Raw genomic sequence first — 57671 nt, 5'->3', positions numbered from 1 at the left:
CGGTCACGCTCTGGGTATGCAACGGGCGACCGTCGACCGACAGGCGCAGGGCCGCGGGAGCTTCTTCGCCCTTGATGAAGTTGCCCTGGATGTTGATCGAGGCCGCATCCAGCGCAACGCCTTTGGGCACTGGCAGGTAGAACGACTGGTGGTTGTCGCTTTCCTGCAGCACCACCGGGTTGGTGATGCCCATGTCGGCCAGCGAAACGCTGCGCTGCACCCAGTCGTCCTGGGCCAGTGTGCGCAACGCATCGCTGCCGGGCGATGCCATGGCGAACAGCGGCGCGGCGAAAGGTGCGACGAGTACGACCTGCTTGAGGAGGGTGAGGCACAGCTGGCGATTCGTAGGAGTATTCATGCGTGGTTATCGGCCGCATCTGAAAGGTGAAAGTTCACGACTGCCCTGCGCATTCACGTCCTCGGTAGGTGGCGTGAGTGCCGGGCAAGCGAATTACACGGGCTCAGTGACGGTGCTCAGCTTGGACGCAAGCTGGAATACAGACCTGACAAACGGGCCGGCATGAGCTCGAACAATAACTGGCAGTGCAGGAGGGGCAAATGGCCATTGGTTGTCCCTGTGGCAGCTTTGGATCCATCCCCGCATTGGCAACCACACTGTGGCGTGCCGTAACGTATTGTGTCAATATTTTGGTGTAATTTTTATTATTTTGCGCGCCTTTGGTTTGGCGCGCCGTAATTTTGACTATTCAGTTTAGCCGATGGTCGGGCGGATTGCCGGGATGGGTGGATCAAACTCACTGAATTGGCGGCCGGTGAGTGCCGAAATGATCCGTGTTGTGGCGTGTCCGTCACCGTAGGGATTGACGCTGTGAGCCACCCGTTGATAGTGCTCGGCGTCGTCGAGGAAGGTCTGCACGGCGCTGACAATGCGCTCCTTGCGAGTCCCGACCAGTGTCACCGTTCCGGCACTCACCGCTTCCGGGCGCTCGGTGGTGTCGCGCATCACCAGCACCGGTTTGCCGAGGTGCGGGGCCTCTTCCTGAACACCGCCCGAATCGGTGAGGATCAGGTAGGCACGGCGCATGAACCAGACGAAATCCAGGTAATCCAGCGGCTCGATAAGGTGGATGTTGGGCAGGCCGGAAAGGGTCGACATCACGACGTCGCGCACCTGTGGGTTCAAGTGCACCGGGTAGACGATCTGCACATCCTCACGCTTGGCCAGCTCCGCCAGGGCCGAGCAGATCTGGATGAAACCAGCGCCGAAATTCTCGCGGCGGTGACCGGTCACCAACACCAGGCGTTGTGCCGGGTCGACCCAGGCATAACGCGCGGCCAGGCTGGCCTCCATGTCCGGGTTGTGGTCGAGTTTGCGCAGCGTCAGCTCCAGGGCATCGATCACCGTGTTGCCGGTGACATAGATACGGCCTTCGAGGTTTTCCTTGAGCAGGTTGTCGCGCGAGGTCACGGTCGGTGCGAACAGCCATTTGCCCATGACGTCGACCACGCGCCGGTTCATTTCCTCGGGAAACGGCTGGGTCAGGTCGCCGGTGCGCAAGCCAGCCTCGACATGCCCGATCGGGATGCGCCGGTGGAACGCGGCCAGGCTGCAGGCGGTTGCCGTGGAGGTATCGCCGTGCACCAGCACACAGTCGGGCTTGACCTCTTCGAGCAGGGCATCGACCCGGGTCATCAAGCGCGCGAACAGGCCATTGAGGGTTTGTCCTGGGAGCATCACGTCCAGGTCGTGGTGGGTCTTGATATCAAATAACTGCAGCACCTGGTCGAGCATGTGCCGGTGTTGGCCGGTGGTGCAGACAATGCTCTCGATGCCTTCGGTACCGGCCAGGCCATGGACCAATGGGGCCATCTTGATGCCTTCGGGGCGGGTGCCGAACAACGACAGGACTCTCATGTTTTCTCTATCTCCATACAGGGAATGACCCCCGGCATGCCGTCCCTTGGGGTACGCCATGGTCAGGGTCGAAGCAAACGACGCCTGTTGCTGCGCTTGACTGCTACTTCCGTGAGCTGCGCAGCCCTTCTTATGTTGGTGGTCGCCGGACGGTTTTTGTTCCGCAGGCAGCATGAAAGGTTTTTTTGGGCGGGCACGGTGAGTCGGTTCAAGGTCTGATCGGCCAGCGCGGTCGAGTGTATGTCCTGTGCTGGCCTGGAACCGCTCGACAAATATATTTCCAAATGTAACAAGTCTAAATGCTTAATGCTTTGTGCATGATTTTGCTCTTCGAAGGTATTGAAAATCTCCTTCAGTAATATTTTATGATAATGAAATTATCACCCAGTATTTTCTCATTTTAATTCTCGAAACATTCGCGTCCAATCTTCTTTGCCGTTGTTTTAATGTGGGTATTGACGGCGTGAACTTTTTTCTTTGACGCCAACTTTTTGCTGGTTAGTATCCTTGTAAGCGAACCGTTTTCAGTGTGCTGGGAAGTTCTATCACGACGGTTTTTGCTTACTTCTTGCAGCTTTTCAAAGGCGTGCTGGATACGTTTTACGAAAGGATGCGATTCCCGATGACGGGCAAAAGACAGGGAGCGTCTACGGTGATCAACCCCCTCCGCAAGCGCTGGTTCCTCCGCTTGATGCCCTTGCAGCATGGCGCTGCAACTCCCCTGTGCAAGTCCAACTTCCCACGTGCTGGCCAGGTTAAACACCTGGCACCCAGTGAGCGCTCCGGTGTGGGTTGAGTACTACTTCTGGATTAAAACTTTTACATAACTTTCGCTTATACGAATGCTCAGCCTCTGTTTAAGAAGCTGCGCACGCGTTCGAGTCGATTTTGTTATGGGATTCGACTAGCTGAAATAAAAAACAGGTGTGCGATGAAGAATATTGTAATTGTCGACAAGGCGACGGGGGCGGCGACCGAACAAACGTTCGGTAATGTCGCCCTGAACGGAACCAGTATTGTAAAAGTGCCCATTAGCCCGAGCAGCGTCCAGTCGATGCAGCAGTCGGGCAAGAATCTGGTCATCACCCTGAAGTCCGGTGGCACGGTCACGGTCCAGAACTTCTTTGTGGTCGGCAGCGATGGCGAACCCAACCAATTGGTCCTGGAGGACAACGACGGAACCCTGTTCCTGGGGAGCTACTCCTCGCCGTATTCCGGTTTTACCTTTGGCGAAATCGGCACCCTTGAAGACCTGATGGCCGCTACGGCGGCGGGCAGCACCACGCCAGACTGGCTGGCGTGGGGGTTGAGCCTGCTGGGTGTCGGCGGTGCCGCAGCAATATTCTTTGGTGGTCATGGCGGCAGCGGTGGCGGTGGCAGTGACCCCGACTCGACGCCTCCAGACGCCCCTACCGGCCTGGCTTTCGACACCACCGGCGCGGTACTCAGTGGTCGCGGCGAACCGGGTTCGACGGTGACAGTCAAGGACGCCAGTGGCCGCGTTATCGGCACGGGCACGGTCGGCGCTGATGGCAACTTCCAGGTCAACCTGGACACCCCGCAAACCAATGGTGAAACAGTCGAGGTCAGCCTCACTGACGCTTCGGGCAACGTCTCTGCTCCCGGCACCATCACCGCGGGCGACACCACAGCCCCCGCCGCACCGAGCGATCTGGCCGTCAGTGCTGATGGCAGTACCGTCAGCGGCAAGGGTGAACCCAACACCACGGTCACCATCAAGGATGCCAATGGCAATGTGATTGGCACCGGCACCGTCGGCGCCGATGGCAACTTCGTCGTCACCTTGACCCCAGCGCAAACCAACGGCGAAACCCTGACGGCCACCTTGACCGACGCGGCGGGCAACATCTCGCCACCGGCCAGCGTTGACGCCAGCGACACCAGCGCTCCGGCGGCCGCGACTGATCTTGCCGTCAGCACCGACGGCAACACCGTCAGCGGTAAAGGCGAACCCAACACCGTCGTCACCATCAAGGATGCCGACGGCAACGTGATCGGCACCGGTACAGTCGGCGCCGATGGCACCTTCGTGGTCACGCTCGACACCCCGAAAAACCACGGTGAAACCCTCACCACGACGCTGACCGATGCCGCCGGCAACGTGTCCGCGCCAGCGGACGTCATCGCCCACACCGTCGTCGTCGAAGAGCGGGACATCACAGCTCCCGATGCCCCGACCGACCTGGCTGTCATGGCCGATGGCACCACCGTCACCGGTAAAGGTGAACCCAACACCAGCGTCACCATCAAGGATGCCGATGGCAACATCATTGGTACCGGAACAGTCGGTACCGATGGCAATTTCGAAGTTGTGCTGACTACGCCACAAACCAACGGCGAAACCCTGACCGCAACACTCACCGATGGCGCAGGCAACGTCTCGGCCCCGGCGACTGTCGTCGCGGACGACTCCACCGCCCCTGCACCACCGACCGACCTGGTGGTGAGCGCCGATGGCACCACCGTCACCGGTAAAGGCGAGCCAGAAACCACGGTCACCCTCAAGGATGCCGATGGCAACGTCATCGGCACCGGCACCGTTGGCACCGACGGCACCTTCGAAGTCGTGCTCACCACCCCACAAGTCAACGGCGAAACTATCGCGGTAACGCTGACCGACGCTGCAGAAAACGAATCAGGCCCGACCCAAGTAACTGCTCCGGACATCGATGAGACGGATGCTGATGCGGACGCTGATGCGGATGCTGATGCCGACGCCGACGCCGACGCCGACGCTGATGCGGATGCTGATGCCGACGCCGACGCCGACGCCGATGCTGACGCGGATGCGGATGCGGATGCGGATGCGGATGCGGATGCGGATGCGGATGCGGATGCCGATGCCGATGCTGATGCTGATGCTGACGCCGACGCCGACGCCGACGCCGACGCCGACGCCGACGCCGACGCCGATGCCGATGCCGATGCGGATGCCGACGCCGACGCCGACGCCGATGCCGACGCCGATGCCGACGCCGATGCGGATGCGGATGCGGATGCGGATGCCGATGCTGACGCGGATGCCGATGCCGATGCCGATGCCGATGCCGATGCCGACGCGGATGCTGATGCTGATGCGGACGCCGATGCCGACGCGGATGCCGATGCTGACGCCGACGCCGACGCCGACGCCGACGCCGATGCTGACGCAGATGCTGATGCTGATGCGGACGCCGATGCTGACGCCGACGCGGATGCCGATGCCGACGCGGATGCGGATGCTGATGCCGATGCCGATGCCGATGCTGACGCCGACGCGGATGCCGATGCCGACGCGGATGCTGATGCCGATGCCGATGCCGATGCTGACGCGGATGCGGATGCGGATGCCGACGCGGATGCTGATGCGGACGCCGATGCCGACGCCGATGCGGATGCGGATGCGGATGCCGACGCCGACGCGGACGCCGATGCCGATGCCGATGCCGATGCGGACGCCGATGCGGATGCTGACGCGGATGCCGATGCCGATGCTGACGCCGATGCGGATGCGGATGCGGATGCCGATGCGGATGCCGATGCGGATGCCGACGCCGATGCCGATGCGGACGCCGATGCCGATGCTGATGCTGATGCTGATGCTGATGCTGATGCTGATGCGGATGCCGATGCTGATGCTGATGCTGATGCTGATGCCGATGCCGATGCTGATGCTGATGCTGATGCTGATGCCGACGCGGATGCGGATGCTGATGCGGACGCCGATGCCGATGCCGACGCCGATGCGGATGCGGACGCCGATGCGGATGCCGATGCTGATGCCGATGCTGATGCCGATGCGGATGCTGACGCCGACGCCGACGCCGACGCCGACGCCGATGCCGATGCTGACGCGGATGCCGATGCGGATGCGGATGCGGATGCGGACGCCGATGCCGATGCCGATGCCGATGCCGATGCTGACGCTGACGCTGACGCCGATGCGGATGCGGATGCGGATGCCGATGCTGACGCGGATGCCGATGCCGATGCCGATGCGGATGCCGACGCCGACGCCGATGCTGACGCCGATGCCGATGCCGATGCCGATGCTGATGCTGATGCTGATGCTGATGCTGATGCTGATGCGGATGCGGATGCGGATGCGGATGCGGATGCTGATGCCGACGCCGACGCCGACGCCGATGCCGATGCCGACGCCGATGCGGATGCCGACGCCGATGCTGACGCGGATGCCGATGCGGATGCGGATGCTGACGCGGATGCCGATGCCGATGCCGATGCCGATGCCGATGCTGACGCTGACGCTGACGCTGACGCTGACGCTGACGCTGACGCCGATGCGGATGCCGATGCTGACGCGGATGCCGATGCCGATGCTGATGCTGATGCCGACGCCGATGCGGACGCCGATGCGGACGCCGACGCCGACGCGGATGCTGACGCGGATGCGGATGCGGATGCGGATGCGGATGCTGATGCGGACGCCGATGCGGATGCCGACGCCGACGCCGACGCCGATGCCGATGCCGATGCCGATGCCGATGCGGATGCTGATGCCGATGCCGATGCTGATGCTGATGCTGATGCTGATGCTGATGCTGATGCTGATGCTGATGCTGATGCGGATGCGGATGCGGATGCGGATGCTGATGCCGATGCCGATGCCGATGCCGACGCCGACGCCGACGCCGACGCCGATGCGGATGCGGATGCCGACGCCGATGCTGACGCGGATGCCGATGCCGATGCCGACGCGGATGCGGATGCTGACGCCGATGCCGATGCCGATGCGGATGCGGATGCGGATGCCGATGCGGATGCGGATGCCGATGCCGATGCCGACGCGGATGCCGATGCGGATGCCGACGCCGATGCTGACGCGGATGCCGATGCCGATGCCGATGCGGATGCGGATGCTGATGCCGACGCCGACGCCGATGCTGACGCGGATGCGGATGCGGATGCCGATGCCGATGCCGACGCCGACGCCGATGCTGACGCGGATGCCGATGCCGATGCCGATGCCGACGCCGATGCGGACGCCGATGCGGACGCCGACGCCGATGCTGACGCGGACGCGGACGCGGATGCTGATGCTGATGCTGATGCTGATGCCGACGCGGATGCCGATGCTGATGCTGATGCTGATGCTGATGCCGATGCCGATGCCGATGCCGACGCCGACGCCGATGCTGACGCGGATGCCGACGCGGATGCGGATGCGGATGCGGATGCGGATGCGGATGCTGATGCTGATGCTGATGCGGACGCCGATGCCGACGCCGATGCGGATGCGGATGCGGATGCCGACGCCGATGCTGACGCGGATGCCGATGCCGATGCCGATGCCGATGCCGACGCGGATGCTGACGCCGATGCCGATGCCGATGCCGATGCTGACGCGGATGCGGATGCCGATGCCGATGCGGATGCCGATGCTGACGCCGACGCCGACGCCGACGCCGATGCCGATGCCGATGCCGACGCCGACGCCGATGCCGATGCCGATGCCGATGCCGATGCTGATGCCGACGCCGATGCCGATGCCGATGCCGATGCTGACGCCGATGCTGATGCTGATGCTGATGCTGATGCCGACGCCGACGCCGACGCCGATGCTGACGCCGATGCCGATGCTGATGCTGATGCTGATGCTGATGCTGATGCTGATGCTGATGCGGACGCCGATGCGGATGCTGACGCGGATGCCGACGCTGATGCCGATGCCGATGCGGATGCCGATGCTGACGCCGACGCCGACGCGGATGCCGATGCCGACGCCGACGCCGACGCTGATGCCGATGCCGATGCCGATGCCGATGCCGATGCCGATGCCGACGCGGACGCCGATGCTGATGCCGACGCTGATGCCGATGCCGACGCCGATGCGGATGCGGATGCTGATGCCGATGCTGATGCTGATGCTGATGCTGATGCTGATGCTGATGCTGATGCTGATGCTGATGCTGATGCGGATGCGGATGCGGATGCGGATGCGGATGCTGATGCTGATGCTGATGCTGATGCGGATGCGGATGCGGATGCGGATGCGGATGCCGACGCGGATGCTGACGCCGACGCCGACGCCGACGCCGATGCGGATGCTGACGCCGATGCCGATGCCGATGCCGACGCTGATGCGGATGCGGATGCCGATGCCGATGCCGATGCTGACGCCGACGCCGATGCTGACGCGGACGCGGATGCGGATGCTGATGCCGACGCCGACGCCGATGCCGACGCGGATGCCGATGCCGATGCGGATGCTGATGCTGACGCCGATGCCGATGCCGATGCCGATGCTGACGCGGATGCGGATGCTGATGCCGACGCCGATGCGGATGCTGATGCTGATGCTGATGCTGATGCTGATGCTGATGCGGATGCGGATGCGGATGCGGATGCTGATGCTGATGCCGACGCCGACGCCGACGCCGACGCCGACGCCGACGCCGACGCCGATGCCGATGCCGATGCCGATGCCGATGCGGATGCTGACGCCGATGCCGACGCGGATGCCGATGCCGATGCCGATGCCGATGCCGATGCGGATGCTGACGCTGACGCCGATGCTGATGCGGATGCGGATGCGGATGCGGATGCGGATGCCGATGCGGATGCCGATGCTGACGCCGACGCCGACGCCGACGCCGATGCCGATGCCGATGCTGACGCGGATGCGGATGCGGATGCGGATGCCGATGCCGATGCCGACGCTGATGCCGACGCCGACGCCGATGCTGATGCTGATGCTGATGCGGATGCGGATGCGGATGCCGATGCTGATGCTGATGCTGATGCTGATGCTGATGCTGATGCTGATGCTGATGCGGATGCCGATGCCGATGCCGATGCCGATGCCGACGCGGATGCGGATGCGGATGCGGACGCCGACGCTGATGCCGACGCCGACCTGGAAGCCTTCGACGACCTGGCAACCGCTGAATTGACCGTAACTCCGGTTACGACCAACACTTCTCTCAACAACATGAACGTGTTCACGTTGCTCGATGTGCTGGGTATTCAGTTAGGTGTGCCGACGCTGTCGCAGACGTTCTCCGTGTCGGACGAAAGCACCGGTACCTTGAATCTGTCCTTCGGTGCGGGTGACCTGGTCTCCGTGTTGGGTAGCGGGTTCACGGCCAAGCTTGAGGTCAGTGATGGTGCTGGCGGCTGGACGACGGTGGAACAGGGCAGCGTAGGCGGTGGCTTGCTCGATCTGCTGGGGCTGTTCGGTTCCAGTAACAGCGCGAAAGTCGAAGGCCTGGCGGCAGGCGAGTATCGCTTCACGCTCACCATGGACCCTGCGGTCGTGGCAGTAGGTGCAAACGTTACGGCAACACTGAGTGTCGATAACGTCAGCCTGGTGGACTTCGATGTCACGGGAGGTGAAGTCAGCGGGAACGTCATCATCGATGACGGCTTTGCAGGCGCGCCGGACTCTCCAGGTACCGCAGCGGATGCGACGGTCGACGAAGTCAACGGTGTGGTTATCAATCCAGTGGGCAGTACCGTGGTACACGGGCTGTACGGTGATCTGACGATCTTTGCCAATGGTGATTACAGCTACACGCCAACGGGCAATGCGGCGAACATCGGCAAGGTAGATGCCTTCGTCTATCAACTGGCGACAGCGGCTGGCGGGACGGCTTCGGCCACCCTGTACGTGCGCATCGACAGCACCGACTCGACGGTTACCTGGAGTCCTGCCGATCCGTCGGTACCGGGTGTCGTGGAGGTGGTTGCCACCGATGACATCGGTACTGCGCAGATTGATCTGGTCAATCCAGTCGATAGCGCCGAGTTGACGGCCCTGATTTACTCGCCTCCGCTGGCCGTCGGTTCCAGGACTGTCTCCGGTGAGGCTTTCACGGTCGAAGCCGATACGACGGTACAACTGCAAGTCAGCCGTAGCTTCGTCGGAGTTGGCGTACTGCCTACGACCACGATTGTCCTGCAGAAGTGGGACGGTTCAACGTGGAAACCGGTGGTGCCGGCACAGAGTACTGTCGATGCGACCCATACCTTCACCGTGAGTGAGGCAGGTGAGTATCGAGTGACGTCAACGACCGGGGCTTTGGTCTCGCTTGGAACGGTGACGGTTGCACAGACTCTGCTCACCACCCACCTGACGGAGTTCGTCACGGGGGCTGCGACCGCCGCAACGGGCAATGTCCTGCTGATCAGCGATCACTCCGTGCCAGACAGTATTCCGTCGACGTTGACGGTACTGAGTGTGTTGATCAACGGGGTCTACGTCATTCCGGGTCAAACCGGAGCGGTGGTGCAAGGGCAATTCGGCACGCTGACGTTGCACGCTGACGGTGACTACAGCTACACGCCGACCCCGGGTCTGGCGCTGGCTGATGTCGGCAAAGTGGACAGCTTCACCTACAAACTCACCACTCCAGGTGGCCAGGAGGACACCGCCACGCTGTACGTACGCCTTGACTCGCCGGATCTTGATCTGGTCTGGGACGATGCCAACCCGGGCAATCCTGCAACCGAAGCCCCAGGCTTCGCCGCAGCTGCGTTCGAGCAGGAACCGTCATCGGCCACGATCACCGAAGGTGCCGACGGTGCTGACCATATCGCGATCCATGACACCGAGTTTGCAGCGGTGGATGGCGGGGACGGCTTCGACACCCTGGTCTGGGACGGTGGCGATGCGACGATTAACTTGAGCTTGCTGGTCGGTAAAGTCAGCGATATCGAGAGCATCGACCTGAACGACTTCAGTGCGGTCGACCTGACCGTGAGCCTGGAAGACCTGCTGGCAGTGACGGCGCCCGAGACGGATAGATTGTTTATCCAGGGCGACGAGCAAGACAGCGTCCACCTGACGGGCAACTGGTCGGTGGGATCCACTCAACTGGAGAACGGGCAGGAGTACGTGGTGTACACCAGCCAGGAAGATGAAACCCATCAACTCTGGGTGCAAAGCGGGGTCAACGTGGTTTAACCACGTTGCTGGCGGGGGAGCGTCGGGCCGCAGGGCCTGGCGTTCTCCTTTGATCCTCCATCAATCAACAGTAACGATCCAGGCGGCGCGTTCTTGCGCCGCCCTGGCGTTACACCACGAATTCGAGTGAGCCGTGCAGGTCGCTGAAATTGAGTCGGCAGCAGGGCAAATAAGCGTCTATCTTTTTCATCACAAGCTGATGTGGAGCATTACTTGAGACCTAAGGATCGGTTCGAGTTCCTGTTTGTGGCGTTGTTGGCAGTCGCCGTACAGCCATTGACGATAGAGCGGGCCGTAGCGCTGACACGCGACTACGAACCCGAAAGTATCAACACCATCAGCCCCAAAGATGTGGGCAAGAATTTACCGGGTGATTCGTTCGGTGCCAGCCAGCCGGCTGCCCCCAGTCATGCAGTCCCCGACAACCTCGAAATGCCGCGCGCCATTCAACTGGCCGTCGCCTGGCATCCCGCGATCGCCGAGTCGATCGGCCAGCTGTACCAGCAACACGACAATGTCACCGTGGCCCGTGCCGGTTATTACCCGCAGATTCGTGGCGGGTTCAATTCCGGGTACGACAGCGGCCTGACCGGCAACGGCCAAAGCCAGGCTTTCACCTTGTCGGCTTCGCAGATGTTGTATGACTTCGGCAAGGTCGACAGTGCAGTGGACAGTGCCGTGGCCCGGGTGAATGGCAAGCAGGCTTCGGTGTTGCTGGCCATCGACCAGGTGGCACGCGATACCGCGTTTTCGGTGATCGAGCTGCAGCGCTACCAGGCGTTGCTCAACATCTCCCGCGCGCAGGTCAAGGGCCTGACGGCCATTGCCGACCTGGCGCAAAAGCGCAGCGACATGGGCGCCAGCACCCGCTCCGACCTGATCCAGGCGCGCTCGCGGGTCGAGGCTGCCGTTGCCACGCAGTTGCAATACACCGCGCTGTACAACCGCTGGCGCAGCAGCCTGGGCAGTCTGCTCGGCGCGCGCACGCCGGTGAGTGTCGCCACTGAGGTGCCGAGTACGTTGCGTCAGTCCTGCCAAGGCATCAATGCCGACGAGGTGCTGACGCCTTCGTTGTTGATCGCCCAGGCGCAGCAAGTCGATGCCCAGGCGCAGATCGCCCAGGCCCGGGCCGAAGCGATGCCGACGGTGTCGCTGGACCCGTCGGCCACCCAGTACCTGGACAGCAATGATGAAGATGGCAGCGTGGGAGGGCGCGACCGCACGCGCTACGGGATCTTCCTCAACGTCGAGATGCCGCTGTACCAGGGCGGCGCGATCAATGCCCGCAAATCGGCAGCGGCCCAAGCGTTGCGGGCGGCCGAGGCGGCCAACGACGCTGCGCGCCTGGCGGTACGCCAGGGTTTGCTTGAGGCGCGGGATCAGACCTCCAGCCTCGAACAGCGCCTGACCACCCTGGATTTCCGTGAACGCAGCATTTCTGAAACCCGCGATTTGTATCGCCAGCAATACCTTGAGTTGGGCACGCGGCCATTGCTCGATCTGTTGAACGCCGAGCAGGAAATCCACCAGGCTGCCATGGATCGGGCTAACACCGCCGCGGATCTGCACCGTCTGGAAATCGATTGCCTGTACAACAGCAGCGCCTTGCGCACGGCGTTCAATCTGGACAGTGGCACCATCCAAGGTGTGGAGATTCGACCATGAACGACGCTGTGAACCTGGATACCCAGGGCGCCACCGAACCGCAGACCCTGGAGGCGGCCAGCGCGCTCGATTACGAAGATTGGCTGGAAGCGATCCTCGCGGTCGCCCGGCACAATCGCCTGGATTGCTCGGCGCAGAATGTGCGCATTGCCGCCCAGTGGAGCAAGGGCACCGGGGTCGACGAGGTGCTGCGGCAGATGGCACGCCAGGCCGGGCTGAGCCTGAAGGTCGTGGATTTCAGCCCGGCGCTGTTGGTCCAGCGGCGCCTGCCCCTGGTGCTGCAGTTCGACGATGGGCAAATCGGTGTGCTGCAGACCCTCAGCGACGATGATGAGCTGGGCATTGTCTACAGCGGTGACCAAGGCCTGCAAAGCCGCATCAGCCGTGCCGAGCTGCTGGTGTCGGCGCGCAAGGCGCTGATTCTGCGACCCGTGCAGGCGGCGCGGGACTCGCGGGTCGACGACTACATCAAGCCCTACGAGAAAAGCTGGTTCAGGAACATCGTCCTGCGCGACATGCGCCCCTACGGCCATGTCATGTTGGCATCGCTGGCGGCCAACATCCTCGGCCTGGCCGGGGTGCTGTTTTCCATGCAGGTGTACGACCGGGTGATTCCCGCCGAGTCGATGCCGACCCTGTACGTGTTGTTCGGCGGAGTGATGCTGGCGCTGTTTTTCGATTTTGTCCTGCGGGTAATGCGTGTGCGCATCACCGACTTGCTCGGCAAGCGTGCCGACATGCGCGTCTCGGACCTGGTCTTCGGCCATGCCATTCGCCTGCGTAACAGCGCCCGGCCAAAATCCACCGGTTCGTTCATTTCCCAGTTGCGCGAGCTTGAGCAACTGCGTGAACTGATCACCTCCAGCACTGCCAGCGCCTTGGCCGACCTGCCGTTTTTCCTGATGTTCGTGGTGATCTACTGGTTTATTGCCGGGCCGCTGGTGGCCGTGCCGCTGGGCGCGGTGCTGTTCCTGATCATCCCGGGGCTGTTGTCGCAACGCAAACTGGCGAGGCTGGCCAACCAGTCGATGCGCGAGAGTTCGCTGCGCAGCGCCATGCTGGTGGAGACCGTGCAAGGCCTGGACGACATCAAGATGCTGCAGGCCGAACAGCGTTTCCAGCAGCAGTGGAACCACTACAACGCGACCGCCGCCGAGGCCAGCCTGCGTTCGCGCACGCTCACCAGTGGCCTGGTGACCTGGACCCAGAGCGTGCAGGGCGGCGTGTTTGCCGTGGTGGTGGTGTTCGGTGCGCCGATGGTGATGGCGGGCGACATGACCACCGGTAGCCTGGTGGCCGCGTCGATCCTGGCCTCGCGCATGATGGCGCCGATGTCGCAGATCACCCTGGTGCTGACCCGCTGGCAACAGGCCAAAGTGGCCCTGCAGGGCTTGCACCGGATCATGCAGATGCCGGTCGACCAGGCCGAAGGCAGCAAGCGTGTGCACTTGCCGCTGGTGCGCGGCGACTATGAGTTCAAGCAGGCCGAGTTCAAGTACGCCGAAGATGCGCCGATGCCGGCCCTCACGGTCAAGCACTTGAAGATTGCCCCGGGTGAGCGCATCGCGGTCCTCGGGCGCAACGGCGCGGGCAAGTCGACGCTGCTGCAGGCCATGGCCGGGATGATCGACCTCAGCTCGGGTTCGCTGACCCTGGATGGCGTTGGCCTGAGCCATATCGACCCGGCCGATGTGCGCCGCGATGTTGGCCTGCTGACCCAGAACTCCCGGCTGTTCCACGGCACCCTGCGGGAAAACCTGATGCTGGGAGCGGCTCACGCCAGCGACCAGGACCTGCTCGAAGCGCTGGCGCTGACCGGTGCACTGGAGTTCATCAGCAAGTTCGCACTGGGCATGGACCACATGATTCTGGAAGGTGGCCTCGGCCTGTCCGGTGGCCAGCGCCAGGCGCTGCTGCTGTCGCGGTTGATCATTCGCCAGCCGCAGATTGTGCTGCTGGACGAACCCACTGCGGCCCTTGACGACGCCAGTGAACGCAAGTTGATCCAGAGCCTGGGCCAGTGGGGCGCGCAGCGCACGCTGATCATCGCCACGCACCGCATGAGTGTGTTGAGCCTGGTGGATCGGATCATCGTCGTCGACAACGGCGCGGTGATCATCGATGACACCAAGGACAACGCCATTGCCCGTCTTTCCAAACCTCGGAACCCGGCGCAGTGAGCCGGCTGCTCCCAGCCACTGACTGCGCAAAAGGATAGCTCAGATGGAAAACAACAATCGTTCCTCGGGCTCGAACCCGGACCTGGCGCGGGTGCCACGGGCAGGCTCGGCGAATACCCAGGGTGACAACTCAAGCGCCGACGACAGCCTGGATGACGTCACGGTCGTGCGCTCGACGCGCGTCGTCTGGTGTGTGGCGCTGATGCTGCTGGCGTTCGGGGTGTGGGCCTACCTGTTTGAAATCGATGAAGTGTCGACAGGCACCGGCAAGGTGATCCCGACTTCGCGCGAGCAGGTGATCCAGTCGCTGGAGGGCGGCATCGTCGCCGAACTCAATGTAGCCGAGGGGGATATCGTCAAGCAGGGGGAAATCCTCGCCAAGCTCGACCCGACCAAGACCGAGTCCAATTTCGGCGAGAGTGCCGCCAAGTACCGCGCCTCCCTGGCCAGTGTTGCGCGGCTGCAGGCGGAAGTGAACGGCACCCCGCTGGCCTTCCCGGCGGAGCTCAAGGCCTACCCGGCGCTGATGAGCGCTGAAACCGACCTGTACCAGACCCGGCGCAAAGGGCTGGAAGAGTCGCAGGCGGGGGTGCGGGCCTCCCTGGGGCTGGTGCGCAGCGAGCTGGAAATCACCGAGAACCTGGCCCGGGTCGGCGCCGCGAGTAACGTCGAGGTCTTGCGCCTCAAGCGCCAGAAGTCCGAGCTGGAGCTGAAACTCACCCAGTCGCGCTCCGAATACATGGTACGGGCCGGCGAAGAACTGGCCAAGGCCAACTCCGATGTGCAGACCCTGTCCTCGGTGCTCAAGGGCCGTTCCGACTCGGTCACGCGCCTGACGTTGCGCTCGCCGGTACGGGGGATCGTCAAGGACATCGAGGTCACCACCATCGGCGGGATCATTCCCCCCAATGGCCGCTTGATGCAGATCGTGCCGATGGACGACCAGTTGTTGATCGAGGCGCGCATTTCCCCGCGGGACATTGCCTTCATCCATCCCGACCAGGACGCCAAGGTCAAGATCACGGCCTATGACTACTCCATCTACGGCAGCATGGATGGCAAGGTGGTGACCATTTCCCCGGACACCATCCAGGATGAGGTCAAGCCCGAGGTCTTCTACTACCGCGTGTTCATTCGCACCAATGACAATGAGCTGCACAACAAGGCCGGCAAGGCGTTTTCGATTGTGCCGGGGATGATCGCGGCGGCGGACATCAAGACCGGCCAGAAGACTGTGCTCGATTACCTGATCAAGCCGATGAACCGGGCGCGCGAAGCCTTGCGCGAGCGCTAGGCATGCGCTCAATGAGCGTCGCCAGGTGGCTGGCGTGTGCGGTGCTGCTGGTCAGTGCGCCGCTGTGGGCCCGGGGCACGGAAGACCTGCCACTGGCGTGGAATGCCCCGGCAGATCCCGCAGTTTGCACCGATCAGGACTCGGCCCTGTGGGTCGAGTACGCCAACGGCCAGGCCTGCATCCGCTACTTCAGTGCCGTGCCGCTTGCGCACGCGCCGGTGGTGATCGTGATGTTTCATGGTGACCGCAATATCGAAATGCACCGCGCGCCCGCCGCCATCGCCGGCAATACCCTGCGCGCCAAGGACCGGCAGGCGGCGGCCCTGAGTCGGCGGGCCGGGGTGCCGGTGGTGATTGTTGCGCGTCCGGGGACCTACGGCTCCAGCGGCAACCATGGCCAGCGGCGCCAGCCCGCCGAGTTCCAAGCGCTGGACGCGGCGCTCGATCAGTTGCGCGAGCGCTATGGCATCGGCCGTTTTGTGTTGCTCGGGCACAGCGGCGGGGCGACGGTGGTGGCGGCCTTGCTGACACTGGGGCGCGAAGATGTGCAGTGCGCGGTCATGACTTCGGGAGCCTTTGCCTTGCTCGAACGGGCGCAGATGATTCGTCGCAGCAAAGGCCTGCCATCCCGCGAGGGGCGCGACACCAATGGCCTGTTGCATCCGTACGATCCGCTGGAGCATGTCGCCGGTATTGCGCAGGTGCCCGATCGGCAGTTGTTTGTGCTGGGCAATCGCAACGACCAGGTCGCCCCCTTTGTGTTGCAGGAGCAGTTCTACCAGGCACTGCGCGATGCCGGATTGCCGGCGCAACTGATCGAAGCACCGGCGACTGCACCGGCGTTTCATCAGTTGCGCAACGATATCGGGCTGAAGACGGCGGCGCAGTGCGCACAACCTTGAAGGCACGACTCGCTGGAGTCAGCGAGTCGTGGTCACGGAGGGTGTCAGAGCGCCGCGACGGCCGGTTCGGCGGCCATCAGTGAGTCGACCACCTGGGACAGCCCAGTGCCGCCAGAACTCTTCACCAGTACCCAATCACCTGGTTGGAACCAGCGCGCGGCGTGCCGTGGCAGTTGCTCCTGCAGGGCCTTGACGTCCTCGAACCACTCGATGGGTAACTGATCGCGCAGTTGCACATACAACCCGTGCATCAGTGGTCCGCAGAGCAGGGTCTGGCGTGGGGCTGCGGCCAGCAGGGACGCGGCCAGTTCCAGGTGATAGCGCTGGGTGTCGGGGCCCAACTCGAGCATATCCCCCAGTACGGCAACGCGCTGATCGGCCCGGCCGGGCAGTTCGGCGAGCATTTTCAGCGACGCCCCCATCGAGCCCGGATTGGCGTTGTAGGCGTCGTTGATCAGTTGGTAGTCACCGTCGCCGCAGGGGATGGTCAGGGTATTGCCGCGGCCATCCACCGCGGCGAATGTCTCCAGTGCAGCCAGGGCTTGGGCCGTGGGCAAGCCGGCGCACACCAGCGAAGCCAGCACCGACAGGGCGTTGAGCACCATATGGTGGCCGCGGGCGCGCAACTTGAAGTGCACGGGCGTGCCGCGCAGGCTGGCATTGACCTGCAAGTGGGACGGGGTCGTGCAGCAGTCCAGCAGTCGCAGATCAGCCAGTTCGTGCTCGCCGTAGCTGAGCACTGTCAATTGCGCGCGCTGGGCGGCATTGGCGAACACTTGGAAGTACGGCATGTCATGGTTCAGCACCGCATGCCCGCCGGGTGCCATGGACCGGAAGATCGCGCTTTTCTTGCGCGCGAGGTTCTCCAGGGTGCCGTGGTACTCCAGGTGTGCCGGGGCCAGGCTGGTGACGACCGCGACATGGGGGCGCACCAGTTCGGAGTTGATAGGCATCCTGCCGACGGCCATTTCCAGAACCCAGAACCGCGCAGGATCGGTCATGCAAGCCAGGTTCCAGGCAATCCCATGGGGCAGGTTGGCGTTGCCCTCGGTTTGCGCCACGCTGCCCAGTTGCGCCAGGGCATGGGTCAGCATCGCGCAAACCGTGGTCTTGCCGGCGCTGCCGGTGACCCCGAACACCTGGCCTGCGAAGGCTTTGCGGGCGTACCGCCCCAGTTGCAGCATGGCATCTGCCGTGTCCGGGACTTGCAGCACCGGCAGGCCGCTGCCGAGGTAAGGCGTGGGGTCGACGCAGACCATGGCTGAGGGACGCAGCTGCGGCTCGGCCTTGGCCCACAGGCGTGCAAGCCGGGCCTCATTGGCGCCGACCTTGCTCGGGTGGCGGCTCAACATGCGTTGCGGTTTGAAGTAGGCCATGGACGGAGCCAGCCCGCTGGCTGTCCAATCCGCCTCGGGTGCGACCGCCCAGGTGCCACCGGTGGCTTGCAGCACTTTGGCCGCATCCCACTGCCAGCCGGCGCCATCTTGCTGTACGTCTGGCTGGGCGGCGCGGACCTGCGGTGCGCCGTCGAGCAGGTAGCGGTGATAGGCAATCAGCCCCGAGAGGTAGTGTTCGACGTCGTCGATACGCACGCGAAAGGCATGATGGCGGATAAAGAACGAGCCGACGATGCGCGCCGGATGACCAAAGAACATTGCCATTTCCGGCCAGAAGTAGCCGTTGAGCAAGTGCCCGGCGCGGTGGTGCAAGGCGCGATAGAACGCCTGCAAGTCGACCTCGTTGAGCAGATGGCGCAGTTGCGGCAGTTGCTCGATACGCTGCAGCATTTGCTGCGCGGCCATCATCAACTCCAGCAGGGTGGGGAAGGTGGTGATGCGTTGCTGCACAAACCCCAGGTAGTCGATGAAATTGTTCAGGCCGAAACGGAAGTATTTTTCCTCGGGCCGATAGCGGGTCAGTTCATTGACGCAATAGCTCAGCCAGTGGTCGTGCTCGCGCCAGTGTTCCTTGGCGATGAAATAGTCGAAGGCTTTCTCGACGACGTGCAACCAGCGTTCGTCGCCACTCAAACCATAGAGGCGCATCAGCCCGAAGGCAGCTTCACCGTCGTAGTAGATAATCCGGAACGGCGCTTTGACGCTCAGGTCGTGGGCATGCAGGACATGGTTGAAGCCACCGGTTTGCGGGTCCTGCATCCAGGCGATGCCATTGGCTAGCGCCGCCAGCAGTGGCAGATAGTCGCGATTACCGGTGACTTCGCTGTATTTCACCAGGGCCAACAGGCAGACCGCGTTACCGCCCAGTTTGATTTCGTCGCCGACATCCACCAGGTACGCGGCGGCGCTGCCGTCGGGCAGGGTGTAGGACCTGATCAGCGTAACGGTGAGGTGGTCGAGGGCGCGTTGGATCGAGGCCAGGAGGGCGTCGTCTCGGGTCAGCGCCCAGGCTTCGATCATCGAATAGGTCGTGCTGGCGTGGCGCAGGGCGTTGTAGTTCTGGATGGTGCGGTCAAAACAGGGGAACTGGCCGTAGACAAATTCCCCGCTGTCCTTGACCTGGCGGGCGAGAAAGTCCGAGGCGCTGACGACTTTCTCGCGGATCTCGCCCGCGTCCAGCACCGAGGTCTTGCGGCGCCCGACATCCGGGCCACTGCTGTTGAGGGCGTGGGCGATACCGTCTTCGGCACAAAAAACGCCTTGGGTCTGGAACAGGTAGACCGGGGTCTGCGGGTCGGCTTGGGCCTTTTGGGCGGCCTCCAGCGCTGCTGAATCGGCAAAGCGTTTTTTCACATACACCGAAAAATTACCCGGGTTAAAGCGGGCCAGCGGCACTGTCGAACCGCCGTAGAGGATTGCGTTGGCGTTGATTTCCTGTTCGGTCAGGGCGGTCTTCAGTTGCGGGTCGAAGGCGATGCCGAAGCGAAAGTAATTGCGTTTGTGGCGCTGCAGGCGCTCCTGCAATTGTGCCCACGACAGCGTCGTCAGGTGGGTAGCACGCTCAACCCGCAGCCAGAGCTGCTCGGTCGGATGATCTTGTTGGGACGCAACCGGTAGTGGTGGGAAGTTCAGGAGTGCGTGATTCCACGCAGCCTCGAAGGTGTCGGCGCTGTTGTGGAATACCCGTGCCCGTTGTGTGCCGTTGCTGAGGGAAAAAAACAAGGTGCACGTCGTCGGCGCGTCAGTGCTGCTGATGGGCTCTACTGTCTGTGCTTTAAAAAAGTTGTAACAGGCGAGTAATTGCTGTTTCAAAGACATAAGAAAATCCATTGTCAACGTCAGATGAAGACAGAATTCTGGGGGGGCTAGCATTATTGTGTTCGATAATCGAACCCAACTGAATCCATGCAGTTTTCCCGCGTCCGGCAAGAGCGGCGGTGTAATAAGTGACGCGAATGTGAACTACGTCACACGGATACCGGTACTTTCGTTCTAGTTGAGCGGAAAAGCGTCGTCGCGGGTTATTTCTTCCGGCGAAAAGCTGATCGGTTGGTCGAACTCGCTCAGGTGGTTCTTGATTAATTTTCTGAGAATCTGCGACACGGTTAGATCGACAGTCTCAGAGAGATCCTCTAATTTCTTTTTAGTCGGAAGATCAATCAGTATAGTTAGGCGCGCGGTTTTCTTATGCATTTGCGATCCTTCTCTTCCGCCGCTATTACTGCTGTAGCGGTCGGCTCTCCAATTCCCGATAAAAGATAAGGCTTTAGCAGGCAGCGCCAAAGCTCACTAGGGACTCTAATTCAACTGATGAACTTTTTCTACTTTGCCGGGAAAAAAATATCATGGCTTTGCCCGCTCGAATTTTTGGCTCTGGAAAAGGCTTCTTGGGCTGACGTTATAATGCAGCACACATCTTATTATCATTGTATTAGTCGGATAGTAAGGGGGCTGGGGTGATCATCCTTTCGGATGAAATCAGCATAGGCTAATGCTTTAGTAATAACTATAATTTGGTCTAAGTAAGAAACTTTTCGTGTGGCGGGAGCCTGTACGATTGACGTCGCTTCGACGGGTTGTTTTATTTTCTGCCCGGTGCTGACCGACGCAGCTGTTTGGGTGTCGGAGGTGGACGGCGCTGTGCGGACTAACAGGCGAGTAATGGGCTTGTAGCGCTGTACTTCGGCCTAACTGATTGGCGCAGTAATCGAGTGATCTCTCTCGTCAGGTAGTGTTGCGTCATGGCATTAACTGCACCGCGCAAGTTTCGCCGTTTTTTAACCGTCGGTTTCTCACGGCGTACTTCGGCAGTTCAGTAGATGGTTACCAACATACTGATATTAAGCATTCATAACCTTCGGCGTAGGGCCGCGTTGGCCAGGTTTTTTGGCCTGCGCGTGTCAGGCACTGTTTTTTGACGGGCGGGTGCACAAGGCGTGTGCAAGAGAAAAATAGATGAATAGTGTGCATCGTGTGCGCGTTATTGCCGTGAGTGGCGGCAAGGGTGGCGTTGGCAAGACCACGGTGGCGGTCAATCTGTCCCTGGCGTTGGCGAGAGCCGGTCGGCGGGTGGTATTGCTGGATGCCGACCTCGGGCTGGCCAGCATCGATGCCTTGCTGGGGCTGACACCCAGGTACCGTCTGGCGGATGTCCTTGCCGGGCGTTGCGAGCTGGCGGATGCGCTGGTACGGGGCCCAGGAGGTATCCGTATCGCTGCGGCAAGTTCCGGTTCGCCGGACCTGGCCCACCTGCAACCGGCACAATTTCATGCGCTGATCCATGCCTTCAGCAGTATTGGCGACGAACTGGATGTCCTGGTCATCGATACGGCGGCCGGTATCGGTGAGACGGTGATGAGTTTTCTGCGTGCCGCCCAGGAAGTGATAGTGGTGGCGTGTGATGAGCCCGCGGCGATTCGTGGCACTTGTAACCTGATTCAATTGCTTCATCAGCAATACGGCATTCACCGCTTTCGCGTGCTGGCCAATAAGTCGGCAAATGCACGGGAAGGGCGCAAGCTGTTTGCCGAGCTGGAAAAGGTCACCGATCGGCTTCTCGACGTGCACTTGCACTACCTGGGCGCGGTGCCCAACGACGAGTCAGTGCCCAGGGCTGTACGCAAGCGACAGGTGGTGGTCGAAGCGTATCCACGTTCCCGGTTTGCCAACGCCTTTCGCGACATTGCGCAAAAGATCAACGCCTGGCCTCTGCCGGCTCACCCTGGCGGGCACGTGGAGTTCTTCGTCGAACAACTGGTGCACAATTCCAGGTATGGGGCGCCGAGCCCTGGCGACGAAGTGGATGCCTGAAACAACAAAAGGCCCGGGTTTTCACCCGGGCCTTTCGTTTTATATGGTGCACCAGGCGGGATTCGAACCCACGACCCCTGCCTTCGGAGGGCAGTACTCTATCCAGCTGAGCTACTGGTGCAATGCGGGCGCCATAATACTCATAAGCACAGCGTGCGTCCATGCTGCTGAATAGCCTGATGTTTTCTGCCGGTTAAGAGGGTGTTCGCGACGTTGATCAGAAAACCTTGGGTTAAACGGGCTTTTCGTTCTTTTTTTCGAACAACCTATTGTCCTTTACCCCCTTTGATCCTAGGATTCGTTTGAGATTTCAAACGCTCTTGTCTGGGTGCTGAACCGCACGAGTTTCAATCAGTGCGTTATTTATGTGCTTCAGCCCGGTGAATGATTTCCCTGACGGCAGCCTTCAAGGCGCCTTTCTACAATCATAATTCGCTCCGCGCGCGCGCGGTGCTGTTAAGGAAAGCCGACATGCAGCTTAAAGACACCCTGTTGTTCCGCCAGCAAGCCTTCATTGATGGCGCTTGGGTTGATGCGGACAATGGTCAGACGATCAACGTCAACAACCCGGCAACGGGCGAAATTCTGGGCACCGTGCCGAAAATGGGCGCGGCCGAAACTCGTCGTGCGATTGAAGCTGCAGACAAAGCGCTGCCGGCCTGGCGTGCACTGACCGCCAAGGACCGCGCGAACAAGCTGCGTCGCTGGTTTGAACTGATTATCGAAAACCAGGACGACCTGGCTCGCCTGATGACCCTCGAGCAGGGCAAGCCATTGGCCGAAGCCAAGGGCGAAATCGTCTACGCCGCCTCTTTCATCGAATGGTTCGCCGAAGAAGCCAAGCGCATCTACGGTGACGTGATTCCAGGCCACCAGCCAGACAAGCGCTTGATCGTGATCAAGCAGCCAATCGGCGTGACCGCTGCCATTACCCCGTGGAACTTCCCGGCCGCGATGATCACCCGCAAAGCTGGCCCGGCACTGGCCGCTGGTTGCACAATGGTGCTCAAGCCAGCTTCGCAAACGCCTTTCTCGGCATTCGCGCTGGCTGAACTGGCCCAGCGTGCCGGCATTCCTGCCGGTGTGTTCAGCGTGGTTTCCGGCAGCGCCGGCGATATCGGCAGCGAACTGACCAGCAACCCGATCGTGCGCAAGTTGTCCTTCACCGGCTCGACCGAAATCGGTCGCCAGTTGATGGCTGAGTGCGCCAAGGACATCAAGAAAGTGTCCCTGGAACTGGGCGGCAACGCACCGTTCATCGTGTTCGACGACGCGGACCTGGATAAGGCCGTCGAAGGCGCGATCATTTCCAAGTACCGCAACAATGGCCAGACCTGCGTCTGCGCCAACCGCCTGTACATTCAGGATTCGGTCTACGACGCGTTCGCCGAGAAGCTGAAAGTGGCCGTGGCCAAGCTCAAGATCGGCAACGGTCTGGAAGAAGGCACCACCACGGGTCCGCTGATCGATGGCAAGGCCGTGGCCAAGGTCCAGGAGCACATCGCTGACGCGATCGCCAAAGGCGCCACAGTCCTGGCCGGTGGCAAGGTCATGGAAGGCAACTTCTTCGAGCCGACCATCCTGACCAACGTGCCGAAGAACGCTGCCGTGGCCAAGGAAGAAACCTTCGGTCCATTGGCGCCGCTGTTCCGCTTCAAAGACGAAGCCGAAGTGATCGCGATGTCCAACGACACCGAGTTCGGCCTGGCCTCGTACTTCTATGCTCGCGACCTGGGTCGTGTGTTCCGTGTGGCTGAAGCCCTGGAATACGGTATGGTCGGCGTCAACACCGGGCTGATCTCCAACGAAGTCGCGCCATTTGGCGGCATCAAGGCCTCGGGCCTGGGCCGTGAAGGCTCCAAGTACGGCATCGAAGACTACCTGGAAATCAAATACCTCTGCCTGGGCATCTAAGCTCCAAGAGCTAAGCCCGGCAAGGCATTGCTTGAAACGCAAAGGGCACGAGAGCGCTGTCCCTTTGCGTGCAACACACGCAATTTTCTCTGTGGCCGGGAAAGCTGCGGCAGTCGATCATCGCATGCTGCCCAGTTGCCTCCCCGCCGCATTTTCCTTGAACCACGCCGCCCGATGAGCGGTGAATGAGGACACTATGAGCAAGACCAACGCTTCTTTGATGAAACGCCGCGAATCCGCTGTACCACGCGGCGTTGGCCAGATTCACCCGATCTTCGCCGAGTCCGCGAAGAACGCTACCGTGACCGACGTTGAAGGTCGCGAGTTCATCGACTTCGCCGGCGGTATCGCCGTGCTGAACACCGGTCACGTGCACCCGAAAATCATCGCGGCAGTGACCGAGCAACTGAACAAACTGACTCACACCTGCTTCCAGGTACTGGCCTACGAACCGTACGTTGAAGTGTGCGAAAAAGTGAACGCCAAGGTTCCAGGCGATTTCGCCAAGAAAACCCTGCTGGTCACCACCGGTTCCGAAGCGGTGGAAAACGCCGTGAAAATCGCCCGTGCCGCCACCGGACGTGCTGGCGTGATCGCCTTCACCGGCGCGTACCACGGCCGCACCATGATGACCCTGGGCCTGACCGGTAAGGTCGTGCCTTACTCGGCCGGCATGGGCCTGATGCCAGGCGGCGTGTTCCGCGCCTTGTACCCGAACGAACTGCACGGTGTGAGCATCGACGACTCGATCGCCAGCATCGAACGCATCTTCAAGAACGATGCCGAGCCGCGTGACATCGCTGCCATCATCATCGAGCCAGTGCAGGGCGAAGGCGGTTTCTACGTCGCGCCGAAAGCATTCATGGCTCGTCTGCGCGAGCTGTGCGACAAGCACGGCATCCTGCTGATCGCTGATGAAGTGCAAACCGGCGCTGGCCGTACCGGCACCTTCTTCGCCATGGAACAGATGGGCGTTGCTGCCGACCTGACCACCTTCGCCAAATCCATTGCTGGCGGCTTCCCGCTGGCCGGTGTGTGCGGCAAGGCCGAATACATGGATGCCATCGCGCCAGGCGGCCTGGGCGGCACCTACGCCGGTAGCCCGATCGCTTGCGCCGCGGCCCTGGCCGTGATGGAAGTGTTCGAAGAAGAGCACCTGCTGGACCGCTGCAAGGCAGTCGGCGAGCGTCTGGTGACTGGCCTCAAGGCCATCCAGGCCAAGTACCCGGTGATCGGTGAAGTGCGTGCCCTGGGCGCGATGATCGCGGTCGAGCTGTTCGACGACGGCGACACCCACAAGCCTAACGCCGCTGCCGTTGCTGCGGTCGTGGCCAAGGCGCGCGACAAGGGCTTGATCCTGCTGTCCTGCGGCACCTACGGCAACGTACTGCGCGTGCTGGTACCGCTGACTTCGCCGGACGAGCAACTGGACAAAGGCCTGGCGATTATCGAAGAGTGCTTCTCCGAGCTCTGATCACCGAGTGTGACCTGGTCCACAAAAAACCCGCCTCGGCGGGTTTTTTTTATCTTTGCCTACACATCGCTGGCTTTTGGCCTGTATCGAATCAGCAGCATTGTCTAAGGTGCAAGGATTGCCCCGGAGTGTCCTGATGAGCGCTGTTGATTTACCTGCCGTGCCGCGCGTGCTGATTGCCGAAGCCGATCCCTGGTCGCGGGACCTGCTCAAACAGGTGTTATTGAACGTGCGCTGCGACGCACGGCTGGACCTGTGTGCCGACGGCCAGCAGGCCCTGCAACTGCTGGCCGAGCAACCCTACGACCTGGTAATTGCCGATGGCGAGCTGCCGGGAGTCGATGGCCTGGGTTTGTTGCGCAGTGTGCGCCAGCGCCGCCGTCATCCGCCGTTGCCGTTTATTCTGATGAGTCACCGCAACGACAGTGCCAGCGTGCGCGAGGCGATCCCGCTGGCGCCCACGGCGTACCTGACCAAGCCGCTGAACATGCAGGGCCTGACGCTTCGCCTGCAGGGCCTGTTGCTGAGCGCCGGGCAGACGGTCTCCTGCGATGTGCCGGCGCTGGCCCCAGGTATGACCCTGGCGACCTTCCTGGAGCGTCGGCGTGAGTTGGCAGACGGCGCGCCCTTGCTGACCGATGTGCAACTGGCGGTCAAGCGCAGCCTGAATCCCAATGGCCTCGACTTGAGGTTGCTGGAAGAAGAGGTGCGCACGGACCCGCAGATCACCGCCGTCCTGATCGCCGCGGCCAACAGCGCTGCACAGCACCTGGGCGAGGGAGTGCAGACCTTGTCCCAGGCCCTGCAGCGTCTTGGTACCGGGCAAAGCATGAACCTGGTGCTGGGCCTTGCTCTCAAGCGCAGTGCGAAGTTGAGCGACCCGTGCCTGGCCGACTACGCCGAGCGCTACTGGGAGCTGTCGCTGCACACTGCTGAGTACGGCCGCACGCTCGCGCGGTTGCTCGATCTGGATCAGGAACGCTGCTACTGCGCCGGCATGCTCCATTGCCTGGGGGACCTGGCGTTGTTGCGCTGCCTGCAGGAGTGGAAGCAGGCCGGTGGCGAGTTGGATGACGAGCAGGAGGTGGGTGAGGCGCTGGTGACGTTTGCAGCGGCCTACGGTTCGGCGCTGCGCACCCGCTGGCGGCTGCCGCTGGAGCTGCGAGAGCTGATTGCCGCGGTCTATCGGCTTGGTGGTGGGGTTTACTCCAGGGAAGCCCTGGTGATGAACATGGCCGCCCAGTTGGCCCGCCTGACGGAGCATGAGGGCGTCGAGGAGCTGGCGAAAAGCCGAACGGCACGCTTGCTCAAGATCGGTTTGCCGGAACTGATGCGCCTGCGCAAGACCTGATCTGGCGCAGGCCCTGTGGGAGCGGGCCGGGCGGCGCTCCCACATCTATGGTTTGGGGCTTTACGCCGGACGCAGGGAGTAGGTCTTGAGCTGGTGGGCGAAGTCGCGCAGGGATTGAATCCCGCTGGCCTCGGCTTCGTGGATCCAGTCCTTGATGGCCGCCAGCATGTCGTGGCCGTTGGAACTGGTCTTGACCCAGATCTGCTGCAGGGCCAGGCGTTTTTCGTAGATGACCTTCAGTGCCTGGCTGTGCTCGAGCATGGTCTGGATGCGCAGGTGATGCTTTTCATCCAGCAGGCTGGTTTCCCGCGAGAGCAGGCGCTTGGCGCGATGGAATTGGTGGCGTACCGAATGGTCGACCTTTTCCAGCTCTTGCTTGACCAACGGGCCGATCACCAGCTTGCGGTACTGGGCCATGATCTGGAAACGATTGTTGAGAATCGCCATGGCGGTGTCCATGTCCAGGTTGCCCTTGCCTTCGACGCGGTGGGCAATGGGCGCAACGCGCTGCACCTTGGCCAGGCGCAGGAAACTGAACAGCTGGATCCAGGCCCAGCCGAGGTCGAACTCCCACTTTTTCACCGACAACTTGGCCGAGTTGGGGTAGGTGTGGTGGTTGTTGTGCAGCTCTTCGCCGCCCACCAGGATGCCCCATGGCACCAGGTTGGTCGCCGCGTCGCGACATTCGAAGTTGCGGTAGCCGATCGCATGGCCCAGGCCGTTGATCACGCCGGCGGCCCAGAACGGGATCCACATCATCTGGATCGCCCAGATGGTGATGCCGATGGTGCCGAACAGCAGCAGGTCGATCACTCCCATGAGTGCCACGCCCAGCAACGGGTAGCGGCTGTACAGGTTGCGTTCGATCCAGTCTTCGGGGCAGTTCTTGCCGTAGATGCGCAGGGTCTCGGGGTTCTCGGCTTCGGCGCGGTACAGCTCGGCACCTTTGCGCAGGACCGTGGACAGGCCCTTGATGACCGGACTGTGGGGATCATCGACGGTTTCGCACTTGGCGTGGTGCTTGCGGTGGATAGCGGTCCACTCGCGGGTGTTCTGCGCCGTGGTCAGCCACAGCCAGAAGCGGAAGAAGTGTTTCAGGCCGGCATTCAGCTCAAGAGAGCGATGGGCCGAGTAACGATGCAGGTAAACCGTGACACCCACGATGGTGATGTGGGTCATTAACAGGGTGACTGCCACCAGTTGCCAGGCCGACAAGCCGAGTAAACCTTCGTACCACATAGGCTATATGGCCCTCGATAAAGAAAAAAATAGCCCGCGCATTATCACTCAGGACACAGATAAAACCAGTCACCCTTTCAGATAAGAGTGGCGGGATGTTTCTTTATTCTATAATTCCGAACTTTTGTAGGGACATGGACGGCCGGATGCCTGCCTTTTATCGCGATGCATTGCGTGCAGCGCTGCTTTACCTGGTGATTTCCTGCGTGTGGTTGGGGATTACTGGTTGTTTATTGAGCAATTTGTTCGATGATTCCGCTCATCTAGCCCGCTGGCAACTGATCAACGGTTACGTCTGGGTGCTGCTCAGTGCTGGCTTGATTGTCCTGGTGCGTGGGCGCTGGCCGGGTTTTCTCGGTCGGGGAGCCGCGTTGGGCCGGGGCACTGAGGACCGTGCGCAATTGCGCCAGGCGCAGGCGGTGTTCGATTGCACCCATGAAGGCGTGTTGGTGACCGATCGCCAGCGCAAGATTGTCCACGTCAATCGCGCCTTCATGGAAATCACCGGTTACCAGCCCGACGAGGTGCTGGGGCGTACGCCCAGCCTGTTCAAGTCCGGTCATCACCCGCCGGATTTTTATAAGAAGATGTTTCAGGATCTCGGGCGTGGTGGTCAGTGGAGCGGTGAGATCTGGAACCGGCGCAAAAGCGGCGAGATTTTCCCCCAGTGGCAAACCATCCGGGTGATCCGTGACGACTGCGGTCAGCTCAGCCACTACGTGGCGGTGTTTTCCGATATCAGCGCGATCAAGGATTCCGAGCACGAGCTCAAGCACCTGGCGCATCACGACCCGCTGACCGACCTGCCCAATCGCCTGCTGTTCGGCGATCGTGTCGAACAGGCGCTGGCGTCGGCGCAAATCCACAAGCGCGGCTGTGCCTTGCTGATGATCGACCTCGATCATTTCAAGATGATCAACGACAGCCTGGGGCACAACGTCGGCGATCGCCTGCTCAAGGCGGTGGCTTCGCGCTTGCGCGAGATGTTCGGCCCCGGCGTGACCCTGGCGCGCCTGGGGGGCGACGAGTTTGCTGTGCTGGTGGAGAGCTGTGGGCAACTGGTCCAGGCCGCGGCGCTGGCGCAACGGATCATCGACGGCCTGAAAGAGCCCTTCGTGATCGACGCCGATCAGTTGTTCATCAATGCCAGTGTCGGCATCAGCCTGTTCCCCAGCGACGCGCAGAGCGCCGAGCAGTTGCTGCGCAATGCCGATTCGGCATTGTTCAAGGCCAAGAGCGCCGGGCGTAACGACTATGCCTTGTACACCGAGGAATTGACGGCCCATGCCCAACATCGGGTCGAGACCGCCTTCGAGCTGCGCCGGGCGCTGGAGCAGCAGGAGCTGCGGGTCTACTACCAGCCCGTGCACGACCTGCAGTGCAGCCGCTTGATCGGCGTCGAGGCACTGGTGCGCTGGCAGCACCCGCAGCGTGGCCTGGTGCCGCCGAGCGAGTTCATCCCGATTGCCGAGCGCACCGGGCTGATCGCGGACATCGACGCCTGGGTGATGCGTCAGGCGTGTCAACAGATGTGCGCGTGGCAGCAAGCTGGCGTGGCGTTGTCATTCATTGCGGTGAACGTGTCGAGCCGCCTGTTCGCCCGACGCGAGCTGTATCAGCGCGTCGCCCAGGTGCTGCATGACACCGGGTTGGATCCGGCCTGCCTGGAGCTGGAAGTGACGGAAAGCGCGGTGATGGGCGACCCGGAAGTGGCCCTGGAGCAGATGCACCGGCTACGCGAGTTGGGGGTGCGCCTGGCCATCGACGACTTCGGGACCGGCTATTCGTCGCTGTTGCGGCTCAAGCGCCTGCCGGTGCAGAAGCTCAAGATCGACCAGGGTTTTGTCGCCGGACTGCCCTGGGATGATGACGATGCCGCTATCGTGCGGGTGATCATCGCCCTGGCGCAAAGCATGGGCATGCAGGTGCACGCCGAAGGCATCGAGCACGTCGAACAGGCGGCGTTTTTACTCGATCACGGCTGTGACCTGGGCCAGGGCTACTGGTATGGGCGACCCATGCCGGCAGACGAACTGGATTGGGCGCGGGCACCACTGATCCGCTAAGGCGGTGGTGCTTCATCCAAGGGCTGCGCTGCAGCCCAGCGTGAGCAAGTATCTGCACCCTCTGTCCAAATCACGGCAGGCAAAACCGTGAAGTCCACGCAAGCCCTTGTCTGGGCGAAAAATACTTTTCAGTTATATAAACATTCTTAAATAGTATTTTTAAGAATATCCACGGCTATCTACTATTGCTCTCACGCCACAAGCAGTGCCGCCACTGCGAGGCACTTCTCATTTCAGGAGCAGCACCATGAGCGCATCCCTACGTAGCGTTGACGGCCATGACGAAGCCACCATCTTGCGCGAGATCCAGAGCGCCCTGCGCGATCTGCGCTTTGGTGCGGTAGAGATCACCGTGCACAACGCCCAAGTGGTTCAGATCGAGCGCAAGGAAAAATTCCGCCTGCAGAACCCGAGCAACAAGCCGAGCTGAGGCGTCGCTGGCAACCCGTTTCCAGAAATCCATAAGAACAGCCAACACCAAAAATTTCAGGAGCTCCACCATGTCGTCGATTCGCCGTTACGCTTTGGCCGCTCTGGCCAGTGCCATTTTTGCCGGTTCCGCGGTTGCCAAGGATTACGAGTTGCTGAACGTTTCGTACGACCCGACGCGTGAGCTGTATCAGGACTACAACGCAGAGTTCATCAACTTCTGGAAGAAGGAGCATGCCGGCGACAACGTCAAGATCCAGCAGTCCCATGGTGGCTCCGGCAAGCAGGGGCGGGCGGTGATCGATGGTCTGCGGGCCGACGTGGTGACCCTGGCGCTGGCCGGTGACATCGACGAAATCGCCAAGTTGGGCAAGACCCTGCCTGTTGACTGGCAGAAGCGTCTACCCGAGGCCAGCACTCCCTACACCTCGACCATCGTGTTCCTGGTGCGCAAGGGCAACCCCAAAGGCATCAAGGACTGGGGCGACCTGACCAAGACCGGTGTTGAAGTCATCACCCCGAATCCCAAAACCTCTGGCGGCGCCCGCTGGAACTTCCTGGCAGCCTGGGCCTACGGTCTCAAGGCCAATGGTGGCGACGAAGCCAAGGCCAAGGAATACGTACAGACCCTGTTCAAGCACGTGCCGGTGCTCGATACCGGTGCTCGCGGCTCGACCATCACCTTCGTCAACAACGGTCAGGGTGACGTGTTGCTGGCCTGGGAAAACGAAGCCTTCCTGGCGCTCAAGGAAGATGGCGGCGCAGACAAGTTTGAAATCGTCGTGCCTTCGCTGTCGATCCTCGCCGAGCCGCCGGTCGCGGTGGTCGACAAGAACGCCGAGAAAAAAGGCAACGAACAGATCGCCGAAGCCTACCTCAAGCACCTGTATAGCCCGGCAGGCCAGGAAATAGCGGCGAAGAACTTCTATCGTCCACGTGACAAGGACGTGTCTGCCAAGTACGCCAAGCAGTTCCCGACCCTGGAGCTGGTAACCATCGACAAGGACTTCGGTGGCTGGAAAACCGCCCAGCCAAAGTTCTTCAATGATGGCGGTGTGTTCGACCAGATTTACCAGGCACAGTAATCTTAAATTGCTATCAACGAGCCCCGGATTTACCTTCGGGGCTTTGTTGTGTTCTTGACCAAGGACTTTTATGTCGCGTCGTATCTCCCCCGTCATACCCGGCTTCGGGCTGACGCTGGGCTACACCTTGGTGTACCTCAGCCTGATTGTGCTCATACCCCTGGCGGCGATGTTCGTCCACGCCGCTCAACTTACCTGGGAGCAGTTCTGGACCATCATCACCGCACCGCGGGTGCTGGCGGCGTTGCAACTGAGCTTTGGCACGGCGCTGTGTGCCGCGATCATCAACGGCATCATCGGCACGCTGCTGGCCTGGGTGCTGGTGCGTTACACCTTCCCGGGACGCAAAATCATCGATGCGATGATCGACCTGCCCTTCGCCTTGCCCACTGCGGTGGCCGGTATCGCGCTCACGGCGCTGTACGCACCCAATGGCTTGGTGGGTCAGTTTGCAGCGGACATGGGATTCAAGATTGCCTATACCCCCCTGGGCATCACCCTTGCCCTGACGTTCGTGACCCTTCCGTTCGTGGTACGTACAGTACAGCCGGTATTGGCCGATATCCCGCGTGAAATCGAAGAAGCGGCGGCATGCCTGGGGGCCAAGCCCTTGCAAGTGTTCCGCTACATCCTGCTGCCGGCCTTGTTGCCCGCCTGGTTGACCGGTTTCGCCCTGGCATTTGCCCGGGGTGTCGGGGAGTACGGCTCGGTGATTTTCATTGCCGGTAACATGCCGATGAAAACCGAAATCCTGCCGCTGCTGATCATGGTCAAGCTCGACCAGTACGATTACACCGGCGCCACCTCCATTGGCGTGTTGATGCTGGTGGTTTCCTTTGTCCTGTTGCTGCTGATCAACTTGTTGCAGCGGCGCATCGAAACCCCATAAGGAGGCGCGAACCATGTCCCAATCGTCTATTAGCGCCGCTTCCTCGGCCAACGCTGCCCGTCGTGGCAGCGCCAGCTCACGACGGATCCTGATCGTCCTCGGCTGGCTGATCTTCGCCCTGTTCCTGTTGCTGCCCCTGTTCATCGTGGTGTCCCAGGGCCTGAAACTTGGCCTGGGCGCGTTCTTCGCTGCGATCTTCGAGCCCGACGCCTTGTCCGCCCTGAAACTCACGGTGATCGCGGTACTGATCTCGGTGCCGTTGAACCTGGTGTTCGGCGTCAGTGCCGCCTGGTGCGTGAGCAAGTACTCGTTCCGTGGCAAGAGCATGCTGGTGACCCTGATCGACTTGCCGTTCTCGGTGTCGCCAGTGATCGCCGGCCTGGTCTATGTGCTGATGTTTGGCGCCCAGGGCCTGTTCGGGCCGTGGCTGCAGGACCATGACATCCAGATCGTCTTTGCCTTGCCGGGCATCGTGCTGGCGACAATCTTCGTCACCGTGCCCTTTGTCGCGCGTGAGCTGATCCCGCTGATGCAGGAGCAGGGCACGCAGGAAGAGGAAGCCGCGCGCTTGCTGGGCGCCAACGGCTGGCAGATGTTCTGGCATGTCACCGTGCCGAACATCAAGTGGGGCCTGATCTACGGCGTGGTGCTGTGTACCGCGCGGGCGATGGGCGAGTTCGGTGCGGTGTCGGTGGTTTCCGGGCACATTCGCGGGGTGACCAACACCTTGCCGTTGCACGTCGAGATCCTCTACAACGAGTACAACCACGTCGCCGCGTTTGCCGTTGCGAGCCTGTTGCTGATCCTGGCGCTCTTCATCCTGCTGCTCAAGCAGTGGAGCGAAAACCGTATTAACCGCCTGCGCGCCAGCGCCGCGGAGGAATAATTCATGTCGATCGAAGTGCGTAACGTCAGCAAGAATTTCAACGCGTTCAAGGCGCTGGACAATATCAGCCTGGACATTCAGAGCGGCGAGCTGGTGGCTTTGCTCGGCCCGTCCGGCTGTGGCAAGACCACCCTGCTGCGGATCATCGCCGGGCTGGAAACCCCGGACCAGGGCAACATCGTGTTCCACGGCGAAGACGTCTCCGGCCATGATGTGCGCGATCGCAACGTCGGTTTTGTGTTCCAGCACTACGCGCTGTTTCGCCACATGACGGTGTTCGACAACGTCGCGTTCGGCCTGCGGATGAAACCGAAGAACCAGCGCCCGAGCGAAAGCCAGATCGCCGCCAAGGTCCATGAACTGTTGAACATGGTGCAACTGGATTGGCTGTCGGATCGCTATCCGGAGCAGTTGTCCGGGGGGCAACGCCAACGGATCGCCCTGGCTCGCGCTTTGGCGGTGGAACCCAAGGTGCTGTTGCTCGACGAGCCGTTCGGGGCCCTGGATGCCAAGGTCCGCAAGGAACTGCGGCGCTGGCTGGCCCGCTTGCACGAAGACATCAACCTGACCTCGGTATTCGTTACCCACGACCAGGAAGAGGCGATGGAAGTCGCCGATCGAATCGTGGTGATGAACAAGGGCGTGATCGAGCAGATCGGCTCACCGGGTGAGGTCTACGAAAATCCGGCCAGCGATTTTGTCTATCACTTCCTCGGCGACTCGAACCGCCTGCACCTGGGTGAAGACAACCACGTGCTGTTCCGTCCCCACGAAGTGTCGCTGTCGCGCCATGAACTGGAAGACCATCACGCCGCCGAAGTCCGCGACATTCGCCCCCTGGGCGCCACCACCCGGGTGACCTTGAAGGTGGAAGGCCAGAGTGAGTTGATCGAGGCTGAAGTGGTCAAGGACCACGACAGCCTGACCGGCCTGGCCAAGGGCGAGACCCTGTTCTTCAAACCCAAGGTCTGGCAAAAAGTCTCCAACCTGTAGCAGCCCGTAACAGCTGCTACACAACGTTCATTTCAAGCCGCTTTGCAGCACCAGCACACACCCCAGACCGATCAGGATCGTGCCGCTGAAACGCGGCACGAATCGCTGGCAGCCGGCCGTGGACAAGGGGCCGAGCAACAGCGATGCGCCCAGCACTGCGCCCACGTCGGCGAGGGAAAACACCAGATTGACGAAGCTGCCCAGCAGCAGGAACTGCAGCCAGACCGGTGCCGAGGCGGTGACGTCGACAAATTGCGGCAGGAAGGTCAGGAAAAACAGCGCGGTTTTCGGGTTGAGCACTTCCACCACCACACTGTCTCGCAGCACCCCGGGCTCTTTCGGGGTGTCGGTCGTGGCGGCCTGTCGACTCTTGACGATCATCGATCCCCCCAGCCAGATCAGATAGCCGGCGCCCGCCAGGCGGATCACGTCGAACGCCATCGGTGCTGCGTGCAGTAGCGCCGACAAGCCGAAGGTGGCTGCCGCAATGTGCGCGTAGCAACCCAGGTGAATACCCAGCGCCGCCTTGAGTCCGGCGCGCCGGCCGTGGGCGAGGGTCTGGCTGGTCATGTACAGAATGGCCGGCCCTGGCATGCAGGCGAAGGCCAGGGTGGCGGTGGCGAAGGGAATCCAGAGATGCAGGGACATGGTGGTGCTCTTCCAGTGAGTGATGCCTTCGGGCAGGTTCTGGAAGACGCTGGAGGGAAAGGCCGGGCAGGTCGTGCGAGCAGCGAAGTACCAGAGCCGCAAGGTTAGGGCGGGGGGAAAGGCGGTGAAATACGGCAGTTGTCGTATTTTATCCAGCGGGGCAACGCAGCATGCTTCAGCCCACAGCCAGCCCGAGGCGGACGGCGTACACCGCCAGTTCGGCGGTGTTGTGCAGGTCGAGTTTGCGCATCAGGTTTTCCCGGTGTTTGCGCACGGTCAACGGGCTGATGTGCAGGGCGTCAGCAATGTCTTGCGCGGACTGGCCCGAAGCAACCAGGCCGAGGATCTGCTGCTCGCGGCGGGTCAGGCCGCCGCCACTGGTTATCAGGTGGGCGTCGGGGGTGCTGCTGCCATGGCCCTCCACCGCGAAGCGCACGGCCACGGCCAGGTAGCGCTGGTTCAGGCGAATGGCATCGATGGCGTCGAACAGCTCATGGCTTTCGTCGGCCTTGGTGACGTAGCCCTGCACGCCCGCTTCGAGCACGCCGCGAATGGTGCTCAACTCGACGTTGGCGGTCAGCACGAGGATTTTCAACCGCGGGTAATCGGCGCGCAGTTGGCGAATGAATTGCAGGCGGTTGACCCCCGGCATACCCAGGTCCAGGAGCAGCAGGTCGACCTGGTGTTGGGCCAGGACGCTGAGGATCGCATCGCTGTGGGCGGCCTCGCCGACCACCTGCAGATCATCGCGGGTGGACAGGAGAAATCTCAGGCCGTCGCGCACGATGCTATGGTCATCGGCAATCAGGACGTTCAGGCGCTTCACTTCCATTTTCAGTCGCTCTTTTTATTGGGATTGGCCATGCCCGAGATTATCCAGCGCAAGTATTTCGTCGATCTGCTGTTTCGACAATCCTACGCGGTGCTGTTTGCCAACTTCGTCATACCCTTGCCGGTGGCGTATGTGTTCAGGCATGCCGTGCCTTTGAGCTGGATCATTGGCTGGATCCTGGCGATGTACGGCCTGACGGCTATCCGGCTGCTGCTCTCGCGAACTTACTTTAGCCAATCCCCACGGATCGACCACCACCAGGCGCAACAGTGGGCCTGGCGGGCATCGGCGCTGTCGTGGATGTCGAGCCTGCTCTGGGGCGTGCTCGGCTGGGTCGGCTTTGCCGCCGGCGATCCACAGTTGCTGGCGTTTACCTGCGTGGTGCTGACCGGCCTGGTGTGTGGAGCGGTGCCCTCACTGTCGGCATTCCCGCCGGCCTACGCCGGTTCGCTGGTGGCCATGCTGCTGCCCGTCACCCTGCAGTGCCTGCTGCATTCGGGGGAAACCTACACCATCTACCTGTTCTTTCTCGCCTGCCTGGCCGGGGTCAATCTGTATTACAGCCGGGTCACCTACCGCACACTGTGCGAGACCATCCGCTTGCGCCTGGAAAACGTCGAACTGGTTGGCCGCCTGGAGCAGGAGCGTGATCGCGCGCAGGCTGCCGATCAAGCCAAATCGCGTTTCCTGGCGGCTGCCAGTCATGACTTGCGCCAACCTATCCATGCCCTGGGCCTGTTTGTCGCGGGCCTGGCGGCGCTGGCTGAGCGCGGCGCTGTGCGGGCCGACAAGGCGCGTGAGGTAGCGGCTCGCCTGGGCGCGGTGATCGGCAATCTCGGTAGCCTGCTCAACGGCTTGCTGGACATCTCGCGGCTGGACGCTGGCGTGGTGGTGGTGAAGCGCGAAGCAGTGTCGCTGGAACGCTTGTTCATCGACCTGGGCGACGAATTCGAGGCCATCGCCCGCACCCGCCAGTTGCACTGGCGAATCCACCCCAACCACCATTGGGTCGACACCGACCCGGTGTTGCTCAAGCGCATCCTCGATAACCTGCTGTCCAACGCTTTTCGCTACACCGATGGCGGCGGCGTCCTGCTGGGCTGTCGGCGGCGGGGCGGGCAGCTGGAGATCCAGGTCTTCGATACCGGGCCGGGCATTGCAGCGGAGTATCGCGGGCAGATTTTCGAAGAGTTCGTCCAGTTGCATAACCCCGAGCGCGACCGCAGCCAAGGGCTCGGCCTGGGCCTGGCGATCGTGCGTCATACCGCGCGGCTGCTGGGGCATGCAACACGCCTGGTCTCGGTGCCAGGGCGTGGTTCGATGTTCTCGATCCGGGTCCCGCTTGCGGCGCCGGCGAGCAGGCCAGCCATCGCGCCGCAGCTGCAACGCTCGGACAATGCCCTGGGCATTCTGATCATCGATGATGAACCCAGCGTGCTGGAGGCCCTGCGCGATTTGCTGGAAGTCTGGGGCCACAGGGTCTACGCAGGCGCCTCGGTGGCGCAGGCCTGTGAGCAGCATGGCGCAGCGAGCGAGACGGGGCGGGCGGCGGTGGACCTGATCCTCAGTGACTACCGCCTGAACGGCATGAGCGGCCTGGAGGCGATCCGCCGCGCCCGGCAGTACCTCGATCAGACCGTGCCGGCGATCATCATTACCGGTGACACTTCACAGGCGTGCCAGCAAGAGACCGCAGCGAGCCATTTCCGGGTCTTGCAAAAACCCCTCGACGCGGCGGTCTTGCGTGACAGCCTCAAGGCCTGCCTGGATGCTCGAATGGCCCGCTGAACTGCGCCGCCTCAGGCGCGGCCGTGGGTCATGCTGCGCACCGGACCTGCCCGTTGCTCGATCTGCTCCTTGAGGTCATGGCGCAGGCCCAGCAGGAATGCCAGTTCGGCCACCACGAACAGCGGCCCGACGATCAACCCGCTGACATCATCGACAAACGCCGGTTTGCGTCCTTCGTAGTAATGCCCGACAAACTGGATCACCCAACCCAGCACAAACAGCCCGATGCCGCTGCCCAGCCACACCCCGGTGCTTTGCACCGCGACGACCTGGCCCAGCCACACGGACAGGCCGAGCAGCGCCGTCATGAGCACGCCCAGGCGCACTTCCAGGCGCAGGTAGAACCACGCCGAGGCCAGGGCCACGAGCACTGCCGGCGACAGCCAGAGCCCGGCCACCGACCAGGACGGCCGTGACAGCAGCACCGCGACGGCCACCACAATCAACGGAATCCCGATAAAGTGGCTGGCGATATTGCGCGGGTCACGGTGGTAAGCGGCGTATTGACTGAGGTGGTCAACCAGGCTTTTCATTGTTATTCCTCCTGTAGGGATGTTGATCATGCCCTGAGGCCCGTCGTTGCTCTGTCAGCCAGACGACAATCACTGTGGAGTCTTCATGCAAATACCGGCCTGGCGTGCATGCCTGATGCAGGGGCAGTGGTTCAGCCACCTGCCATCCTGTCTTCAGGATAGCTTGCTGTCCCTGGCGCGCGTGCGGCACTTGTCCGCGGGGCAGCGCCTGTTCGGTCGCGGCGATGCACCCTGTGGCCTGTACGCCGTACTGGAGGGCGCGGTGCGGGTGGGGGCGGTGAGCGAGCAGGGCAAGGAGGCGTTGTTGAGCCTGATCGAAGCGCCGCACTGGTTCGGTGAAATCTGCCTGTTCGACGGCCAGCCACGCACCCATGATGCCTACGCGGTGGGGCCCTGCACCTTGTTGCAACTGCCACAGGCCGCATTGCTGGCCTATCTCGATCAGCAACCACAGCACTGGCGGCAACTGGCGCTGCTGATGAGCCACAAACTGCGCCTGACCTTCATCAACCTTGAACAATTGACCCTGCTGGCGGCCCCGGCCCGGGTGGCACACCGGCTGCTGATGATCGCCGATGGCTATGGCGAGATCGAGCCGGCGCGGCGAGTCCTGCAACTGCCTCAGGAGCAACTGGCGTTGCTACTGTCACTGTCGCGCCAGACTACCAACCAGATCCTGCGGGACCTGGAAAGCCAGGGCATTCTCAGCCTGGGTTACGGCGCAATCGAGATCCTCGATGCCCCGCGGTTGCGCGCGCTGGTGCAGCCGTGACGTGCTCGGTTGATCCGAAATAAGCGTTAGTGATGGGCTTTGGCCGCCAAGGCGCCTAGCCTGTAGCGACGAATATTCGAGGTGTGCCATGCGATTGCTGTTAGTGGAAGACGAGCCGGAAATCGCCAAGGCGCTGGCCCAGGGCCTGAGCGAAGCCAGCTACACGGTGGATGTGGCCGACAACGGCATGGCCGGTCGGCGTTTCATCGAGACCGTTGAATATGACCTGATCATTCTCGACGTGATGCTGCCGGGCCTGAACGGCTGGCAACTGTTGCAACAGATCCGCCAGCTCGGTGCGACACCGATACTGTTCCTGACCACCAAGGACGGGATCGAGGACCGTTTGCGTGGCCTGGAACTGCATGAAGATGACTACCTGCTCAAGCCGTTCACCCACAGCGCGCTGGTGGCACGGGTACGCAAGTTGTTGCGCCGCGATCGCGGGCGCTGACAGTCTTCAGCGCAACCCATCGCGAAACTGCCCCGGTGTCATCCCGGTCCAGCGCTTGAACGCGCGGCTGAAGCTGCTGGTGTCGGCGAATCCCAACAGATAACTGATTTCGCTCAACGAGCACTGCGGGTCGCGCAGGTGCAACAGGGCCAGGTTCTCGCGGCTTTCGTTGAGCAGGGTGTCGAAGCGACAGCCCTCGTCCGCCAGGTGCCGTTGCAGGCTGCGCAGGCTCAGGTGCAGGGCCTGGGCGATGCGTTCGGCGCTGGGTTCGCCTTCGGGCAGTTGCTCCTCGATGGCGTCGCGAACCTTGCGCTCCCAGGTCAGTGGCTTGAGTTGCGCCAGGGTGCGCTTGAGCACGGTCTCGTTGTGCTCGGCCAGTTCCGGGTTGGCGTCGTCCAGGTGACTGTCGAAATCCTCCAGGGAAAACTCCAGGCGATCCTCTTCGGCGGCGAAGTACACCGGTGCGCGGAATACCTTGTGCCAGGGATGGGGGTCGGCCGGCTCCGCGCGCCGCAAGTACACCGCCAGTGGCGCGTATTCGCGGCCCAGGCGGTTGCGGCAGGTGCGCACATAGATCGCGGCGAAGGCATCGAGGGCTTCGGGAGCCGGCGCCGGGCTGTCGGCGGGGACTTTGAGGGTGAAGCAGTAGCGGTCCTCAGCCCGGCTCAAGTGCAGTTCGAGGGCATCACTGACGACCTGGTGATAACGCACGATGCGCTCGAACACTTCGCGCAGGCTGCCACTGGCCACCAGCGCATAGCCCAGTGCGTGAAAAGTGGTCGGGCTGACGAACCGCGAGACCCGTAGGCCGATCGCCGGGTCGCCACTGGCCTGGACGGCCAGTTCCCACAGGCGCGTGGTGGCCGAGAGTGGATACCGCGCGTTGGGGTCGTCCATCAATTGTGGGTCGAGCCCGGCTTGCCGGCACAGCACATCGCTGTCGAAGCCCAGGGCATCGAGTTGTTTGCGCAGGGCGCGGGTCCAGCTGGCGAGTGAGGTGGGTTCAATCATGATGATTGGCGCTTCCGGTCAACAGGTTGGCGTTCACAGCTAGCGCCCAACGCGACCGCACAGGGCAGGATGCGAACATCAATAACCAGAGGATGGAAGCATGCACGGTACTTCTGCAAGTCCCGAACGCCTGAATGCACAACAACGATCGGCGCATATTCGTGAAGTGGTGCTCGCCAAGGGCGTCGAGCTGCGCCAGCGTTACCCGCTCCTGCTGCATCAGGATGCGCTTGGCGCCGGCATCCTGGCCTTTGCCCTGGCCGGGATGGTCGGTTCGGCGGCGCTGTACATCAGCGGGCACATGGCCTGGTGGGTGTGCCTGCTGCTCAACGCTTTTTTTGCCTCGCTGACCCATGAGCTGGAGCACGACCTGATCCACAGCATGTACTTTCGCAAGCAGCGGCTGCCGCACAACCTGATGATGGGACTGGTCTGGCTGGCACGCCCGAGCACCATCAACCCGTGGATCCGCCGTCACCTGCACCTCAATCACCACAAGGTATCCGGCACCGAGAGCGACATGGAAGAGCGCGCCATCACCAACGGTGAGCCATGGGGCATCGCTCGGTTGCTGATGGTCGGCGATAACCTGATGTCGGCCTTTATCCGCATGCTGCGGGCCAAGACCTGGGCGCACAAGCTGAGCATTGTCCAGCGCAGCCTCAAGGTCTATGCGCCGCTGGCACTGCTGCATTGGGGCGCCTGGTACGTGTTCCTCGGCTTTCACGGGATCAACGGCTTCGCCTGGCTGATGGGCACTGCGGTGGAGTGGTCAGCGAGCACCCTGGCGGTGATGCAGGTGATCGATATCGCCGTGGTGGTGATCATTGGTCCCAACGTGCTGCGCACCTTCTGCCTGCACTTCGTCAGTTCGAACATGCACTATTACGGCGATATCGAGGCCGGTAACGTGATTCAGCAGACCCAGGTGCTCAACCCGTGGTGGATGTGGCCGATGCAAGCGTTCTGCTGCAACTTCGGCAGCAGCCACGGCATTCACCATTTTGTGGTCAAGGAGCCGTTCTACATCCGCCAGATGACTGTGCCGGTGGCACATAAGGTGATGCGTGAGATGGGGGTGCGGTTCAATGATTTCGGGACCTTCGGCCGCGCCAACCGGTTTACCCGCAAGGAGCAGGTGGCGGGGGAAGAAGTGCGTACCGTGCGGGCTTGATGGGTGGTTCCATAGGCGCATAGGAGCGAGCCGGGCGGCGCTGCGCCTGCTCGCGATCGGCGGTTCAAACGGCCACGGCCATGCCCTGTTTATCCACCGCCACCAGGGTTTCGATCAGGGCCCGCGCCGCCGGTGACAGGCGATAGCCGGTGCGGCTGACGATGCCGCAGCGGGCGTTCATGCTTTCGATGTTCTGCGCCAGGTTGCGCCAGTGCAACAGCGCCAGCGAGCCCTGGGCGATGTCTTCGACAAAAGCTTCTTCGGTGCCGACGCCAATTGCGTTGGACTGCAGCACGATCTTCACCAGCGCCGGAAAATGCTCGGTCTCGATGGTCGGGGAAAAATCGGTACGGCCACTGAGGTTGGCCAACAGTTTGCGAATGCCCGGCGGGATCAGTGTGGTCGCCAGCGGGTAGTCGAACATGTCATTGGTCGACAGGCTTTCCTTGGCCAGCAACGGATGCCCCTGGCGGCAGAAAAACACCCCGCGCTTGGGGGTCAGGGCGCGGGTCTGGAAGTTCGGGTCGGCCTCGAAGTGACGGATGTCGGCGATGAAAAATTCGATCTCTTCACGGCTTAGCGCGCGGCTGAGTTTTTCCCAGTTATCCACTTGAAAGCAGGTGCGCACTTTTGGGTGCGCGTTGACGAATTGCGCCACTGCATCCGGCACCAGTTTCACCGCCGGCGCCGAGCCACAGCCAAAGTGCACTTCACCGGCATCGAGCTTGGTCATCTGCGTCACTTGCGCGCTGAGCAGCGCCGCGCCCTGGACCAGGGTCAAGGCGTGCTGCAATACCACCTGGCCCTCGGGGGTGGGACGCAGATCTTTGTTGGCGCGGTCCACCAGCACGCAACCGAACTCCTGCTCCAGGCCCTGGATACTGCGGCTGAAGGCCGGCTGGGTGATGCCCATGGCGTCGGCGGCGCGGACAAAACTGCGGTGCTCATTGAGGGCGATGAAGTAACGCAACTGACGAAGATCCATAGGCTTTTACGGCATCCCGAAAATAGCTCGCCGGCATTTGCGACAAGGGTTGCCTGAGGTTTTAAAGGCAACCTCTTATTCCGTCAACGAAGCATATAAGTACCTATTAGATCTAAATTGAATATATATAGAGCGGCGCTCGAAAACGGCGTCCGTTTTTCATGCCTTTGGCGAATATTTTCAATGCCTGCAAGGCATGGGGTTTTTGCGCCTCCTCTGTAGCCCTTGAACCGTGTGGCTTTGCGCCTGGACGTGGTTTTTTATATTCCATACGGTTCTATGTGAAGCCTTAAAAATTACTTTAAGGGATAAGCCTCTGCCGCCAATCATTCACCTCCAGGCATTAGCGCGGGGGGAATCAGGCGCTGCTGTCGGGTTATTCGCAAAAGACCGTAGGGAGTCATTCAATGGGCAATGTCCAGACCGCCGCCAGTGCACATGAGGTGTTGTGGCGCCAGGCGCCAAGTGGTGAGTTGGTCGATCTCGGCCGGGCTTATCGCACGCCTCTGGGCCAGTTGCGGCTGCAAAAGACGCCCAAGAGCAGCTTGCGCCGTCGTGAGGCGATTGTGCTGGCGGTGCTGGCAGTGCTGGTGCATGGCGCAGTGATTTATTGGGTCAATCAACAACCCACGCCGGCGCTGCCGATCGTGCCGCCGGAAATTCCGCCGATGACCATCGAGTTCTCGCGTCCGGCGCCGCCAGTGGTCGAACCGCCACCGCCACAACCGGCACCGCCGCCGGTTGTGGAGCCACCGCCACCGGTGGTGGATGAACTGGCGGTCAAGCCACCGCCAAAACCCAAGCCGATCCCCAAACCGGTGGTCAAGCAGGTGCCCAAGCCCGTGCCAAAAGCCGTGCAACAGCCGCCTGCGCCGCCGCAACCGGCAGCCCCGGTGGCGGCGCCAGCACCGCCTGCACCCCCGGCGCCGGCACCGGTGACTCCGGCCTCGGCCAACGCCGCGTACCTGAAGAACCCGGCACCGGAATATCCGTCGCTGGCCCAGCGTCGGGGTTGGGAGGGCACGGTGTTGTTGCGGGTGCACGTACTGGCCAGCGGTAAACCGGGGGAGATCCAGATCCAGAAAAGCAGTGGCCGCCAGCAGCTCGACGATGCGGCATTAAGTGCCGTGAAACGTTGGAGCTTTGTGCCGGCCAAGCAGGGTGATGTCGCCCAGGACGGCTGGGTCAGCGTGCCCATCGATTTCAAGATTCATTGAACCGCAACTTATTCGCGCTAAGTGTTTACACAGAGGGAACACATCATGACGTTACTGGCATCTCCACTCGAATCCATCGAAAGCGCGGTGATCTGGCTGCTGGTGGTCTTTTCCGTCGCCACCTGGGGCCTGGCGTTGCTCAAGGGTGTGCAGTTCGCGCGCCTGAAAGCCCAGGATCGCAAATTCCATAAACAGTTCTGGGCCGCCTCCAGTCTCGATTCGGCGGCTGAACTGAGCGAGACCCATCCCGGTGCTGCTGCCCGCGTGGCCCAGGCCGGTTACGCGGCGATCCAGGTCGGTGAAGCGCCGGCGGCGGACCTGAGCCAGGCGATCAATCACCAGGACCGCCTGGAGCGCGCCTTGCGCCAGCAAATCGTACGTGAACGGCGCTCGCTGGAAACCGGCCTGGCCGTGGTCGCGAGTATCGGCAGCACCTCGCCGTTCATCGGTCTGTTCGGCACTGTGTGGGGCATCATGGAGGCCTTGAAGGGCATCAGCGCCGCCGGCTCGGCAAGCTTGGAAACCGTGGCCGGACCGATTGGTGCCGCGTTGGTGGCGACGGGTGTGGGGATCGCGGTCGCCGTGCCAGCGGTGCTGGTCTACAACTATTTCCTGCGTCGCCTGAAGCTCACCGCCGCCGATCTGGATGACTTTGCCCACGACTTCTACAGCCTGGCGCAGAAGAGCTCGTTCCGCGTGCTGCTGCACCCGACGGCGCAAAAGAACACCGCCCAGAACGCTGTGCATAAAGTGAAGGAGGCGTCCTGATATGGCCTTCTCTACCCAAGACAGCGATGAGGTACTGAGTGAGATCAACGTCACGCCGCTGGTGGATGTGATGCTGGTGTTGCTGGTGGTGTTCATCGTCACTGCACCGCTGCTGACCAATGCGATTCCGATCAACCTGCCCAAGACCGAAGCGGTCGCCCCGGTGGAACAGAAAGATCCACTGGTGGTGAGCATCGACGGCGCCGGCAAGCTGTTCATCAACAAGGATGAAATCCAACCGGACTTGCTGGAGTTCAACCTGCAGGCGGCCAAGGCCAAGGACCCGGAGGTGCGGGTGCAGTTGCAGGCCGATGACGGTGTGAACTACGGCGAAGTGGCGCGCGCCATGGCGTCCATCGAACGGGCGGGTATTACCAAGCTTTCGGTGATTACTGCGCGCTAATCCATCACAGTTTTCCAGGGCCGTCTCCTTGGCAGGGTGCGGCCCTTTTTTTATTTATCGCAATCCCCCCCCGCTCGTAAGTGCTGGCTTGCCAGCGCACCTCACCCTCTCAAACTTTCATATTCTATTAGGGTATTAATAAATAGCTTCTTATTCCTTAACGAATATAAATCTCATCCCTATACTCGATCAGGAACAGACACGCACAGGAGAGCTCCCCATGCGCAACGAATCAATTCGCTACCTGATTGTGCCGGGCTGGCAGGGATCGCCAGACGATCATTGGCAGACCCACTGGCAGAACAGTCTGCCGAACAGCGCACGGGTCGAGCAGGCCGATTGGCTCACCCCTCGTCGTGAAGACTGGGTGGCCGCGCTGGCCGAGGCCATTGCTGCCGACAGTACGCCGGTGATCCTCATCGCCCACAGCCTGGGTTGCATCACCGTTGCCCATTGGGCGGCCACTGCACCCTTGCAGGCGCTGCGCCAGGTGCGCGGGGCCCTGCTGGTGGCGCCTGCCGATGTCGAGCGCCCGGCGTGCGTGCCGGCGTTGCGCAATTTCGCACCGATTCCCACGCACCTGCTGCCGTTTCCCAGCCAGGTCGTCAGCTCTGACAACGACGCTGCCGTGAGCGCCCCGCGCGCCCTCGAGCTGGCGCGCAACTGGGGCGCCGAGGCAGGCGTCCTGGCAGGTGCTGGACACATCAACGTGAAGTCCGGCCACCATCGTTGGGAGCAGGGGTTCGCTTACCTGTATCGCCTGCAGAACCGCATGGAACACCACGCCCTGCGCCGCGCCTGATCGTCCATTTCAATTCAACGCCCCCGTCCGCCGGCGGTTTTGGGCGGGAGCCTGCCATGAGTTTGCATGAAACCTTCGGTCAGCCATTGCTGACCTTTCCCGACGCAGAAAAAAGCCCGCTGAGCATTCGTGCCAAGGCGCTGGTGTTCGTCGACCCACGTTCGCGCACCTTGCGCCAGGAGCTGGAGCAACTGGCACCGCGGGCGATTTCGGTGTTGATTCACGGCGAAACCGGCAGTGGTAAAGAATTGCTGGCACGCCACATTCACCGGGCCAGTGATCGCGGTGGCTTGTTCGTCTCGGTCAATTGCGGCGCCATCAGCCCGACCTATGCCGATGCCGAGCTGTTCGGTTATGCCGGCGGCAGTTTCAGTGGCTCGGCCAGCAGCCGTGCCGGCTGGTTTGGTTCGGCCAACGGCGGGACCCTGTACCTGGATGAGATCGGCGACTTGCCGCTGCCGATCCAGATCAAGTTGCTGGCGGCCCTGGAGAATCACGAAGTCACCCGGGTCGGCGCCCAGCAGCCGAGCCCGGTCGATGTGCGCCTGGTGGCCGCCACCAGCATCGACCTGGCGCAGGCCGTGGCGGCCGGTAAATTCCACGAACGGCTCTACCACTACCTCAGCGAAGGCCAGTTGCAATTGCCGGCGCTGCGCGAGCGGGTGGGTGACATTCAATCGCTGGCCGAATATTTCCTCGGCATCTACAGCCAGCGCCTGGGCTTGCCGGTGCCCTTTATCAGCGACGCGGCGCAGCAGGTGCTGGAGCAACACAGTTGGCCGGGCAACACCCGTGAGCTGGAGAACGTCATTCATTTTGCGTTGCTGGTCAGCAGCGGTGACGAGATTGCGCCAGAGCATTTGAACCTGCCAGCCACCGAGCAGCCGTTGCAGTTGATTGAGCGCTGGGTGGAGCAATGGGTCCGCAGTGGTAACCGTGAACCTCTGGACAGGCTGAAGCGGCTGTTGGCGCACGTGTAATTCGCAGTGCGTGACGGTTGCGGAGTTGTTATTCGTTTATCGAATATAGACTTCGATAAAAAGTATTTTTACGGCATAAAAAATCCGGGTATTGTCCGCCTCACGCCAGCGATAGCACTTCACTGGCACCTCACTTTTAAGCCGTTGTCGACAACGACAAATAAGGACACTGCATGAAAAAGGTTCTGTTGTTTACCGCACTCGCGGCTGCCCTGACGGCTGGCCTGGCCCAGGCCGGCGAGAAACTGGTGGTCGCGGCCACTCCGGTACCGCACGCCGAGATTCTCGAGTTGGTCAAGCCAACTCTCGCCAAAGAAGGCGTGGACCTGGAAATCAAAGTCTTCACCGATTACGTGCAACCGAACGTACAGGTCGATCAGAAGCGTCTGGACGCCAACTACTTCCAGACCCTGCCGTACCTGCAGAGCTTCAATGAAGGCAAAGGCACTAACCTGGTGACTGTGATCGGTGTGCACGTCGAACCTTTCGGCGGTTACTCGAAGAAAGTCAAAACCCTGGCTGAGCTCAAGGATGGCGCAACCATCGCCATCCCGAACGAGGGCAGCAACAGCGGTCGCGCCTTGATCCTGCTGCAGAAAGCCGGCCTGATCGAATTGAAAGATCCGAAAAACGCCCTGGCTACGCCAAAAGACATTGCCAAGAACCCGCACAACTTCAAGTTCAAGGAACTGGAATCGGCCATGCTCCCGCGCGTGCTGGATCAGGTCGACCTGGACATGATCAACACCAACTACGCGCTGGAAGCTGGCCTCAACCCAGCTAAAGACGCACTGGTGATCGAAGGCGCGGATTCGCCTTACGTGAACTTCCTGGTGGCTCGTCCAGACAACAAGGACAGCGTCGCGATCCAGAAACTGGCCAAGGCCTTGACCAGCCCTGAGGTGAAGGAATTCATCGCCAAGAAGTACAGCGGCGCGGTCCTGCCGGCGTTCTGATCACGCGATAAACCCCTTCAAGGTTTGAACGCCGACGGCTGCTGCAGCGTCGGCGTTTTTTTATGCCCGGGGGATTGATCCTGGCCACCTACGCCAATCCGGGGCATAGGTTTTTGCGTGATATCAATATGCTTTAACGGTATTTAAATCTTTCTTTTTATGCCTTTAAAGTCAGTGCCTGCCGAGCTGTTATCCACAGCCTTATGGACTGCACCACCGTCGTTTACCCAGCGACGTCCAGGATTCCCCATGACTTTTGACTACGCGTTTATCCTTGGCACCCTGCCGGCATTCCTGCGCGCCGTAGGCGTGACCCTGCAGGTGGGCTTGATCGCTATCGGCACCTCGTTGCTGGTGGCCGTGCTCAACGCCACCGTGCTGGTGCTGCGTACCCCCTACTTGCAGCGCCTGGTGGCGGTGTACGTCGAGCTGGCGCGCAATACCCCGCTGCTGATCCAGCTGTTCTTCGTCTACTTCGCCTTGCCCGCGCTGGGGGTGAAGGTCTCCGGCTTTGCGGCAGCGATCATCACCATGACCTTCCTCGGTGGCGCGTACCTGACGGAAGTCCTGCGGGCCGGGGTCGAGGCGGTGCCGGCGGCGCAACTGGAATCGGGTCGCTCGATCGGCCTGTCCAACGGGCAATTGCTGCGCTACGTGATCCTGCCGCAAGCGGGGCTGCTCAGCCTGCCGTCGCTGTTTGCCAACTTCATCTTCCTGCTCAAGGAGACCACGGTGGTCTCGGCGGTGGCGGTGCCGGAAATTCTCTACACCACCAAGAGCTACATCGCGCTGTATTACAAAACCTACGAAATGCTCGCCGTGCTCACGCTGATCTGCGTGCTGTTGTTCTTGCCGCTGTCGCTGCTGCTCAGCCGCCTGGAAAGGAGGCTCCAGCATGGCCAGTTCGGGTCTTGAGTTGCTCTGGGTGTCTCTGCCGCAACTGGCCAGGGGCGCTGCGCAAACCCTGTCGATCTCTTTCCTGAGCATCGCCATCAGCACCTTGGGCGGGGTGCTCTACGGCGTGCTGTGCAACCTCCATGTGCAATGGCTGAAGGTGGTCTTGCGGGTGTACCTGGAGCTGTTCCGGGCGATCCCGGTGCTGGTCTGGCTGTACCTGCTGTTTTTTGGCCTGCCGATCTTTTTTGGTCTGAGCCTGCCCAGTTTCTGGTGCGCGGTGTTGGTGCTGTCGTTGTGGGGCGCCAGCGAAGTCGGCGAAGTGGTGCGCGGGGCGTTGCATTCCTTGCCACGTGGGCAGCGTGAGGCGGGCTTGTCGATTGGCCTGTCCGGCCCGCAACTGTTCGGTTATGTGCTGTTGCCCCAGGCGCTCAAGCGCATGACGCCACCGACCATCAACGTCTACACGCGAATCATCAAGACCAGTTCGCTGGCGGTGCTGATCGGCGTGGTGGATGTGATCAAGGTCGGGCAGCAGATCATCGAACGCACCTACGAGTCGGTGCTGATCTACGGCGCGTTGTTCCTGTTTTTCTTTTTTATCTGCTACCCGCTCTCGGCCGCCTCGCGTGTGCTGGAGCGGCGTTGGACGCAAGCATGAGCGCATTGATCGAGTTCAAGGGTTTCAACAAATTCTTCGCTGAGCAGCAGGTGCTCAAGGGCATCGACCTGAGTGTCGAGGCCGGTGAAGTGATTGTCATCCTTGGTCCCAGCGGCTGCGGCAAAAGTACCTTGCTGCGTTGCCTCAATGGCCTGGAAGTCGCTCATAGCGGAGAGTTGCTGTTTGCCGGGCGCCAGTTATTGGACAGCAACACCGACTGGCGCCAGGTGCGTCAGCAGATCGGCATGGTGTTCCAGAGTTACCACCTGTTCCCGCACATGAGCGTGCTGGACAACCTGCTGCTCGGCCCGCTCAAGGTGCAGAAGCGCGACCCCCGTGAAGCCCGTGAACAAGCCTTGGCCCTGCTCGAACGGGTAGGCCTGGCAGACAAGCGCGACGCCTTCGCCCGTCAGCTCTCCGGTGGTCAGCAGCAACGCATCGCGATTATTCGCTCACTGTGCATGAACCCTCAGGTGATGCTGTTCGATGAAGTGACCGCAGCCCTTGACCCGGAGATGGTCAAGGAGGTGCTGGAAGTGATCCAGGGCCTGGCGCGCGAGGGCATGACGCTGCTGATCGTGACTCACGAAATGGCCTTCGCCCGCGCGGTGGCCGACCGCATCGTGTTCATGGATGCCGGACGCATCCTGGAACAGAACCCACCCGAGATTTTCTTTACGAACCCGCAAACCGCACGCGCGCAGCAGTTCCTGGAGAAGTTCTCCTACGTCGAAGCTCTGCCGAAACAGGCAGCTGCGGCTCATTCGCAAAAAAAGGAACCGTTACCCTCATGAAAACTGCCAAGTCTTCCCTGCTGCTACTCCCCTTGTTCGGCCTTGCGCTGCTGGCCGGCTGCAACAAGACTGAAGAGCCGCCCAAGCCCAAAGTCGCCAGTGAAAGCACCGCGCCGGCCAGCTACCTGGAAAAAATCAAGGCACGGGACAAGCTGATTGTCGGCGTCTTCACCGACAAGCCACCGTTCGGTTTTGTCGATGAGGCGGGGCGCTACGTCGGGTTTGATACCGACATCGGCCGGCAATTCGCCAAGGACCTGCTGGGCGACGAGAACAAGGTCGAGTTTGTCGCCGTGGAGCCGGCCAGCCGGATCCCGTTTCTGCAAAGCGACAAGGTCGACCTGATCCTGGCCAACATGACCGTGACCCCCGAGCGCAAGGAAGCGGTTGAGTTCACCAACCCGAACCTCAAGGTGGCGGTGCAGGCGCTGGTGCCCCAGGCCAGTGACGTGAAGAGCCTGCAAGACCTGGCCAGCCGCACGACCATCGTCACCACCGGCACCACCGCCGATATCTGGCTGACCAAGAACCACCCGGACTGGAAACTGCTCAAGTTCGAGAAAAACTCCGAGTCTCTGCAAGCCCTGGCCAACGGTCGTGGCGACGCTTATGCCCAGGACAATCTGGTGCTGTTCAGCTGGGCCAAGCAGAACCCGGGCTACCGCGTACTCGACGAAACCCTGGGGGCCGAAGCACCGATTGCCCCGGCTGTGAAGAAGGGCAACATCGAGCTGCGTGACTGGGTCAATGCCGAGCTGGCGAAGCTGGGTGAAGAAAAGTACCTGCTCAAGCTCTACGACCAATATGTGCGCAAAGAGCTCAGCGACGACACCAAGCCTGAAAGCGTGATTGTCGAAGGCGGCAAGTGGCAGGGCTGAATTCTTCAGCGCTGCAGTGATCCTTGGGAGCGCTTCGCTGGTGGGTCAGCGAAGCGGTTTTTCGAGTGGCTCAATCCGGCCAGTTCCACGCCGGTTCATCGAGCATGCCCTGGCCGACCATTTCGCTCTGGCCGAAATTTTTCTCAAGCACAATGGCGTTGCACTCAGGGTCTTGTTGCAGCGCAGCAATTAAGCGGCTGGCGTGGGACACCACCCACAGCTGGCTCGCATGTGAGGCGCGGATGATCAACCGCGCAAGTGCCGGCAGCAGGTCCGGGTGCAAGCTGGTTTCCGGCTCGTTGAGCACCATCAGCGTCGGTGGTCGTGGCGTCAGCAGCGCCGCGATCAGCAGCAGGTAGCGCAAGGTGCCGTCCGACAATTCGGCGGCGGACAGCGGGCGCAACAAACCTTCCTGATAGAACTCGATGGCAAACCGCCCGCCCTGCACCGGGGCGATGTTCAGGCGCGCACCCGGGAAGGCGTCGCCGATGGCGGTTTGCAGGGCCTGCGGATCGCCGATTTCGCGGATGGTCTGCAGGGCTGCCGCCAGGTCTCGGCCATCGTGATGCAGCACCGGAGTGCGTGTTCCCAACTGCACCTGGCGCGCGGGTGCTTCGGCGTCCGTGCGAAAGTGATCATAAAAACGCCAGCCGCGAATCTGTTCGCGCAGCAGCAACACCTCGGGAGAGGAGCGCAGGTTGCCGACCTGGTCGAACAAGCTGTCGAAGGTCGGCGTGTGCTGGGCCAGCACCTCCCAGGTGGACCCTTCGCGGGCGCGGATCATCGGGCCGGCGCGATTGACCAGCAGGCTGGCAGGGCGATACAGGGCTCCAGCCCAAATGCACTCGCGCTTGATTTCCGGGTCCAGGGAAAAATACGACACCTCCTCTGGCAGCGGCATAGGCAGCCCCAGGGCGATCGCATAACTGAAGTCGTCACCACTGAAACCCAGGCGCAGGCGCATAGGTCCTTGGCGTTGCGACGCCTGGATTGGCACTTCCCCGTTGCGCATGCGCCGGCTGATGTTCTCCGGGCCGGCCCAGAAGGTTGAATCCAGCCCGCCTTCGCGCGCCAGCGCGTTGACCACGCCACCCTGGGCGGTCTCGGCCAGCAGGCGCAGGGCGCGGTAAAGGTTGGATTTGCCGCTGCCATTGGGGCCGGTAATCAGATTCAGCCGTGCCAGCGGGATCACCAGTTTGTTGATCGAGCGGTAGTTGGCCACGGCGAGGGTCTTGAGCATCCGCAAACTCCTTTGTAGCGAGGACTTGTCCGGGTTGTGACAGATCCGACACGAAACCATCCACACAGTGTGTCAGGATATTAGCCATTTAGCGCCCCACGCTGTGGCGCAGCGGATTGAATCCCGCCGATTTCAAGCTGTCCATGGAAGCGGCGCAAATTGATTTGCGCCACTGGATGCGTCGTTGCCACCCTGATCTAAGCTCTTGAGTCGTACGCCGCACATTCGCCCGCAACACGCAAAGGAGCCTGCATGGCTGGTCCTGGATTGAAAATTATTGTTGGCCTGAGTGTGTTTGGGCTACTGACCGCCTGCGGCGACAAGCCAGCGGTCGAGAAGGAACGCCCCAGGGTGTTCGTGCAAGAGGTCAAGCTGGCAGATTACGCCGCTTCCGTGACCCTGACCGGGGACGTGCAGGCACGGGTCCAGACCGATCTGTCATTTCGGGTTGGGGGCAAGATCATCCAGCGCACGGTGGATGTCGGTGACCGGGTGACGGCCAAGCAGGTGCTCGCCCGGCTCGACCCCAAGGACCTGCAGACCAATGTCGACTCGGCCCAGGCCCAGGTGGTCGCCGAACAGGCGCGGGTCAAGCAGACCGCTGCGGCATTTGTGCGCCAGCAAAAACTCCTGCCCAAGGCCTACACCAGCCAAAGTGAATATGACTCGGCCCAGGCCGCGCTGCGCAGCAGCCAGAGCGCATTGGCCGCGGCGCAGGCGCAGTTGGCCAACGCCCGTGAGCAACTGAGCTACACCGCGCTGATTGCCGACGCACCGGGGATCATCACCGCACGCCAGGCCGAAGTCGGCCAGGTGGTGCAGGCCACGGTGCCGATTTTCAGCCTGGCCCGCGACGGCGAGCGGGATGCGGTGTTCAACATCTACGAATCGCTGCTGACTGAACCGCCGGAAGACAAAACGGTGGAGGTCAGCCTGCTCGACAATCCGAAGATCAAGACCACCGGTACGGTGCGCGAAATCACCCCGGCGGTGTCGGCGCAAACCGGTACGGTGCAGGTCAAGGTCACCCTCAGTGAGTTGCCCGAAGGCATGCGCCTGGGCTCGGTGGTCAGTGCCACGGCCAATGTGCCGGGCAAGTCGGCGGTCGAACTGCCGTGGTCGGCATTGACCAAGAACCTCAGCGATCCGGCTGTATGGTTGGTCGACAGCCAGGGCAAGGCCCAGCTCAAGACCGTCACGGTCGGTCGCTACCTTTCCGGCAAGGTGATCATCAGCGACGGCCTGAGCGACGGCGAGAAAGTCGTCACCGCCGGCGGCCAGTTGTTGCACCCCGATGTGCGGGTGGAAATCGTTACCCCTTCCGCAAGCGCACCGCAATTGCCAGGAGTCCAGCCATGAAGCGCCTGGTGATGTTGCTGGGGGCCGGCCTGTTGCTGGCCGCCTGTTCCGATAAAGAGCCGCCGCCTGAGCCGGTGCGCCCGGTGCTGTCGATCGAAGTGCGCGCCTATGACCAGGAAAACCTCGGGCGTTTTGCCGGGAGTATCCAGGCGCGGTATGAAAGCAATACCGGGTTCCGGGTACCAGGGCGCATTGCCAGCCGCAACGTCGATGTCGGCAGCGAAGTGGCGAAGGGCGCCTTGCTCGCGACCCTCGACCCCACCGATCAACAGAACCAGTTGCGCGCCAGCCAGGGCGACCTGGCGAAGATCGAGGCGCAATTGATCAACGCCCAGGCCAATGCACGGCGCCAGCAGGAGCTGTTCAACCGTGGCGTGGGGGCGCAAGCCCAACTGGACTTGGCCCAGACCGACTTGAAAACCACCCAGGCGTCACTCGACCAGGCTCGGGCCGCCGTCAGGCAGTCCCAGGACCAGTTGGCCTACACCGAGTTGCGCACCGACCATGCCGCAGTCGTCACGGCCTGGAACGCCGAGGCTGGACAGGTCGTGACCGCCGGCCAGCAGGTGGTGACGCTGGCCCGGCCGGATATCAAGGAAGCGGTGATCGACCTGCCTGCAGACCTTGCCGAGCAGTTGCCTGCCGATGTGGTGTTTGTGGTGGCGGCGCAACTGGATCCGTCGACCCATACCACGGCGATCATTCGCGAAATCGAACCCCAGGCACAAAGCGCGACCCGCACCCGTCGCGCGCGCCTGACCCTGGCCGAGACGCCAGTGGGCTTGCGCCTGGGCACGGCCATCAGTGTCACCCTCAGCTCGGCCATCAAGCCGCGCATCGAGTTGCCACTCACCGCCGTGCAGGACGTCGACGGCAAATCGCGGATCTGGGTGATCGACCCGCAGAACCAGACCGTTTCCCCACGGGACGTCAGCCTGCTCAGCCGTGGTGCCGACAGTGTGATCCTGGGAGGCGGGGTGAAGAATGGCGAGCGTGTGGTCAGTGCCGGTGTGAACAGCCTCAAACCGGGGCAAAAAGTCAGAATCGATGAGGAAAGCCCGCGATGAAAGGGAGTTTCAACTTATCCGAATGGGCCCTCAAGCATCAGTCGTTTGTCTGGTACCTGATGTTCGTCGCCTTATTGATGGGGGTGTTTTCCTACCTCAACCTGGGCCGCGAGGAAGATCCCTCGTTCACCATCAAGACCATGGTCATCCAGACCCGCTGGCCGGGTGCGACCCAGGAGGAAACCCTCAAGCAGGTGACTGATCGCATCGAGAAAAAACTCGAAGAGCTCGACTCGCTCGACTACGTGAAAAGCTACACCCGTCCGGGTGAGTCCACGGTCTATGTGTACCTGCACGACACCACCAGCGCCAAGGACATTCCGGAAATCTGGTACCAGGTACGGAAGAAAATCGGCGATATCCACGGCAGCTTCCCGCGGGGCATCCAGGGCCCGTCGTTCAACGATGAGTTCGGTGATGTGTTCGGCTCGGTGTTCGCCTTCACCGCCGATGGCCTGTCGATGCGCCAGTTGCGCGACTACGTCGAGCAGGCCCGTGCCGAGATTCGTGATGTGCCGGGGCTGGGCAAGATCGAGATGGTCGGCCAGCAGGACGAAGTCATCTACCTGAATTTCTCCACCCGCAAACTGGCGGCGTTGGGCATCGACCAGGCGCAAGTGGTGCAGAGCCTGCAGACCCAGAACGCGGTGACTCCGGCCGGGGTGATCGAGGCAGGACCGGAGCGAATATCCGTGCGGACCTCGGGGCAGTTCGCCTCGGAGAAAGACCTGGCGACGGTCAACCTGCGTCTCAACGATCGTTTCTACCGCCTGGCCGACATCGCCGAGATTACCCGTGGCTACGTCGACCCGGCCGCGCCGATGTTCCGTTTCAACGGCCAGCCCGCCATTGGCCTGGCCGTGGCGATGCAGAAGGGTGGCAACATCCAGGAGTTCGGCAAGGCGCTGCACCAGCGCATGGACGAACTCACCGCCGACCTGCCCGTGGGCATCGGTGTGCACAAGGTTTCCGATCAGGCCGAAGTGGTAGAGGAGGCCGTCGGTGGCTTTACCAGTGCGCTGTTCGAGGCAGTGATCATCGTCCTGGTGGTCAGCTTCATCAGCCTGGGAGTGCGCGCGGGACTGGTGGTGGCCTGCTCGATTCCGTTGGTGCTGGCGATGGTCTTTGTGTTCATGGAGTACAGCGGCATCACCATGCAGCGGATCTCCCTCGGCGCGTTGATCATCGCCCTGGGCCTGCTGGTGGACGATGCAATGATCACGGTGGAGATGATGGTCACGCGCCTGGAAATGGGCGAGACCAAGGAGCAGGCGGCTACGTTCGCCTATACCTCGACCGCGTTCCCGATGCTCACCGGGACCCTGGTGACCGTCGCCGGTTTTGTGCCGATCGGCCTCAACGGCAGCTCCGCCGGGGAATACACCTTCACCCTGTTCGCCGTGATCGCGGTGGCGATGCTCGTCTCCTGGATTGTCGCGGTGCTGTTTGCCCCGGTGATTGGCGTACACATCCTCAGCAGCAAGGTGAAGCCACATTCCACCGAGCCTGGGCGTGTTGGCCGGGCCTTCAACGGTGGCCTGCTGTGGTGCATGCGCAATCGCTGGTGGGCCATCGGCATCACGGTGCTGTGCTTCGTGCTGGCGGTGTTCTCCATGCGTTTTGTGCAGAACCAGTTCTTCCCGTCATCGGATCGCCCAGAGATCCTGGTCGACCTCAACCTGCCACAGAACGCCTCGCTGGATGAAACCCGCAAGGTGGTCGACCGTCTCGAAGCCACCCTCAAGGGCGACCCTGACATCGTGCGCTGGAGCACTTACATCGGCCAGGGCGCGATTCGTTTCTACCTGCCACTGGACCAGCAACTGCAGAACCCGTACTACGCCCAGTTAGTGATTGTCAGCAAGGACTTCGAAGCGCGCACGGCCCTCAGCCAGCGCCTGCGTGAGCGTCTGCGCGAGGACTTCGTGGGTGTCGGCAGTTATGTGCAGGCGCTGGAGATGGGCCCGCCCGTGGGCAGGCCGATCCAGTACCGGGTCAGCGGCAAGGACATCGATCAGGTGCGCAAACACGCGATTGACCTGGCCAGCGAACTGGACAAGAGCCCGCATATCGGCGAGATCATTTTCGACTGGAACGAGCCGGGCAAGGTCCTGCGCATCGACATTGCCCAGGACAAGGCGCGGCAACTCGGGCTGTCGTCCGAGGACGTGGCGAGCCTGATGAACAGCATTGTCAGTGGCTCGACGGTGACCCAGGTCGACGATGACATCTACCTGATCAACGTCGTCGGTCGCGCCGTGGATGCCGAGCGGGGCTCGCCGAAGACCCTGCAGAACCTGCAGATCCTCACCCCGAGCGGAACCTCGATCCCGCTGCTGGCCTTTGCCACCGTGCGCTACGAACTCGAGCAACCTTTGGTGTGGCGTCGCGATCGCAAGCCGACTATCACCATCAAGGCGGCGGTGCGCGATGAGATCCAGCCAACGGATCTGGTCAAGCTGCTGAAGCCGGACATCGAGAAGTTCGCCGCAGCGTTGCCGGTAGGCTACAAGGTTGCCACGGGCGGTACGGTGGAGGAGAGCGGCAAGGCCCAGGGGCCGATTGCCAAGGTTGTGCCACTGATGCTGTTCCTGATGGCGACGTTCCTGATGATCCAGTTGCACAGTGTGCAGAAGTTGTTCCTGGTGGCGAGCGTCGCGCCGCTAGGCCTGATAGGGGTAGTGTTGGCGCTGATCCCGACGGGTACGCCCATGGGCTTTGTGGCGATCCTGGGGATCCTGGCGCTGATCGGCATCATCATTCGTAACTCGGTGATCCTGGTGACCCAGATCGACTCGTTCGAGCGCGACGGTTGTTCCCCCTGGGATGCAGTGGTGCAAGCCACCGAGCACCGCCGCCGACCGATCCTGCTGACGGCGGCCGCCGCGAGCCTGGGCATGATCCCGATTGCCCGGGAAGTATTCTGGGGACCGATGGCCTACGCCATGATTGGCGGGATCATCGTCGCCACCCTGCTCACGCTGCTGTTCCTGCCGGCGCTGTATGTGGCCTGGTACAAGATCAAGGAGCCGACTAAAGAGGCGGTATAAAGGCGAGCGCCATGCGCTCATCGCGAGCA

At 61.8% G+C, this 57671-nt stretch carries 44 protein-coding genes and 1 tRNA gene (1 of these 45 running past the window's edge); 32 read left to right on the top strand and 13 right to left on the bottom strand.

Features of this window, described 5'->3' with window-relative positions:
* The 3 genes from ACM6IP_RS05035 to ACM6IP_RS05025 form a co-directional block, all read right to left on the bottom strand.
* Positions 1-358, bottom strand: the beginning of a protein-coding gene (locus ACM6IP_RS05035) for a hypothetical protein (RefSeq protein ID WP_414861072.1). 1850 nt of this gene lie to the left of the window's left edge; 358 of the gene's 2208 nt are visible here — the first part of the coding sequence; its start codon is at positions 356-358; the stop codon falls past the left edge of the window.
* Positions 359-712: 354 nt separating this feature from the next.
* Complete coding sequence (gene wecB / locus ACM6IP_RS05030; protein ID WP_095170894.1) at positions 713-1876, bottom strand: non-hydrolyzing UDP-N-acetylglucosamine 2-epimerase; 1164 nt, start codon at positions 1874-1876, stop codon at positions 713-715.
* A 400-nt stretch (positions 1877-2276) separates the two neighbouring features.
* Entirely contained in the window at positions 2277-2582 is a 306-nt protein-coding gene (locus ACM6IP_RS05025; protein WP_143501281.1) for a hypothetical protein, read from the bottom strand.
* Positions 2583-2807: 225 nt separating this feature from the next.
* Here ACM6IP_RS05025 and ACM6IP_RS05020 point away from each other — a divergent pair, with 225 nt between their 5' ends.
* From ACM6IP_RS05020 to ACM6IP_RS05000, 5 genes are all read left to right on the top strand, one after another.
* Positions 2808-10802 (top strand): BapA/Bap/LapF family large adhesin, encoded by a 7995-nt coding sequence (locus ACM6IP_RS05020; protein WP_414861071.1) that lies wholly within the window; start codon positions 2808-2810, stop codon positions 10800-10802.
* Positions 10803-11048: 246 nt separating this feature from the next.
* On the top strand, positions 11049-12467 hold the full coding sequence (locus tag ACM6IP_RS05015; protein ID WP_414861087.1) for a TolC family outer membrane protein: 1419 nt from the start codon (positions 11049-11051) through the stop codon (positions 12465-12467).
* The gene (locus tag ACM6IP_RS05010) at positions 12464-14647 is read left to right on the top strand and encodes a type I secretion system permease/ATPase (RefSeq protein WP_320333388.1); all 2184 of its coding nucleotides are present in this window, start codon (positions 12464-12466) and stop codon (positions 14645-14647) included. The genes ACM6IP_RS05015 and ACM6IP_RS05010 overlap by 4 nt, the downstream gene beginning before the upstream one ends.
* Before the next feature lie 43 nt (positions 14648-14690).
* Entirely contained in the window at positions 14691-15941 is a 1251-nt protein-coding gene (locus ACM6IP_RS05005) for an HlyD family type I secretion periplasmic adaptor subunit (RefSeq protein ID WP_095170698.1), read from the top strand.
* An 11-nt stretch (positions 15942-15952) separates the two neighbouring features.
* On the top strand, positions 15953-16843 hold the full coding sequence (locus ACM6IP_RS05000) for an alpha/beta hydrolase family protein (protein ID WP_414861070.1): 891 nt from the start codon (positions 15953-15955) through the stop codon (positions 16841-16843).
* 44 nt (positions 16844-16887) lie between these two features.
* On the opposite strand, the gene ACM6IP_RS04995 is transcribed toward ACM6IP_RS05000, so the two are convergent.
* A complete protein-coding gene (locus tag ACM6IP_RS04995; RefSeq protein ID WP_414861069.1) occupies positions 16888-19962 on the bottom strand; it encodes a Mur ligase family protein in 3075 nt (1024 codons plus the stop codon).
* Positions 19963-20232: 270 nt separating this feature from the next.
* Positions 20233-20433, bottom strand: a complete 201-nt coding sequence (locus tag ACM6IP_RS04990; RefSeq protein WP_095170694.1) for a hypothetical protein — start codon at positions 20431-20433, stop codon at positions 20233-20235.
* A gap of 762 nt (positions 20434-21195) precedes the next feature.
* Between ACM6IP_RS04990 and ACM6IP_RS04985 the strand changes: the two genes are divergently transcribed.
* Entirely contained in the window at positions 21196-22050 is an 855-nt protein-coding gene (locus tag ACM6IP_RS04985) for a MinD/ParA family protein (protein ID WP_401126524.1), read from the top strand.
* 44 nt (positions 22051-22094) lie between these two features.
* Here the strand turns inward: ACM6IP_RS04985 and ACM6IP_RS04980 are convergent.
* A tRNA-Arg gene (locus ACM6IP_RS04980) sits at positions 22095-22171 on the bottom strand.
* A 350-nt stretch (positions 22172-22521) separates the two neighbouring features.
* Here ACM6IP_RS04980 and gabD point away from each other — a divergent pair.
* The 3 genes from gabD (at position 22522) to ACM6IP_RS04965 (ending at position 26789) form a co-directional block, all read left to right on the top strand.
* On the top strand, positions 22522-23964 hold the full coding sequence (gene gabD, locus ACM6IP_RS04975; RefSeq protein WP_095170691.1) for an NADP-dependent succinate-semialdehyde dehydrogenase: 1443 nt from the start codon (positions 22522-22524) through the stop codon (positions 23962-23964).
* Between the two features lie 196 nt (positions 23965-24160).
* Positions 24161-25438 (top strand): 4-aminobutyrate--2-oxoglutarate transaminase, encoded by a 1278-nt coding sequence (gabT, locus tag ACM6IP_RS04970; RefSeq protein WP_159993082.1) that lies wholly within the window; start codon positions 24161-24163, stop codon positions 25436-25438.
* Positions 25439-25574: 136 nt separating this feature from the next.
* Positions 25575-26789, top strand: a complete 1215-nt coding sequence (locus tag ACM6IP_RS04965) for an HDOD domain-containing protein (protein WP_414861068.1) — start codon at positions 25575-25577, stop codon at positions 26787-26789.
* Between the two features lie 60 nt (positions 26790-26849).
* On the opposite strand, the gene desA is transcribed toward ACM6IP_RS04965, so the two are convergent.
* Positions 26850-28028: a delta-9 fatty acid desaturase DesA gene (gene desA / locus ACM6IP_RS04960; protein WP_095170685.1), complete on the bottom strand. Its 1179-nt coding sequence runs from the start codon at positions 28026-28028 to the stop codon at positions 26850-26852.
* 146 nt (positions 28029-28174) lie between these two features.
* Here desA and dibA point away from each other — a divergent pair, with 146 nt between their 5' ends.
* From dibA to ACM6IP_RS04930, 6 genes are all read left to right on the top strand, one after another.
* The gene (dibA, locus tag ACM6IP_RS04955; protein ID WP_414861067.1) at positions 28175-30094 is read left to right on the top strand and encodes a phosphodiesterase DibA; all 1920 of its coding nucleotides are present in this window, start codon (positions 28175-28177) and stop codon (positions 30092-30094) included.
* A 247-nt stretch (positions 30095-30341) separates the two neighbouring features.
* On the top strand, positions 30342-30524 hold the full coding sequence (oscA, locus tag ACM6IP_RS04950) for a sulfur starvation response protein OscA (RefSeq protein ID WP_095170681.1): 183 nt from the start codon (positions 30342-30344) through the stop codon (positions 30522-30524).
* Between the two features lie 70 nt (positions 30525-30594).
* On the top strand, positions 30595-31608 hold the full coding sequence (locus ACM6IP_RS04945; RefSeq protein ID WP_414861066.1) for a sulfate ABC transporter substrate-binding protein: 1014 nt from the start codon (positions 30595-30597) through the stop codon (positions 31606-31608).
* 70 nt (positions 31609-31678) lie between these two features.
* Entirely contained in the window at positions 31679-32497 is an 819-nt protein-coding gene (gene cysT, locus ACM6IP_RS04940; RefSeq protein WP_095170677.1) for a sulfate ABC transporter permease subunit CysT, read from the top strand.
* A gap of 13 nt (positions 32498-32510) precedes the next feature.
* Positions 32511-33383, top strand: coding sequence for a sulfate ABC transporter permease subunit CysW (gene cysW, locus ACM6IP_RS04935; RefSeq protein WP_159993088.1), 873 nt, complete (start codon positions 32511-32513; stop codon positions 33381-33383).
* Between the two features lie 3 nt (positions 33384-33386).
* The gene (locus tag ACM6IP_RS04930) at positions 33387-34376 is read left to right on the top strand and encodes a sulfate/molybdate ABC transporter ATP-binding protein (RefSeq protein ID WP_095170673.1); all 990 of its coding nucleotides are present in this window, start codon (positions 33387-33389) and stop codon (positions 34374-34376) included.
* Positions 34377-34403: 27 nt separating this feature from the next.
* Here ACM6IP_RS04930 and ACM6IP_RS04925 read toward each other — a convergent pair whose 3' ends face one another.
* Both ACM6IP_RS04925 and ACM6IP_RS04920 read right to left on the bottom strand, forming a co-directional pair.
* A complete protein-coding gene (locus tag ACM6IP_RS04925; RefSeq protein WP_095170671.1) occupies positions 34404-35024 on the bottom strand; it encodes a LysE family translocator in 621 nt (206 codons plus the stop codon).
* Between the two features lie 175 nt (positions 35025-35199).
* Positions 35200-35856, bottom strand: a complete 657-nt coding sequence (locus ACM6IP_RS04920) for a response regulator (protein ID WP_414861065.1) — start codon at positions 35854-35856, stop codon at positions 35200-35202.
* 30 nt (positions 35857-35886) lie between these two features.
* Here ACM6IP_RS04920 and ACM6IP_RS04915 point away from each other — a divergent pair, with 30 nt between their 5' ends.
* Complete coding sequence (locus ACM6IP_RS04915; protein WP_414861064.1) at positions 35887-37644, top strand: ATP-binding protein; 1758 nt, start codon at positions 35887-35889, stop codon at positions 37642-37644.
* Between the two features lie 11 nt (positions 37645-37655).
* Here the strand turns inward: ACM6IP_RS04915 and ACM6IP_RS04910 are convergent, their stop codons facing one another.
* Positions 37656-38177, bottom strand: a complete 522-nt coding sequence (locus ACM6IP_RS04910) for a DUF962 domain-containing protein (protein WP_095170667.1) — start codon at positions 38175-38177, stop codon at positions 37656-37658.
* Positions 38178-38262: 85 nt separating this feature from the next.
* Here ACM6IP_RS04910 and ACM6IP_RS04905 point away from each other — a divergent pair, with 85 nt between their 5' ends.
* The gene (locus ACM6IP_RS04905) at positions 38263-38949 is read left to right on the top strand and encodes a Crp/Fnr family transcriptional regulator (protein ID WP_159993096.1); all 687 of its coding nucleotides are present in this window, start codon (positions 38263-38265) and stop codon (positions 38947-38949) included.
* An 88-nt stretch (positions 38950-39037) separates the two neighbouring features.
* Positions 39038-39403, top strand: coding sequence for a response regulator (locus tag ACM6IP_RS04900; RefSeq protein ID WP_159993098.1), 366 nt, complete (start codon positions 39038-39040; stop codon positions 39401-39403).
* 6 nt (positions 39404-39409) lie between these two features.
* Here the strand turns inward: ACM6IP_RS04900 and ACM6IP_RS04895 are convergent, their stop codons facing one another.
* Entirely contained in the window at positions 39410-40414 is a 1005-nt protein-coding gene (locus ACM6IP_RS04895; RefSeq protein ID WP_095170662.1) for an AraC family transcriptional regulator, read from the bottom strand.
* A gap of 100 nt (positions 40415-40514) precedes the next feature.
* Here ACM6IP_RS04895 and ACM6IP_RS04890 point away from each other — a divergent pair, with 100 nt between their 5' ends.
* Positions 40515-41588 (top strand): fatty acid desaturase, encoded by a 1074-nt coding sequence (locus ACM6IP_RS04890; RefSeq protein ID WP_414861063.1) that lies wholly within the window; start codon positions 40515-40517, stop codon positions 41586-41588.
* 64 nt (positions 41589-41652) lie between these two features.
* On the opposite strand, the gene ACM6IP_RS04885 is transcribed toward ACM6IP_RS04890, so the two are convergent.
* Entirely contained in the window at positions 41653-42573 is a 921-nt protein-coding gene (locus ACM6IP_RS04885) for a LysR family transcriptional regulator (protein ID WP_414861062.1), read from the bottom strand.
* Between the two features lie 407 nt (positions 42574-42980).
* Between ACM6IP_RS04885 and ACM6IP_RS04880 the strand changes: the two genes are divergently transcribed.
* From ACM6IP_RS04880 to ACM6IP_RS04835, 10 genes are all read left to right on the top strand, one after another.
* Positions 42981-43790: an energy transducer TonB gene (locus tag ACM6IP_RS04880; RefSeq protein WP_414861061.1), complete on the top strand. Its 810-nt coding sequence runs from the start codon at positions 42981-42983 to the stop codon at positions 43788-43790.
* A 45-nt stretch (positions 43791-43835) separates the two neighbouring features.
* On the top strand, positions 43836-44558 hold the full coding sequence (locus ACM6IP_RS04875) for a MotA/TolQ/ExbB proton channel family protein (RefSeq protein WP_095170640.1): 723 nt from the start codon (positions 43836-43838) through the stop codon (positions 44556-44558).
* A 1-nt stretch (position 44559) separates the two neighbouring features.
* The gene (locus ACM6IP_RS04870; RefSeq protein WP_034148436.1) at positions 44560-44961 is read left to right on the top strand and encodes an ExbD/TolR family protein; all 402 of its coding nucleotides are present in this window, start codon (positions 44560-44562) and stop codon (positions 44959-44961) included.
* 220 nt (positions 44962-45181) lie between these two features.
* Positions 45182-45763 carry an alpha/beta hydrolase gene (locus ACM6IP_RS04865; protein ID WP_095170639.1) on the top strand — a complete coding sequence of 194 codons (582 nt, stop codon included), beginning with the start codon at positions 45182-45184 and terminating at the stop codon, positions 45761-45763.
* Between the two features lie 56 nt (positions 45764-45819).
* Positions 45820-46743 (top strand): sigma 54-interacting transcriptional regulator, encoded by a 924-nt coding sequence (locus tag ACM6IP_RS04860; RefSeq protein ID WP_159993108.1) that lies wholly within the window; start codon positions 45820-45822, stop codon positions 46741-46743.
* 173 nt (positions 46744-46916) lie between these two features.
* The gene (locus tag ACM6IP_RS04855; protein ID WP_414861060.1) at positions 46917-47699 is read left to right on the top strand and encodes a MetQ/NlpA family ABC transporter substrate-binding protein; all 783 of its coding nucleotides are present in this window, start codon (positions 46917-46919) and stop codon (positions 47697-47699) included.
* A gap of 249 nt (positions 47700-47948) precedes the next feature.
* Entirely contained in the window at positions 47949-48614 is a 666-nt protein-coding gene (locus tag ACM6IP_RS04850) for an amino acid ABC transporter permease (RefSeq protein WP_095170633.1), read from the top strand.
* Positions 48595-49254 carry an amino acid ABC transporter permease gene (locus tag ACM6IP_RS04845; protein ID WP_095170631.1) on the top strand — a complete coding sequence of 220 codons (660 nt, stop codon included), beginning with the start codon at positions 48595-48597 and terminating at the stop codon, positions 49252-49254. The genes ACM6IP_RS04850 and ACM6IP_RS04845 overlap by 20 nt, the downstream gene beginning before the upstream one ends.
* The gene (locus tag ACM6IP_RS04840) at positions 49251-50048 is read left to right on the top strand and encodes an amino acid ABC transporter ATP-binding protein (protein ID WP_095170629.1); all 798 of its coding nucleotides are present in this window, start codon (positions 49251-49253) and stop codon (positions 50046-50048) included. The genes ACM6IP_RS04845 and ACM6IP_RS04840 overlap by 4 nt, the downstream gene beginning before the upstream one ends.
* Positions 50045-50926, top strand: coding sequence for a transporter substrate-binding domain-containing protein (locus ACM6IP_RS04835; protein ID WP_159993112.1), 882 nt, complete (start codon positions 50045-50047; stop codon positions 50924-50926). Before ACM6IP_RS04840 ends, ACM6IP_RS04835 begins: the two co-directional genes overlap by 4 nt.
* Positions 50927-50996: 70 nt before the next feature.
* On the opposite strand, the gene ACM6IP_RS04830 is transcribed toward ACM6IP_RS04835, so the two are convergent.
* Entirely contained in the window at positions 50997-52166 is a 1170-nt protein-coding gene (locus ACM6IP_RS04830) for an AAA family ATPase (protein ID WP_401126489.1), read from the bottom strand.
* Positions 52167-52418: 252 nt separating this feature from the next.
* Here ACM6IP_RS04830 and ACM6IP_RS04825 point away from each other — a divergent pair, with 252 nt between their 5' ends.
* From ACM6IP_RS04825 to ACM6IP_RS04815, 3 genes are read left to right on the top strand one after another with little or no spacing between them, the layout of a single operon-like run.
* Positions 52419-53525: an efflux RND transporter periplasmic adaptor subunit gene (locus tag ACM6IP_RS04825; RefSeq protein WP_095170623.1), complete on the top strand. Its 1107-nt coding sequence runs from the start codon at positions 52419-52421 to the stop codon at positions 53523-53525.
* Positions 53522-54592: an efflux RND transporter periplasmic adaptor subunit gene (locus ACM6IP_RS04820; protein ID WP_095170621.1), complete on the top strand. Its 1071-nt coding sequence runs from the start codon at positions 53522-53524 to the stop codon at positions 54590-54592. The genes ACM6IP_RS04825 and ACM6IP_RS04820 overlap by 4 nt, the downstream gene beginning before the upstream one ends.
* Positions 54589-57642, top strand: a complete 3054-nt coding sequence (locus tag ACM6IP_RS04815) for an efflux RND transporter permease subunit (RefSeq protein WP_095170619.1) — start codon at positions 54589-54591, stop codon at positions 57640-57642. Before ACM6IP_RS04820 ends, ACM6IP_RS04815 begins: the two co-directional genes overlap by 4 nt.
* Positions 57643-57671 lie beyond the last annotated feature (29 nt).

The sequence above is a fragment of the Pseudomonas sp. IT-P176 genome (assembly GCF_949767245.1).
GTDB lineage: Bacteria > Pseudomonadota > Gammaproteobacteria > Pseudomonadales > Pseudomonadaceae > Aquipseudomonas.
The sequence above is the reverse complement of the archived record's forward strand: the minus strand, read 5'-3'. Positions and strand labels throughout refer to the sequence as shown.

Bases quoted from the DNA above. Each gene is read 5' to 3' on its own strand.
- ACM6IP_RS04870 (WP_034148436.1), top strand. From the start codon at position 44,560: ATGGCCTTCTCTACCCAAGACAGCGATGAGGTACTGAGTGAGATCAAC.
- ACM6IP_RS04855 (WP_414861060.1), top strand. From the start codon at position 46,917: ATGAAAAAGGTTCTGTTGTTTACCGCACTCGCGGCTGCCCTGACGGCT.
- wecB (WP_095170894.1), bottom strand. From the start codon at position 1,876: ATGAGAGTCCTGTCGTTGTTCGGCACCCGCCCCGAAGGCATCAAGATG.
- ACM6IP_RS04865 (WP_095170639.1), top strand. From the start codon at position 45,182: ATGCGCAACGAATCAATTCGCTACCTGATTGTGCCGGGCTGGCAGGGA.
- ACM6IP_RS04880 (WP_414861061.1), top strand. From the start codon at position 42,981: ATGGGCAATGTCCAGACCGCCGCCAGTGCACATGAGGTGTTGTGGCGC.
- ACM6IP_RS04900 (WP_159993098.1), top strand. From the start codon at position 39,038: ATGCGATTGCTGTTAGTGGAAGACGAGCCGGAAATCGCCAAGGCGCTG.
- ACM6IP_RS04930 (WP_095170673.1), top strand. From the start codon at position 33,387: ATGTCGATCGAAGTGCGTAACGTCAGCAAGAATTTCAACGCGTTCAAG.
- ACM6IP_RS04885 (WP_414861062.1), bottom strand. From the start codon at position 42,573: ATGGATCTTCGTCAGTTGCGTTACTTCATCGCCCTCAATGAGCACCGC.
- ACM6IP_RS05020 (WP_414861071.1), top strand. From the start codon at position 2,808: ATGAAGAATATTGTAATTGTCGACAAGGCGACGGGGGCGGCGACCGAA.
- ACM6IP_RS04830 (WP_401126489.1), bottom strand. From the start codon at position 52,166: ATGCTCAAGACCCTCGCCGTGGCCAACTACCGCTCGATCAACAAACTG.
- ACM6IP_RS05025 (WP_143501281.1), bottom strand. From the start codon at position 2,582: ATGCTGCAAGGGCATCAAGCGGAGGAACCAGCGCTTGCGGAGGGGGTT.
- desA (WP_095170685.1), bottom strand. From the start codon at position 28,028: ATGTGGTACGAAGGTTTACTCGGCTTGTCGGCCTGGCAACTGGTGGCA.
- ACM6IP_RS04875 (WP_095170640.1), top strand. From the start codon at position 43,836: ATGACGTTACTGGCATCTCCACTCGAATCCATCGAAAGCGCGGTGATC.
- ACM6IP_RS04895 (WP_095170662.1), bottom strand. From the start codon at position 40,414: ATGATTGAACCCACCTCACTCGCCAGCTGGACCCGCGCCCTGCGCAAA.
- ACM6IP_RS04920 (WP_414861065.1), bottom strand. From the start codon at position 35,856: ATGGAAGTGAAGCGCCTGAACGTCCTGATTGCCGATGACCATAGCATC.
- ACM6IP_RS04845 (WP_095170631.1), top strand. From the start codon at position 48,595: ATGGCCAGTTCGGGTCTTGAGTTGCTCTGGGTGTCTCTGCCGCAACTG.
- ACM6IP_RS04840 (WP_095170629.1), top strand. From the start codon at position 49,251: ATGAGCGCATTGATCGAGTTCAAGGGTTTCAACAAATTCTTCGCTGAG.
- ACM6IP_RS05005 (WP_095170698.1), top strand. From the start codon at position 14,691: ATGGAAAACAACAATCGTTCCTCGGGCTCGAACCCGGACCTGGCGCGG.
- ACM6IP_RS04820 (WP_095170621.1), top strand. From the start codon at position 53,522: ATGAAGCGCCTGGTGATGTTGCTGGGGGCCGGCCTGTTGCTGGCCGCC.
- oscA (WP_095170681.1), top strand. From the start codon at position 30,342: ATGAGCGCATCCCTACGTAGCGTTGACGGCCATGACGAAGCCACCATC.
- ACM6IP_RS05000 (WP_414861070.1), top strand. From the start codon at position 15,953: ATGAGCGTCGCCAGGTGGCTGGCGTGTGCGGTGCTGCTGGTCAGTGCG.
- ACM6IP_RS04825 (WP_095170623.1), top strand. From the start codon at position 52,419: ATGGCTGGTCCTGGATTGAAAATTATTGTTGGCCTGAGTGTGTTTGGG.
- ACM6IP_RS04915 (WP_414861064.1), top strand. From the start codon at position 35,887: ATGCCCGAGATTATCCAGCGCAAGTATTTCGTCGATCTGCTGTTTCGA.
- gabD (WP_095170691.1), top strand. From the start codon at position 22,522: ATGCAGCTTAAAGACACCCTGTTGTTCCGCCAGCAAGCCTTCATTGAT.
- ACM6IP_RS04985 (WP_401126524.1), top strand. From the start codon at position 21,196: ATGAATAGTGTGCATCGTGTGCGCGTTATTGCCGTGAGTGGCGGCAAG.
- ACM6IP_RS04945 (WP_414861066.1), top strand. From the start codon at position 30,595: ATGTCGTCGATTCGCCGTTACGCTTTGGCCGCTCTGGCCAGTGCCATT.
- dibA (WP_414861067.1), top strand. From the start codon at position 28,175: ATGCCTGCCTTTTATCGCGATGCATTGCGTGCAGCGCTGCTTTACCTG.
- ACM6IP_RS04925 (WP_095170671.1), bottom strand. From the start codon at position 35,024: ATGTCCCTGCATCTCTGGATTCCCTTCGCCACCGCCACCCTGGCCTTC.
- ACM6IP_RS04860 (WP_159993108.1), top strand. From the start codon at position 45,820: ATGAGTTTGCATGAAACCTTCGGTCAGCCATTGCTGACCTTTCCCGAC.
- ACM6IP_RS04890 (WP_414861063.1), top strand. From the start codon at position 40,515: ATGCACGGTACTTCTGCAAGTCCCGAACGCCTGAATGCACAACAACGA.
- cysT (WP_095170677.1), top strand. From the start codon at position 31,679: ATGTCGCGTCGTATCTCCCCCGTCATACCCGGCTTCGGGCTGACGCTG.
- ACM6IP_RS04965 (WP_414861068.1), top strand. From the start codon at position 25,575: ATGAGCGCTGTTGATTTACCTGCCGTGCCGCGCGTGCTGATTGCCGAA.
- ACM6IP_RS05010 (WP_320333388.1), top strand. From the start codon at position 12,464: ATGAACGACGCTGTGAACCTGGATACCCAGGGCGCCACCGAACCGCAG.
- ACM6IP_RS04815 (WP_095170619.1), top strand. From the start codon at position 54,589: ATGAAAGGGAGTTTCAACTTATCCGAATGGGCCCTCAAGCATCAGTCG.
- ACM6IP_RS04990 (WP_095170694.1), bottom strand. From the start codon at position 20,433: ATGCATAAGAAAACCGCGCGCCTAACTATACTGATTGATCTTCCGACT.
- gabT (WP_159993082.1), top strand. From the start codon at position 24,161: ATGAGCAAGACCAACGCTTCTTTGATGAAACGCCGCGAATCCGCTGTA.
- cysW (WP_159993088.1), top strand. From the start codon at position 32,511: ATGTCCCAATCGTCTATTAGCGCCGCTTCCTCGGCCAACGCTGCCCGT.
- ACM6IP_RS04905 (WP_159993096.1), top strand. From the start codon at position 38,263: ATGCAAATACCGGCCTGGCGTGCATGCCTGATGCAGGGGCAGTGGTTC.
- ACM6IP_RS04850 (WP_095170633.1), top strand. From the start codon at position 47,949: ATGACTTTTGACTACGCGTTTATCCTTGGCACCCTGCCGGCATTCCTG.
- ACM6IP_RS04835 (WP_159993112.1), top strand. From the start codon at position 50,045: ATGAAAACTGCCAAGTCTTCCCTGCTGCTACTCCCCTTGTTCGGCCTT.
- ACM6IP_RS04910 (WP_095170667.1), bottom strand. From the start codon at position 38,177: ATGAAAAGCCTGGTTGACCACCTCAGTCAATACGCCGCTTACCACCGT.